This window comes from Acidobacteriota bacterium, from assembly GCA_009838525.1.
Classification (GTDB): Bacteria; Acidobacteriota; Vicinamibacteria; order Vicinamibacterales; family UBA8438; genus VXRJ01.
On sequence record VXRJ01000004.1, the window covers coordinates 62,672 to 107,017 of the forward strand.

At 67.8% G+C, this 44,346-nt stretch carries 38 protein-coding genes and 2 pseudogenes (1 of these 40 running past the window's edge); 17 read left to right on the top strand and 23 right to left on the bottom strand.

All coding sequences use genetic code 11. The annotated features are described in order from the left end of the window. Nucleotides 1–84 carry the beginning of an HAD-IA family hydrolase gene (locus F4Y45_00990; protein ID MXY23083.1) on the bottom strand. Its footprint begins 729 nt before the window's first position, so the window shows 84 of its 813 coding nt (coding positions 1–84); the start codon lies at nt 82–84; its stop codon lies beyond the left edge, outside the window. A gap of 53 nt (nt 85–137) precedes the next feature. Then, complete coding sequence (gene msrA / locus F4Y45_00995; protein MXY23084.1) at nt 138–803, bottom strand: peptide-methionine (S)-S-oxide reductase MsrA; 666 nt, start codon at nt 801–803, stop codon at nt 138–140. Between the two features lie 64 nt (nt 804–867). Between msrA and F4Y45_01000 the strand changes: the two genes are divergently transcribed. Then, nucleotides 868–2,415 (top strand): mercuric reductase, encoded by a 1,548-nt coding sequence (locus F4Y45_01000; protein MXY23085.1) that lies wholly within the window; start codon nt 868–870, stop codon nt 2,413–2,415. A 67-nt stretch (nt 2,416–2,482) separates the two neighbouring features. On the opposite strand, the gene F4Y45_01005 is transcribed toward F4Y45_01000, so the two are convergent. Next, the gene (locus F4Y45_01005; protein MXY23086.1) at nt 2,483–3,640 is read right to left on the bottom strand and encodes an acyltransferase family protein; all 1,158 of its coding nucleotides are present in this window, start codon (nt 3,638–3,640) and stop codon (nt 2,483–2,485) included. A 207-nt stretch (nt 3,641–3,847) separates the two neighbouring features. Between F4Y45_01005 and soxC the strand changes: the two genes are divergently transcribed. From soxC to F4Y45_01020, 3 genes are all read left to right on the top strand, one after another. Continuing rightward, on the top strand, nt 3,848–5,071 hold the full coding sequence (soxC, locus tag F4Y45_01010; protein MXY23087.1) for a sulfite dehydrogenase: 1,224 nt from the start codon (nt 3,848–3,850) through the stop codon (nt 5,069–5,071). A gap of 155 nt (nt 5,072–5,226) precedes the next feature. Then, on the top strand, nt 5,227–5,778 hold the full coding sequence (locus F4Y45_01015) for a cytochrome c (protein ID MXY23088.1): 552 nt from the start codon (nt 5,227–5,229) through the stop codon (nt 5,776–5,778). A 182-nt stretch (nt 5,779–5,960) separates the two neighbouring features. Further along, complete coding sequence (locus F4Y45_01020; protein ID MXY23089.1) at nt 5,961–7,070, top strand: ATP-binding protein; 1,110 nt, start codon at nt 5,961–5,963, stop codon at nt 7,068–7,070. Here the strand turns inward: F4Y45_01020 and ggt are convergent. The 5 genes from ggt to F4Y45_01045 all read right to left on the bottom strand — a co-directional run bounded on the left by ggt (nt 7,067) and on the right by F4Y45_01045 (nt 12,813). Beyond that, nucleotides 7,067–8,791: a gamma-glutamyltransferase gene (gene ggt, locus F4Y45_01025; GenBank protein ID MXY23090.1), complete on the bottom strand. Its 1,725-nt coding sequence runs from the start codon at nt 8,789–8,791 to the stop codon at nt 7,067–7,069. The two genes, F4Y45_01020 and ggt, sit on opposite strands and share 4 nt — an antisense overlap. A 77-nt stretch (nt 8,792–8,868) precedes the next feature. Next, the gene (locus tag F4Y45_01030) at nt 8,869–10,752 is read right to left on the bottom strand and encodes a transketolase (protein MXY23091.1); all 1,884 of its coding nucleotides are present in this window, start codon (nt 10,750–10,752) and stop codon (nt 8,869–8,871) included. Between the two features lie 20 nt (nt 10,753–10,772). Next, a complete protein-coding gene (locus F4Y45_01035) occupies nt 10,773–12,275 on the bottom strand; it encodes a thioredoxin domain-containing protein (protein ID MXY23092.1) in 1,503 nt (500 codons plus the stop codon). Nucleotides 12,276–12,348: 73 nt separating this feature from the next. Further along, complete coding sequence (locus F4Y45_01040; GenBank protein ID MXY23093.1) at nt 12,349–12,618, bottom strand: hypothetical protein; 270 nt, start codon at nt 12,616–12,618, stop codon at nt 12,349–12,351. Further along, complete coding sequence (locus F4Y45_01045) at nt 12,619–12,813, bottom strand: hypothetical protein (protein ID MXY23094.1); 195 nt, start codon at nt 12,811–12,813, stop codon at nt 12,619–12,621. Here F4Y45_01045 and F4Y45_01050 point away from each other — a divergent pair. Then, nucleotides 12,698–13,504: a hypothetical protein gene (locus F4Y45_01050; protein MXY23095.1), complete on the top strand. Its 807-nt coding sequence runs from the start codon at nt 12,698–12,700 to the stop codon at nt 13,502–13,504. The two genes, F4Y45_01045 and F4Y45_01050, sit on opposite strands and share 116 nt — an antisense overlap. Nucleotides 13,505–13,598: 94 nt before the next feature. After that, entirely contained in the window at nt 13,599–15,038 is a 1,440-nt protein-coding gene (locus tag F4Y45_01055) for an amino acid decarboxylase (GenBank protein MXY23096.1), read from the top strand. A gap of 42 nt (nt 15,039–15,080) precedes the next feature. Here F4Y45_01055 and F4Y45_01060 read toward each other — a convergent pair whose 3' ends face one another. Beyond that, the gene (locus F4Y45_01060) at nt 15,081–16,547 is read right to left on the bottom strand and encodes a TrkH family potassium uptake protein (protein ID MXY23097.1); all 1,467 of its coding nucleotides are present in this window, start codon (nt 16,545–16,547) and stop codon (nt 15,081–15,083) included. 52 nt (nt 16,548–16,599) lie between these two features. Further along, nucleotides 16,600–18,069 carry a Trk system potassium transporter TrkA gene (trkA, locus tag F4Y45_01065; GenBank protein ID MXY23098.1) on the bottom strand — a complete coding sequence of 490 codons (1,470 nt, stop codon included), beginning with the start codon at nt 18,067–18,069 and terminating at the stop codon, nt 16,600–16,602. Here trkA and F4Y45_01070 point away from each other — a divergent pair. After that, entirely contained in the window at nt 17,998–19,335 is a 1,338-nt protein-coding gene (locus F4Y45_01070) for a C4-dicarboxylate ABC transporter (GenBank protein ID MXY23099.1), read from the top strand. The two genes, trkA and F4Y45_01070, sit on opposite strands and share 72 nt — an antisense overlap. 33 nt (nt 19,336–19,368) lie before the next feature. Here F4Y45_01070 and F4Y45_01075 read toward each other — a convergent pair whose 3' ends face one another. Beyond that, nucleotides 19,369–20,739, bottom strand: a complete 1,371-nt coding sequence (locus F4Y45_01075; protein ID MXY23100.1) for a beta-lactamase family protein — start codon at nt 20,737–20,739, stop codon at nt 19,369–19,371. Between F4Y45_01075 and F4Y45_01080 the strand changes: the two genes are divergently transcribed. Beyond that, on the top strand, nt 20,640–22,544 hold the full coding sequence (locus F4Y45_01080; GenBank protein MXY23101.1) for a methyltransferase domain-containing protein: 1,905 nt from the start codon (nt 20,640–20,642) through the stop codon (nt 22,542–22,544). The genes F4Y45_01075 and F4Y45_01080 overlap by 100 nt on opposite strands. 21 nt (nt 22,545–22,565) lie before the next feature. Here the strand turns inward: F4Y45_01080 and F4Y45_01085 are convergent, their stop codons facing one another. Then, complete coding sequence (locus tag F4Y45_01085; protein MXY23102.1) at nt 22,566–22,925, bottom strand: hypothetical protein; 360 nt, start codon at nt 22,923–22,925, stop codon at nt 22,566–22,568. 414 nt (nt 22,926–23,339) lie between these two features. On the opposite strand from F4Y45_01085, the gene F4Y45_01090 reads away from it, so the two are divergent. Further along, on the top strand, nt 23,340–23,939 hold the full coding sequence (locus F4Y45_01090; protein MXY23103.1) for a hypothetical protein: 600 nt from the start codon (nt 23,340–23,342) through the stop codon (nt 23,937–23,939). Nucleotides 23,940–24,067: 128 nt separating this feature from the next. Here the strand turns inward: F4Y45_01090 and F4Y45_01095 are convergent, their stop codons facing one another. From F4Y45_01095 to F4Y45_01120, 6 genes are all read right to left on the bottom strand, one after another. Next, a complete protein-coding gene (locus tag F4Y45_01095; GenBank protein ID MXY23104.1) occupies nt 24,068–24,640 on the bottom strand; it encodes a hypothetical protein in 573 nt (190 codons plus the stop codon). A gap of 84 nt (nt 24,641–24,724) precedes the next feature. Continuing rightward, nucleotides 24,725–26,071 (bottom strand): beta-lactamase family protein, encoded by a 1,347-nt coding sequence (locus tag F4Y45_01100; GenBank protein ID MXY23105.1) that lies wholly within the window; start codon nt 26,069–26,071, stop codon nt 24,725–24,727. 82 nt (nt 26,072–26,153) lie between these two features. Beyond that, nucleotides 26,154–27,860, bottom strand: coding sequence for a glutamine--tRNA ligase/YqeY domain fusion protein (locus F4Y45_01105; GenBank protein ID MXY23106.1), 1,707 nt, complete (start codon nt 27,858–27,860; stop codon nt 26,154–26,156). Between the two features lie 24 nt (nt 27,861–27,884). After that, nucleotides 27,885–29,618: a glutamate--tRNA ligase gene (gltX, locus tag F4Y45_01110; GenBank protein ID MXY23107.1), complete on the bottom strand. Its 1,734-nt coding sequence runs from the start codon at nt 29,616–29,618 to the stop codon at nt 27,885–27,887. Beyond that, on the bottom strand, nt 29,588–30,127 hold the full coding sequence (locus F4Y45_01115; GenBank protein MXY23108.1) for a hypothetical protein: 540 nt from the start codon (nt 30,125–30,127) through the stop codon (nt 29,588–29,590). Before F4Y45_01115 ends, gltX begins: the two co-directional genes overlap by 31 nt. Then, nucleotides 30,120–31,439, bottom strand: coding sequence for an HD domain-containing protein (locus F4Y45_01120; GenBank protein ID MXY23109.1), 1,320 nt, complete (start codon nt 31,437–31,439; stop codon nt 30,120–30,122). The genes F4Y45_01115 and F4Y45_01120 overlap by 8 nt, the downstream gene beginning before the upstream one ends. A gap of 193 nt (nt 31,440–31,632) precedes the next feature. On the opposite strand from F4Y45_01120, the gene F4Y45_01125 reads away from it, so the two are divergent. Beyond that, nucleotides 31,633–32,373, top strand: a complete 741-nt coding sequence (locus F4Y45_01125) for a prolyl oligopeptidase family serine peptidase (GenBank protein MXY23110.1) — start codon at nt 31,633–31,635, stop codon at nt 32,371–32,373. Between the two features lie 86 nt (nt 32,374–32,459). Here F4Y45_01125 and F4Y45_01130 read toward each other — a convergent pair whose 3' ends face one another. Together F4Y45_01130 and F4Y45_01135 are read right to left on the bottom strand one after the other, a co-directional pair. Beyond that, the gene (locus F4Y45_01130; GenBank protein MXY23111.1) at nt 32,460–32,873 is read right to left on the bottom strand and encodes a type II toxin-antitoxin system VapC family toxin; all 414 of its coding nucleotides are present in this window, start codon (nt 32,871–32,873) and stop codon (nt 32,460–32,462) included. Further along, the gene (locus F4Y45_01135) at nt 32,873–33,127 is read right to left on the bottom strand and encodes a PSK operon transcription factor (protein MXY23112.1); all 255 of its coding nucleotides are present in this window, start codon (nt 33,125–33,127) and stop codon (nt 32,873–32,875) included. Before F4Y45_01135 ends, F4Y45_01130 begins: the two co-directional genes overlap by 1 nt. 130 nt (nt 33,128–33,257) lie before the next feature. On the opposite strand from F4Y45_01135, the gene F4Y45_01140 reads away from it, so the two are divergent. Together F4Y45_01140 and F4Y45_01145 are read left to right on the top strand one after the other, a co-directional pair. Then, complete coding sequence (locus F4Y45_01140; protein MXY23113.1) at nt 33,258–34,304, top strand: aldo/keto reductase; 1,047 nt, start codon at nt 33,258–33,260, stop codon at nt 34,302–34,304. Nucleotides 34,305–34,405: 101 nt separating this feature from the next. After that, complete coding sequence (locus F4Y45_01145; GenBank protein MXY23114.1) at nt 34,406–35,725, top strand: NADP-specific glutamate dehydrogenase; 1,320 nt, start codon at nt 34,406–34,408, stop codon at nt 35,723–35,725. 269 nt (nt 35,726–35,994) lie between these two features. On the opposite strand, the gene F4Y45_01150 is transcribed toward F4Y45_01145, so the two are convergent. Further along, complete coding sequence (locus tag F4Y45_01150; GenBank protein MXY23115.1) at nt 35,995–37,332, bottom strand: hypothetical protein; 1,338 nt, start codon at nt 37,330–37,332, stop codon at nt 35,995–35,997. Nucleotides 37,333–37,390: 58 nt separating this feature from the next. On the opposite strand from F4Y45_01150, the gene F4Y45_01155 reads away from it, so the two are divergent. Both F4Y45_01155 and F4Y45_01160 read left to right on the top strand, forming a co-directional pair. Then, nucleotides 37,391–38,716, top strand: coding sequence for a cytochrome c (locus tag F4Y45_01155; GenBank protein ID MXY23116.1), 1,326 nt, complete (start codon nt 37,391–37,393; stop codon nt 38,714–38,716). Between the two features lie 23 nt (nt 38,717–38,739). Next, nucleotides 38,740–39,609: a hypothetical protein gene (locus tag F4Y45_01160; protein ID MXY23117.1), complete on the top strand. Its 870-nt coding sequence runs from the start codon at nt 38,740–38,742 to the stop codon at nt 39,607–39,609. Nucleotides 39,610–39,695: 86 nt separating this feature from the next. On the opposite strand, the gene F4Y45_01165 is transcribed toward F4Y45_01160, so the two are convergent. Continuing rightward, nucleotides 39,696–40,343: an RloB domain-containing protein gene (locus tag F4Y45_01165; GenBank protein MXY23118.1), complete on the bottom strand. Its 648-nt coding sequence runs from the start codon at nt 40,341–40,343 to the stop codon at nt 39,696–39,698. Further along, nucleotides 40,327–41,622, bottom strand: a complete 1,296-nt coding sequence (locus F4Y45_01170; GenBank protein ID MXY23119.1) for an ATP-binding protein — start codon at nt 41,620–41,622, stop codon at nt 40,327–40,329. Before F4Y45_01170 ends, F4Y45_01165 begins: the two co-directional genes overlap by 17 nt. Before the next feature lie 201 nt (nt 41,623–41,823). On the opposite strand from F4Y45_01170, the gene F4Y45_01175 reads away from it, so the two are divergent. The 3 genes and pseudogenes from F4Y45_01175 to F4Y45_01185 all read left to right on the top strand — a co-directional run bounded on the left by F4Y45_01175 (nt 41,824) and on the right by F4Y45_01185 (nt 44,346). Beyond that, the gene (locus F4Y45_01175) at nt 41,824–42,906 is read left to right on the top strand and encodes a hypothetical protein (GenBank protein MXY23120.1); all 1,083 of its coding nucleotides are present in this window, start codon (nt 41,824–41,826) and stop codon (nt 42,904–42,906) included. A gap of 62 nt (nt 42,907–42,968) precedes the next feature. Continuing rightward, nucleotides 42,969–43,664, top strand: a pseudogene (locus F4Y45_01180) (iron transporter FeoB). 258 nt (nt 43,665–43,922) lie between these two features. Further along, nucleotides 43,923–44,346: pseudogene (locus F4Y45_01185) on the top strand (ferrous iron transporter B).

The following is a 44,346-nucleotide window of genomic DNA, read 5'->3' on the forward strand; positions in this document are numbered from 1 at the left end:
CCAGCTCGCTGCATGCAACCGCGCGGTCGCTGTCAACACACCATCCAGATCGAACAGCACCGCTTCGTAGGCAGCCCACTCGATCGGGGCAGCGCCCCGGCCCGCCGGCGCTTGCAGGGACTCGCCCTGCCGGACGGTCAACGTGCGGGGGTCTCCCTCACCACCCCGACCGGGCAGGAGACGCCGGTCCCGCCATGGCCGCAGTAACCGAACGGATTCTTGGCCAGGTACTGCTGGTGGTACTCCTCGGCGTAGTAGAACGGCGGCGCCTCGCGGATCTCGGTCGTGACCGGCCCGTAGCCCGCTCCGGCCAGGAGCGGCGCGTAGCGGTCGCGCGACGCCTCGGCGACTCGCACCCGCTCGTCGCCCGCCACGTAGACGGTGGAGCGGTACTGCGTGCCGACGTCGTTCCCCTGGCGCATCCCCTGCGTCGGGTCATGGTTCTCCCAGAAGATCGACAGGAGGCGGTCGAACGGCAGCGCTCGCGATTCGTAGACCACCAGGACCACCTCCGCGTGGCCCGTCCCGCCGCTGCACACCTCGCGGTAGGTCGCGTTCCGGGTCAGTCCGCCCGCGTAGCCCACGGCGGTCGTGTAGACCCCCTCGACGTTCCAGAACGCCTTCTCCGCGCCCCAGAAACAACCCATCCCGAAGAGCACCTGCTCCGTCCCCTCGGGGAAAGGCGGGACGATCGGCCGGCCATGCACGAAGTGTTGCCGCGACACCGGCATCGGCTCGTCGCGGCCCGGAAGCGCCGAGTCGGCGTCCGGCATCCGAAGACTGGCCGGGTTGGCGAACAGCATGCGTTTCTCCTCTCGCCGCCGCTCGCGAGCGGCGTCTCAGCGATACAGCATATAGTGATCCGCCGTGACGACGACCACCTCCCTGATCGAGCCCGACGACTCGTTCAACCGCTTGCTGACAGCGAACGTTCATCCCGCCGATTGGCGGAATCCGACCCCCGACGGACGGTACAACCTGGTCGTGGTGGGCGCCGGCACCGCCGGACTGATCTGCGCCTCGGTGGCGGCGGGCCTCGGTGCGAGGGTCGCGCTGGTCGAACGCCACCTGATGGGAGGCGACTGCCTCAACGTCGGCTGCGTCCCGTCGAAGGGAATGATCCGCGCAGCGCGGGTGTGGGCGTCCGCACGCGACGCGGCCGTCTTCGGACTCACATTTCCGGGCGGCGTCGAACGGGACTTCGGCGTGGCCATGGAACGCATGCGCCGGCTGCGGTCGACAATCAGTGCCGTCGATTCCGCCGAGCGCTACCGCGGACTGGGCGTCGACGTTTATCTGGGGGACGGACAGTTCACCGGGCCGGACGCGCTGCAGGTAGGCGACGCGACGTTGCACTTTGCCCGCGCTGCCATCTGCACCGGCGGGCGCGCCACGGCGCCGCCGATCCCGGGCCTCGCCGAGGCCGGCTATCTGACCAACGAGACCATTTTCTCGCTGACCGAGCTGCCGCCGCGTCTGGCGGTGATCGGCGCCGGTCCGATCGGCTGCGAGATGGCGCAGGCCTTCGCCCGCTTCGGCAGCGACGTGACGGCGTTCGAGCAGGCCGGACACATCCTTCCGCGCGAAGACCCGGACGCCGCCGAAGTGGTGCAGGACCGCATGACGCGAGACGGCGTCCGCTTCCTCTTCAACACGACCGTCGAGTCGGTCGAGCCCGGCCCGGCGGGCGGTAGGGGCGAGAAGCGCATTCGTTACACCGAGGGCGGCGAGACCCGTGACGTCACGGTAGACGCCATCCTCGTCAGCGTCGGGCGCGCGCCAAACGTGGAGAACCTCGGTCTCGAGGCGGCCGGCGTCGCGTTCGATCGGACCGGCGTCACGGTGGACCGCTACCTGCACACGACGAACCCGCGCATCTATGCCGCAGGCGACATCTGCTTTCCCTTCAAGTTCACCCACACCGCGGACGCGATGGCGCAGATCGTCATCCAGAACGCGCTGTTCCCGCATCCGTTCGGACTGGGACGCCGGACGACCGACAGCCTGATCATCCCCTGGTGCACGTACACCGAGCCGGAGATCGCCCACGTCGGGATGTACGAGACGGACGCGAATGCGAAGGACATCGCGGTCGAGACGTTCACCCAGCCGCTCGCCGAGGTGGACCGGGCGATGCTCGACGGCGAGGATGCCGGCTTCGCCCGCGTCCTGGTCGAGCGCGGATCGGATCGGATCCTGGGCGCGACGATCGTCGCGGCCGACGCCGGCAACCTGATCAGCGAGGTGACCGTCGCGATGCAGGCCCGCGCCGGACTGTCGACGATCGGCGCCGCGATCCATCCCTACCCCACGCAGGCCGAGGCCTGGCGCAAGGTCGCCAACCAGCTTCGCCGGGCCCGCTTCAGCCCCCGCCAGAAAGCGTTCCTCACCCGCCTCTTCACCTGGAGTCGCTAGCAGCCCGTCCCGGGCATGCCGCGAGCGGCATGGCGGAAGCCCCGGCGGGATTGCCGCAATCCGCGCGTCACGTCCGCGGCTGCGGGCGGGGAACCATCGGCGGGATCGGCGGGGTTCCGCGGCGCGTGCGCGGCCCGTTCAGGATGTTCCCGATCACCGTATAGCGAACGCCCGCCTGGTAGACCAGCAGCAAGCTGGCGACGACCACGGTGCAGATCAGGACGAACTTCAGGTGCGGGCCCATCGCCAGGGGCGCGAGTACCTGCTGGAGGGCGACTACGAGCGGGAGGTGGGCCAGATACAGCCAGTAGGAAGAGTCCGACAGGTAGCGCACCCAGAAGCGTTCCCCCGACGCGATCCAGCGGAACAACCCCATCGATCCGAAGCACATCAGCCAGGCGTAGACGAGCTGCGCCGCCGCAGCAGCGCCCCATTGCCAGGGGGCATAAGACTCCCGGATGGGGTTTTCCATCAGGAGCATGCCGACCGGAAACGCCAGCAAGAGGGCCGGCATGAGTGCGACGGCCCACCACCGCCGCACCTGCATCCCGCGCTGGAAGAAGAACACCCCGAACGCGAAGAACACGGCGTAGTAACCGATCACGCGCGCCGCCGGGATCACGCCGTCCGCCGTGTCCGTCCCGAACACGACCTCGTGCATGAAGTACTGCGGCGCGAAGGCCAGCGGGATCAGGAGCCACCACAGGGAATGGCGGAACCGCAGGCCCAGCTTCGCGACGACGACGAGCGCTCCCGCCAGGAGCAGGATGTGCCAGAGGAACCAGAGATGGGCCAGGCCGCCCAGCCACGCGAAGGGCCAGGCCGCCAGCGAGAACTCGCTGCCGAAGGACGCCCAAGCCACCAGCGGGACTATCGTGAACATGCCTGCGAGCAGCGGCAGGCCGATGCGCTTGAGGCGGTGGCGCAGCAGCCGATCCAGCCCCCGGGCCTGCCACAGCATCGCCGTGAAGAAGCCGCTGATCAGAAAGAACAGCGGCATCCGGAAGCCGTGAATGGCCGAGGCCAGCCACGCGTAGACATTGGCTACGAGCGGCGTGTCGTTGGCGTACGCCTCGTGCACCGGCCAGAAGTCGATAGGTATGAGGAAGGCGGCGGCGTGCAGCACGATGCCCAGCAGCATGGCGACACTGCGTAGCGCGTCCAGATCATGAAACCGGGTCATGGCGTACCCTCCCGTTTCCGGAACCGCAGCTCCGCAGTCCATCCGTGCTCGGCAACCGTGCGGATCAGTTATCACGGCGGGTTGTGAGACGGCAACGCATGGCAAGCGAAAACTGCTGGTCGCAGGAGCTTCGTGGGGGTAGGATTCACACAACGAGCAACCCACCCATGCACGGTTGACCGCTGCGTAGAACCAACGCACGGACGTTCGGCACGACGTTCGCCCGTAGCGTCGCGAGAGGAGGAAGCGATGCCACGCAACCGCGAGCGGGGGATCTCCCGCCGCCAGCTCATCACGACGGCCGCCACGGCGCTGGCCGTCACCACCCTCCCTTCCACCCGGAACGCTCTCGCCCAGTCCGCCGACACCACCAAAGCCCCAGGCGTTCCTCCCAGTGCCCTCGGCGAACGCTCGCCGCACGCGCCGCTTTCCCGCGGCGCCCTGACCGGCGGCTCATCCCGGACGCCACTACAGGACCTGCACGGCATGATCACGCCGTCCGACGTCCACTTCGAACGTCACCACGCCGGCGTGCCGTCGGTCGACCCGAACGACTACCAGTTGCTGATTCACGGCCTGGTCGACCGCCCGATGATCTTCACGCTCGACGAACTGAAACGCTTCCCCGCCACGTCGCGCATCTGCTTCCTCGAGTGCTCCGGCAATTACCCGCAGGCGGCCGGACCCGAGACGAAACCGGAAAACGTCGCCGGCATGACGGCGACGACCGAGTGGACCGGCGTCACGCTCGCGACCCTCTTCCGCGAGGTGGGAGCGAGCCCCGATGCCACCTGGTTCCTCGCCGAGGGTCAGGACGCCGCCGTCATGACGCGGAGCGTCCCCATGGAAAAGGCATGGGACGACGCGATGGTCGCCTACGCCCAGAACGGCGAGCCGCTCCGCCCGTCGCAGGGCTATCCGGCGCGGCTGCTGCTGCCCGGTTGGGAAGGGAACTCGAACGTCAAGTGGCTACGCCGGCTGGAGCTGGCCGACCAGCCGTTCATGACGCGTGAGGAGACCTCCAAGTACACCGACCCGATGGTCGACGGTACGGCGCGGCAATTCAGCTTCGTCTTCGACGCGCGCTCGCTGATCACGTCGCCGGCGTACCCCGAGGTCGTGGAGCCGGGCTGGATCGAAATCCGGGGCATCGCCTGGTCGGGCCGCGGCGCCATCGCACAGGTGGACATCAGCACGGACGGCGGCGGCACCTGGGAGCCGGCGCGCCTGCAGGAGCCGGTCCTCCGCCAGGCGCACGTCCGTTTCCGTCACGTCTGGCAGTGGGACGGCAGCGAAACCGCGATCATGAGCCGCGCGACCGACGACACCGGCTACGTCCAGCCGACGCGCGCGCAACTCCGGGAGCAGCGAGGCCGCCGGGCCCGGCGCTACCACCTCAACCCGATAACCGCCTGGCGCATCCAGCCCGACGGACACGTCTTCTACCGCGAGGAGGAACCGTGGGACGCGTGAGACCTGGCACACTGGCTGGTGCGCCGGCCTCCAGGCCGGCTCTCACCCCGCGCCCGCCGCGAGGACGTTTCCGCCTCCCACTGCTCGCCCTGGCGATCCTCGCGGCCGGTTGCGCGGCCACGGAAGGCGAGCCTCCCGCCGCCGATGCGCCGGCGATGACCGATGCCGCGCCCGCGAACACCGGCGCCGGCACGGACGCGCCGGCCGGCCATCCCGATCGCTTCGGCTTCGGCCGCGAGGCGACGCACGAGGAGATCGCCGCCTGGGACATCGACGTCATGCCTGACGGCACCGGCCTCCCGGAGGGCGAAGGGACCCACGCCGACGGCACGCCGCTCTACCTTCGCCACTGCGCCAGTTGCCACGGCCGGACCGGCGAGGGCGGCAGCGCCGAACCGCTCGTCGGCTACGAACCGGAGACCGCGCCTCCCTTCGGGCCGCGCTACGAGGAATGGCGCGGCGACGGCGCGGACGTCCCGTTCACGGTGGGGAACTATTGGCCCTACGCCACGACGCTCTTCGACTACATCCGGAGAGCGATGCCGTCGAACGCTCCGGGCACGCTCTCGAGCGACGAGGTCTACGCGCTGACCGCCTGGCTTCTGGCCGAGAACGGCATCATCGGGGAGGACGCGGCCATGAACGCCACCACCCTGCCTCAGGTGGCGATGCCCGCGCGGGACGTCTTCGTACCGCAGGAACGGTAGCGACGGTTCGCAGAGAGCACCGCACCAGCCATACGACAACGGCGATGGGGTTCAGCGCGCTAAAATACTGAATATTCGGAGATGAACTCCGAGTTTTCAAGTATTCTATTGGTGTGCCGGATGACCTCATCGTGCGTTCCGGTTACCTGGAACGACTTGCCACCGCGGCCCGCCGAGCGCCGATCACTTCGTTGCTGGGACCGCGGCAGTGCGGCAAGACGACACTTGCCCGTCAGTTCGCGGCAGCGCGAAGCGCCACTTTCTTCGATCTGGAATCCGAGCAGGACGTTCGACGCCTCACCAATCCCGAGCTGGTCCTCGGGGTGCTCGACGGCCTGGTCGTGATCGACGAAGTCCAGCGCATGCCGCAGCTCTTCAACGTGCTGCGCGTGCTTGTGGACCGCCCCGGCACAAGATCGCGCTTCCTGATCCTGGGTAGCGCGTCACCCGGCATCGTGCAGGGCGTTTCCGAGTCTCTCGCGGGTCGGGTCGAGTTCATCGACATGGCCGGCTTCGACCTCCGAGAGGCCGGTGCCGACGCCTGGCGAACGCTCTGGCTGCGCGGCGGACTTCCCAGGTCGTATCTCGCACCGTCCGGCGACGACAGCCATTCCTGGCGCCGGGCCTACATACGCACGTTCCTGGAACGCGACATCCCGCAACTGGGCATCACCATTCCGGCAGCGGCCCTGGAGCGGTTCTGGACCATGCTGGCGCACTGGCACGGCCAGACGTGGAACGCTTCCAGCCTGGGACGTTCGATGAGTGCTTCCGACAAGACGGTCCGCGGTTATTTGGATCTGCTGACCGGTGCCTTCATGGTCCGCCAGCTCCAGCCTTGGTACCAGAACGTCGCCAAGCGCCAGGTCAAGGCGCCCAAGGTCTATCTGCGTGACACCGGTATTCTGCACGCGTTGCTGGGCATTCGAGACGAGAGTGGCCTCTTCAGTCATCCGCGCCTCGGACCGTCCTGGGAGGGCTTCGTAGTCGAACAGATTCTGTCTACGCTGGACGCCGATCAAGCGTGGTTCTGGGCGGCGCATGGTGGTGGCGAACTTGATCTGCTGGTAGTGCACGACGGCCGCCGAATCGGATTCGAAGTGAAGTTCAACGAGGCGCCCAAGGTCAGCGCCCAGTTGCGTAGCGTTGCCGACATCCTCGGACTCGATCACCTGTTCGTTGTCTGTCCAACGAACGACAGCTACCCGGTGGACCGAGATCTCACGATCCTGGCCGCCGCGGACGTGCCCACCCTTCCCGATCGCGTCGCGAGACTCTCGGGGAGTGCCTAGTACCCCGCGACCAGGCCGTCCTTGCGGGGATCCGTGCCACCGTGGAGCATGCCCGTCTCCGGGTGGATCATGATCGCCTGGTAGCCCCCCATGCCGCCGCCGCCCTGCCGCTGAACATGGTGGCCGCGGCGCCGGAGCTCGGCGATGACCTCGTCGGAGATGCCCGGCTCGACGGCCAGCGTGCCGCCCGGCCGGCTGCTCGGGCTGTGGCGGACGCGCGCCGCGTCGCCCGCCTCCTGCAGGTTCATGCCGAAGTCGATGATGTTCGACAGGACCTGCCAGTGGCCCTGCGGCTGCATCGGACCACCCATCACGCCGAACGGCATGAACGGCTTCCCGTCCTTGGTGACGAAGCCGGGCATGTTGGTGTGGAGCGAGCGCTTGTGGGGCGCAAGCGAGTTAAGGTGACCCTCCTCGAGCGTGAAGCCGGAGCCGCGGTTCTGGAGCGCGAAGCCGAGGTCGCCGGGAACGATCTTCGAACCGAAGCTGCCGAAGATGCTCTCGATGAGGGAGATGGCGTTCCGGTCCTTGTCGACGACGGTCAGGTAGACGGTATCGCTGTACTCGAACGGATTGCCGGGCGTCACCGCGGTTGCCGCTCGCTGCTCGTCGATCAGCTTGCGGCGCGCTTCCGCGTACGGTTTCGAAATAAGCTGCCGCGTCGGAAGCTCGTTCGCGTCCGCGTCGGCGACGTAGGTGTTGCGGTCCGCCCAGACCAGCTTCTTCGCTTCCGTGTAGAGGTGGAGCGCCTCGGCGCTGTTGTGGCCGAGCGACGCGATGTCGTAGCCCTCCATGATGTTCAGGATCATCAGCGCGAGGATGCCGGAGCTGTTGGGCGGCACCTCCCAGATGTCGTAGCCGCGGTAGTTCGTGCTGACCGGCTCGATCCAGTCCGAGGTGTGGTCCTCGAAGTCGGCCATCGTGAAGTAGCCGCCGTTCGCCTCGCTGAACGCGACGATCTTCCGGGCGATCTCGCCGCGGTAGAACGCGTCCCGGCCGCCCTCCGCGATCTGCTCGTAGGCATCGGCGAGTTGCGGGTTCTTGAACAGCTCGCCCACCGCCGGCGGCCGGCCGCTCGGCAGATACGTCGCCGCCGACGTCGGCCACTCCTGGAGTGACGGCATCGACGCCGCCCACTGCCCCTGGATGATCTCGCTGACCGGGAAGCCGTTGCGGGCGTAATCGATCGACGGCTGGAGCAGTTCGCCCAGCTCCATCGTGCCGAAGCGGTCGAGCAGCTCGCTCCAGGCGTCGACCGCGCCCGGAACCGTCCAGGTGAGCGGGCCGGTGCCCGGCATCCGCTCGTAGCCTTGGTTGGCGAGGGTTTCGCGGGTGATCTCATAGGGGGCGCGGCCGGTGCCGTTCAGCGCGTAAAGCTGCTCGGTTTCGGCGTCCCAGAGGATGGCGAGGAGATCGCCGCCGATCCCGTTCATGTGCGGCTCTACAAGTCCGAGCATCGCGTTGACGGCGACCGCGGCATCGATGGCGTTGCCGCCCGACTTGAGGACTTCGAGCCCCACCTGCGCCGCGAGGGGTTGGCTGGCCGCCACCATCCCGTTCGGGGCGATCACCTCGGAACGGCTGCCGTGGACGCTCCGGGCGGGACGGCTGTAGCCGTGACCGAGGGCCTCCTGCGACTGTGCCTGCATCTGCATTCCGAAGTCGGAGCCGACCAGCGTGATTCCCAGCATAGCCGCCACCGCCAGTGTTCCTCTTGACATGATGATCCCCATTCCTGCGCGTTTGCGGAAGTTCGACGTAATGCTACCGCAACGCCAGCGGGAGCCCGATGGCCAGCCTACGGTGAACCAGCCGCAACCTGCCTGCGAACGGCGGCGGCGATGCGGTTGGCGGAGATCCCGTAGCGATCGAGGAGGGCGGCGGCAGGCCCGCTTCGGGGCACTTCGCGGACGGCCAGGCGTTCGACGGCGATGCCGTGAGGAGCCACGGCTTCGCTGACGGCGTCGCCCAGGCCACCCGCGGCGTAGTGGTCCTCGACGGTGATGAGGCGGTTGCCGGTCTGCCGCGCGGCGGCGCGCAGCGTGGCGTGATCGATGGGCTGAACCGAGTAGGCGTCGATGACGCGCAGCGCGATCCCCTCCGCGGCGAGCTGCTCGTGCGCCTTGAGCGCCTCGAACAACGTGATGCCAACGGCGACCACGGTCGCAGCGTCGTTCGGCGACTCGCGCACCACCTTGGAGCCGCCGATCGGGAACGCCTCGTCCGGGCCGTAGATCACGGGCGTCGCCGGCCGCGTAGTCCGGATGTACGCCATCCCCTCGTAGCCCGCCGCCGCCTCGACGAGGCGCGCGGCACTCACCCCGTCGCACGGATACAACACGGCGCAGCCCGGCACCGCGCGCATCATCGCGAGGTCTTCCAGCGCCATCTGCGACGGGCCGTCCTCGCCGATGGACACCCCGGCGTGGGATCCCGCGAACGTGATGTTCATCCCGCCGATGCCCGCCATCCGGACGAAGTCGGCGGCGCGCGTCAGGAACGCGGCGAACGTCGACGGAAACGGGATGGCGCCGCGGCTCGCGAAGCCCATCGCCATGCCGGCCATCACCTGCTCCGCGATGTACGTCTCGTAGAAACGGTCGGCGTGCGCCGCCTCGAAGTCTTGGCTGAAGGTGGAATTGCTGACGTCGGCGTCGAGGGCTACAACCCGCGGATCGGCGGTGCCGAGCGCGGCCAGGGCAACGCCGTACGCGGCGCGCGTCGCCACCTTGTCGCCCAGCGCGTAGGAAGGAGGGGCCGGCAGCCGCGGCGGGCCATCCGGCGGCGCGGCCGAAGCGGAGGCCGCGCGGGTGGGCGGCGGCGGGATCACGGGGGCCGCTGCTCCCGCAATGCGCTGCCTCTCGAGTTCCGCGAGCGCGGCGTCGAGCGGCTCCCCCGGCGGAATCGGCTTGCCGTGCCAGCCGTCCTTGCCCTCGATGAGGACGACGCCCTTCCCTTTCAACGTGCGCGCCAGGATCATCGTCGGCCGGCCGCGAGTGCCCGCCGCTTCATCGAGCGCGTCGACGATCTGGGGCATGTCGTGGCCATCGATGACGATCGCGCGCCAGCCGAACGCCTCCCACCGCGCCCGGTAGGCCTCCATGTCGTGGCCCCACTGCGTCGCGCGGCTCTGGCCGTAGCCGTTGACGTCGGTGATGGCACAGAGGTTGTCGAGCCCGTAGCGTTGCGCCACCTGCGCCGCCTCCCAGACCGATCCCTCCGCCGACTCGCCGTCGCCGATCAGCGCGTAGGTGCGGTAGTCCGAACCGATCCGCCGCGCGTTCAGGGCGATGCCGATCGCGGCGCAGATCCCTTGGCCGAGCGAGCCGGTCGCGACGTCGACGAACGGCAGCCGCGGCGTCGGGTGGCCTTCCAGGTCGGAATCGATGGCCCGCAGATTGAGCAGTTCGTCCGTCGCCACGTAACCCGCTTCCGCCCAGGCGGCATAGAGGAGCGGGGCCGCGTGGCCCTTCGACAGGACGAAGCGATCGTTGTCCTCGTGTTGCGGATTGCGCGGATCGAAGCGCAGCCGGGCGAAGAAGAGCGCGGCGACGACGTCCGCGGCGGAGCAGCAGCTTGAGGGGTGCCCGCTGCCCGCCCGGCTCGTGGCGCGAATGGACGCGATGCGGAGCCGGAGGGCGACCTGTTCGAGTGCGGTGATCGTGGGCGAGTCGGACGGCACGGCTCTTTCGGCGCGAAAGTCTAGCACGCGGGATCCGGATCGCGCGCGGTCGCCAGATCCTGCAGGGTGAGGGCGTATGCGGCGGCGGCGGGACCGTGCGACCGGGCCGCGGCGGCCTGCCCGGCGAGCGCCGAGACGGCTCGGTCACGAAACTGCGGTTGCCCGGTCAGGCGGGCAAGGCGGAGCAGGACGCGGGCGGCGTCGCAGTTGAGGGCGAAAGGGTACGCCACTACGCGGAGCAAGCCGATATCGCCATCGGCGTGGACGCGGTCGCGGAAGCCGCCGGCCGTGTCGTCCCAGAGGTGGTGCAGGCAGAAGTGCATCAGTTCCTGCGCCATGTCGAGATAGACGTCGCGATCCGTCACCGCGAACAGATCGAGGAGGGCGGCGCTGGCCGCCACCTGATCGCCGAGCAACCCGCGAACGACGGCGGTTCCCTCCTCCCCCTCCCCGGCCCGGTGGGCAATGCCGCCGCCGCGTTCATAGGTGCCCGCGACCACGTGCTCCAGAGCGTCAACCGCATCCGCCAGTAGCGTCTCGTCGCCCAGCACGGCGGCGGCCCGAACCCAAGCCCGGACCATCAGGGCGGTGCAATCCGCGTATATCGCGCGATCCACCGGCGGCGGCGAAACCGTCTCTCCCGCGTAGTAGTCGGGATCCGCCCGCTGGCTCGCGAAGAAGACCGCACGACCCTGCGGACGGCCGAGCAGCGTTCGGTGAACGTAGCGGGCCAGGTGCGCGGCGCGGTCGCGGTAGTCGTCGCCGTCGCGCTCCAGCAGCAGGCGCAATACCGCCGCATTGACGCTGAGCAGTTTCTCCGTCGCGGGCTGTGTCCAGTCGGATCGTGCGCAGTAGCGGAAGACGCCGCCGTTGGCCTGGTCGTACAACCCGCCCCACCCGATGGCGCGCAGCGTGCGATCCACGACCTCCGCGAACCGCTCGTCGCCGGAGGCGGCGCGGCGCGCCGCATACTCGAGCGCCGCCGCGTACACGCGCTTCGGCGCCGCCCCGAAACCTCCGTGCTTGGCGTCGAACTGTTCGAGCAGGTGGGAGGCCACCCAACCGTCTATGGTCTGGTCGGGCGCGGCCGCCGCCACCGGCGCATCCGGCGCCGGTGCGCGCCGTCCGGCGATCGCGCCGCGCTGTGCGGCGAAAGCATCAGCCACCTGCGGCAGGAGGCCGCGCATCCGTTCGGGCGGGACGTACGTCTCGCCACCCAGCAGATCGCCCTCCGGGCTGAGGAAGGCGGTGGTCGGCCAGCCGCTGAGGCCGTAGCGGTCGGCAATGTCGGGGCGGGCGTCGGCGTCGACGCGGATCGGGATGAAGCGATCGGCGATGAGTCCGGCGACCGCGGGATCGGCGTACGTGTCCGACGCCATCGCGGCGGTGGCGCGGCACCAAGAGGGCCCGAGCGACAGCAGGACCGGCGCACCGGCAGCGCGCGCGTCGGCGAAGGCGGAGGCGCACCACGGACGCCACCCGACGGGGCGAGCCGCGGGACCGTCCGGCAGGGGGCGTGTCACGGCGACAGCCTGGGTCTAGCAGCCCGTTGTGAAACGCCGAGTGACACCGAAAGCGGCGCGGCGGCCGGCAGACCTACTCCTCGGTGATGTTGGCGGCGATGTCGAGATCGATGCAGCCCGCCACGCTGTTCGCGGCGGGGCAGCCCTTGGGGTGCTTCGCGACCGCGCGCTCGGCCGCCTCACGCATCCCGCGCGGGACGGTCAGATCGTACCGAACGCGGATCCGCGTGATGCGCAGCACATTGTCGATCGCTTCGATGTCGCCTTCCACCTGGGCCGAAATCTTGTCGCGCGGCGCCGGAACCTTGCGCACTTCCAGTGCGCGTGCCAGGGTGCCGAGCAGTCAACCGCCGACCGACCCGACGATGTAGTCGAGCGTAGCGGGAACCTCCTCGTCGGGCTCCACGCCGTAGAACTTCTTGATGCCGCCGTGGACGCCGAAGCGGATCGGCGTGTCGAAACCCTCCAGGAACGCCTCGCGGACCGGACCCTTGACCCGCTCGATCCGCATGCGGCTGGTGTGGACAACGTCTGGCATGCCGTGGCTCCTTCTCTCTATGCCGGCCTGGAGGCCGGCGCACCGTCTATGCCGGCCTGGAGGCCGGCGCACCGCCGGCGGCCCGGCGCACGAGGCCGGTGCACGCCAGCCGTGGACGCCGATGGTACAATCACCCGTCATGCAGCAGTCAAGAAACTCGTTGGCGTCGGTGGCGACTTTCGCTGCGCTTCTTCTTGTCGCGGCCGGGTCCGTCGTGGCCGTGCAGGCGCAGAACTTCCTCCAGGAAGAGGGCCCCGAAGGGGTGCCGAACTACACCCGCGTGGACGCCACAGTGGCGTGCGCGGGGGCGACCGGACCGGAGGCGATGCCGGAGCTCAGCGAGCGCGGCTTCAAGACCGTCATCAACTTCCGGACCGCGGGCGAGCGGAACGCGCGGGTCGAAGCGTCGCGTGAAGCGGCCGAGGCGGCGGGACTGAACTACGTTCATCTACCCTTCCGCCAGCCGACGACCGAACTCGTCGATCAGTTCCTCGACACGGTGGCCGAGCCGGCGAACCAGCCGGTCTACATCCACTGCGGATCCGCCAACCGGGTGGGCTTCATGTGGCTCATCAAGCGGGTGAAGCAGGACGGCTATTCGTTCGAGGACGCGACGGTCGAGGCGGAAGCGATCGGCCTGCGCAGCGATGCGCTGCGGGCGTTCGCGCGCGACTACCTCGGCAGCAACTGACGCGCCTCGGACGCCACAACCGCGCTGCCTGACGGGAGGCGGCTCCGGCCGCGGCCAGTGAACTGAGAGCGTGTCCCGCAAACGTCTCGGCGACATGGATCCGGAGGCGTTTCGGCGCGACGGCCATGCCCTCGTCGACTGGATTGCCGCCTACCTCGACGGGACGGAACACTATCCGGTGCTGTCGCGCGCCCGTCCGGGCGACATCCGCGACGCACTGCCCGGCCGGCCGCCCCGCGAGGGCGTCGGTTTCGATGCGATCTTCCGCGACTTCGAACGCGTAGTCGTCCCCGGCCTCACCCACTGGAACCATCCCGGCTTCTTTGCCTATTTCGCCATCTCCGGCAGCGCGCCCGGCGTTCTGGCCGAGTTTCTTTCCGCCGCCCTCAACGTCCAGGCGATGCTGTGGCGGACGTCGCCCGCCGCGACGGAACTCGAAGAGGTGACGCTCGGCTGGCTCCGGCAACTCCTGGAGCTGCCCGACGCGTTCGAGGGCGTGATCTACGACACGGCGTCGATCTCCACGCTGCACGCCCTGGCCGCCGCCCGCCACCGGGCGGCGCCGGACACACGGACGCGCGGGATGGCGGGACGCCGCGACCTGCCGCCGCTGGTCGTGTACGCCTCCCAACAGTCGCACTCCTCCGTCGACAAGGCGGTGATGACGCTCGGGCTGGGACTGGAGGCCATCCGGAAGATCCCGGTGGACGACCAGTTCCGGATGCGGCCGGACGCGCTGGGCGAGGCGCTCGCGGCGGACCGGGCGGCCGGAGCGAGACCGATGGCGGTCGTCGCGACGGTGGGGACGACCTCGACGACCAGCGTCGATCCGGTGGCGGCGATTGCCGATTGCCTTGGACCGAACGGGAGGGACGGGAGCACGTGGCTCCATGTCGACGCCGCCTATGCGGGCGCCGCCGCGCTCGCTCCCGGCATGCGCGGCGTGATGGACGGCTGCGGGCGGGCGGACTCCGTCGTGGTGAATCCGCACAAGTGGCTGTTTACGCCCTTCGATCTGAGCGCCTTCTATTGCCGGCGGATGGACGACGTGCGGGCGGCGTTCTCGTTGACGCCGGAATACCTGCGGACCCCGGAAGCCGGCGCCGAAGTGCGCAACCTGATGGACACCGGCGTGCAGCTCGGCCGCCGGTTCCGCGCGCTGAAGCTCTGGGCCGTGCTGCGCTACTTCGGATCCGACGGCATCGGCGAGCGCCTCGCCGAACACCTGCGCCTGGCGCAGTGCTTCGCCGGCTGGGTGGACGAGAGCCCGAACTTCGAGCGCCTCGCGCCGGTTCCTTTCAGCGTCGTCTGCTTCCGCGCGCGGCCCGCGGGCGGCGATGCGGCCGACGCCGATCTCGACGCACTGAACGAACGTCTGCTCGACGCCGTCAACGCCACCGGCGAGGTCTTCCTCTCGCACACGAAGCTCAACGGCGCGTATGCCCTCCGCCTCGCCATCGGTCACATCCGCACGGAAGAGCGGCATGTCCGGCGGGCGTGGGAAATCCTGAACGAGCAGGCCGGGCGGTTGTAGCGGGAGCCGACCTGGAGGTCGGCGCACCACGCCCGCACGTCCCTACCGGCGCGGCGTGATGCCCTGCCAGTGGGCGCGCAGCCAGACCTCCGGGCGGAGCAGGGCCAGGACCGTCACCACCTCCAGGCGTCCAATCCACATCGCGGCGATCAGCATCAGCTTGCTCACGGGATGCAGCCCGCCATAGTTGGCCATCGGCCCCACCTCGCCGAAGCCGGGGCCGATATTGCCCAACGCGCCGGTGGTAGCGGTCACCGCGGTCTCCAGGTCCTCGCCAAAACCGATGACGACGGCCGTGGTGATGGCGAACATCAGCACATAGAAAAGGAAGAAGACGAGCACCCCACGGATCACTTCCTCCGGCACCGCCTTGCCACCCAGCTTCACCGGCATGACGCCGCGCAGGTGCAGCGTGCGGCGCAACTCGGTCAGCGTGAAGCGCCCGATCAGCATGTGGCGCAGCACCTTCGGTCCGCCCGCGGCGGAGCCCGCACAGCCGCCGATGAACATCATGGCGAGGAGGACGACCTTCGTCTGATCCGTCCACAACTCGAAATTGGTGCTCGCATAACCGGTGGTCGTCAGAATGGACAGCACCTGGAACAGCGCCGTCCGGATGGGCGCGCCGGCGGACTCAAGCTGCCACAGGAGGACGGCGAGGATCGCGGCCGCACCGGCGACGATGCCGACATAGGCGCGGAACTCGTCGTCGCGAACCAGCGCGTCCGGATAGCCGAGCACGGCACGGTACTGCAGCGCGAAGTTCGCGCCGGACAGGAACATGAACACGATGACGATCCACTCGACGGCAACGCTGTTGTAGCCGGCTATCGATTCGGGATTCGGCGAAAACCCGCCCGCCGCGACGTTCGTGAAGGCGTGGCAGACCGCATCGAAGAGCGGCATTCCCGCCGCCATCAGCGCGACCACCTCAACCGCGGTGAGTCCCGTGTAGAACTTCCACAGCGTGCCGGCGGTCTTCCGGATCTGCGGCGCCAGGTTCTCCTCGGTCGGACCCGGCACCTCCGCGAAGAAGAGCTGCCGGACGCCGATGGCGAGGCGCGGCAGCACCGCCAGCACCAGGGCGATCACGCCCATGCCACCCAGCCACTGCGTCATCGCCCGCCAGAAGAAGAAGCCGCGCCCCGGCGTCTCGAAGTCAGTCAGGATGGTGGCGCCCGTCGCCGTGATGCCCGACATCGCTTCGAACAGCGCGTCGATCGGGTCCAGCCCCACCCACAGGTGCGGCACCGCGCAGAGCAGGGCGAGCATCAGCCAGACGCTGGCAACGACCGCGAGCGCCTCGATGCGGCGCAGGTCCTGCCCCGCACCCCGCGATCCGCGGATCATCGCTTCGCCGATGGCGGCGGAGAGCACGCCGCCGATCAGGAACCCGGGGACGTCGGCCCACTCGCCATAGCCGGCGGCGACGGCAGCGGGTGCGAGGAATGCAGCCCCGAAAACCCGCAGGATGCGACCGGCGATCGCGGCGACGATGATGAACCGCATCGAGTGGCTGCCGGGCTACCCGCTAAACCGCCATCTCCTGTGTGCTGACGCGCTAGGAGGCCGCGAACAGATCGCGCACGCCGGGCACCGCCGGTTCGGTGCAACAGACCAGCAGGCGATCCCCTCCCTGAACGCGATCGTCCCCGTGCGGCACGACGACCGACCCTTGCCGCAGGACGGACCCGATGATCGAATCGGGGGGCAGGTTGAGGTCGCGCACGGCGGTCGGCGAGAACCCGCCCGGCACGGCGAGTTCGAGAACGCGCGCCTGGCCCTCTTCCAGAACGGCCAGCAGGCTGGAGCGGCCGCCGTCGATCCCGTGAACAACGGACGCGACCGCCGCGCCGCGCGCGGACAGGGCCACGTCTATACCGACCCGCTCGAAGAGGTGATGGTTCGAGGGCTTGCTGACGCGCGTAATCACCTTGCGCACGCCGAGCTGGTGGCCGAGCAGGGAAGCAAGCAGGTTCCGCTCGTCGTTGTCGATCACCGAGACCAGGACGTCGCTCCGGCCGATCTCCTCCGATTCGAGCAACTCCAGATCCGTGCCGTCACCCCGCAGGATCAGCGCCCTGCGGAGTGTAGCGGCCAGCAGCTCGCCCCGCTCGCGCTCCCGCTCGATGACGATGAGCCGGATGCCGTCCGCTTCGTCGAGTTTCTGGGCCAGCCGGAAGCCGACATCGCCGCCGCCGATGATGGTCACCATCTGGCTGTCGGCGTTGCTGCTCGCCGGAGCGATGACGGGACGCAGGCGATTCATCCCGTCACGCGTCCCCATGAGAACCACCTTGTCACCCGTCTCCAGCACCGTCTGACCGCGGGGAATCAAGGTGGCGTGCTCGTGCTTCAGGGCGATGATGACGACACCGGCCGGCAGCGCAAGCGACGCCACCTCGCGGCCGACGACCGGCGAGTCGGCCTCGAGGCGGAACTCGAGCAGCTCGACGCGTCCGCCCGCGAAGAGCTCGGCGTCCACCGCCCCCGGCGCCATGATGATCCGCTCGATTTCGGCCGCAAGCCGCGCTTCCGGCCAGATGATCTCGTCGATGCCGAAGTTCCGGTGGAGGCTGTCGTCGCCGCTCCGCTGCTCCAGCAGGTCTTCCTTGGTGACGAAGCAAATCGTCCGCTTCGCGCCGAGGCCGCTGCCTATGGAGCACGCGACGATGTTCAGTTCGTCGAGGCGGGTGGCGGCTATCAGCAGGTCGCACCGCTCGACGCCCGCGTTCCGCAGCACGTCCGGGCTCGTGCCGCTGCCCGCGACGAACTCCACGTCGAGGTGCGAAAAACGGTGGGCGCGAAGCGGGTCGCGATCGACCAGGAAGACATCGTGGTCCGTGCAGAGGGCGCTGGCCAGCGGATACCCGATGTCACCGCCCCCGATGATGATGATGTGCACTACAGCCGCCGCCCGATCACACCATTCTAGCCCGCCGACATATACTCCCGCCCCATGGATGTCGCCACCCTTTCGCTCGGTGCGCTCGCCATCGCCATCATCGTCAGTTGCACCATCCGGCTCCACGTCGGCTTCCTCGCCATCGCGCTCGCCTGGGTGGTCGGCGTCTACATCGCCGGCATGAGCGCCAACGACGTGATGGCGGGCTTCCCGACCCGGCTCTTTCTGACCCTGGCCGGCGTCACGCTCCTCTTCTCGCAGGCGCAGGCGAACGGCACCCTCGACCTGATCGCCCACCGGGCGGTCCGCCTCTGCCGCGGGAACGTCGGCGTGATGCCGATGATGTTCTTCCTGCTGTCGTTCGTCCTGGCATCCATCGGTCCGGGCAACATCTCGTCCACCGCGCTCATGGCGCCCATGGGGATGGCGGTCGCCGGCCAGGTGGGCATCCCGGCGTTCCTGATGGCGATCATGATCGGCAACGGCGCCAACGCCGGCTCGCTCTCTCCCATCGCGCCGACCGGCGTCATCGTCAACGGCGTCATGGCCGACATCGGCCTCGGCGGGAACGAGCTGCAGACCTACCTGAACAACATGATGGCGCACATCGTCATCGCCTTCGCCGCCTACTTCCTGCTCGGCGGCTGGCGCCTGCTCGGCCGGCGCCACCACGGCGAGCTGGTCGTCCCAGGCGGAAGTTCCACGGACGCCGGAGCGTCCGCAGACGCCGAAGGGTCCGGGAGCGACGGCAGCGAAGCGGCGGATGACGACGGCGACACCTTCCAGCGACGCCACTGGATCACCATCGGCGTCATCGGCGCCCTCCTCGTCGGCGTCATCTTCTTCAACCTCCACGTCGGCCTCGGCGCCTTCGCGGGAGCCATCCTTCTCGCACTGTTTAAGGCGGGGGACGAGAACGAAGCGGTCAAGCTGATGCCGTGGCGGGTCATCATGATGGTCTGCGGCGTCACCGTCCTCATCTCCGTCCTGGACGAGACGGGCGGCCTCGAGCTGTTCACCCGCGTGCTGGCCGGGGTCTCCTCCGCCAACACCGTCACCGGGATCATGGCGTTCACCACCGGGTTCATTTCGATCTACAGCAGCACGTCGGGCGTCGTGCTCCCGGCGTTCCTGCCGACCGTGCCCGGCCTTGCGGAACAGGTGGGTGGCGTTACTCCACTCGCCATCGCCTCGGCCATGAACGTCGGCGCGCACCTGGTGGACGTCTCCGCACTCTCCACCCTCGGCGCCCTCTGCATGGCCGCCGCGCCGTCTCACGAAGACAGCCGCAAGCTGTTCAACAAGCTGATGGCGTGGGGGCTTTCGATGACAATTGTCGGCGGCTTCACGTGCTGGTTGCTGTTCACCGTCCTCAGGATCGGCATCAACTAGCGGTGCGCCGGCCTCCAGGCCGGCATCAACCGATCACTCGATGGCTTCGTACACGAGGGTCTGAAACTCCCGCTCGAGTCCATAGGCCGAGAACGGATTGAACTGCGTCCAGACCATGCCGATCAGCTCGTCCTCCGGATCGATCCAGAAGAAGGTGTTGGCGGCGCCGGCCCAGCGGAACACGCCGTTGTTGTCCGGCTCCGGAGTGCCTTCGGCGTCCACTGCGACCGCGAAACCGAGCCCGAAGCCGTAGCCGGGGCTCAGGTACGTCCCGAGCTGGATCGGCACCATCGCGTCCGGCAGCCGGTTCGAGCGCATCATCGCCACCGTCTCGGGGGCCAGGATCCGCACGTCGCCGAGCGCGCCGTCCTCGAGGAGCATCTGGGCGAAACGGATGTAGTCCGATGCGGTGGACGCGAGCCCGCCGCCGCCAGACACCCACGCCGGCGGGCGCGTGTACTGGCCGTCGTCCGGCGAATCGATCATCTGAAGCGCACCGTCCGGACTCGCGTAGTTGGCCGTGAAACGCCTGCGGTCTTCGGCCGGCACCATGAACCCGGTGTCTTCCATCCCGAGCGGATCGAAGATGCGTTCCTGCAGGAAGGTGTCGAACGACTGTCCGGAGGCCACCTCGATGACCCGGCCCAGGATGTCGGTCGACACGCTGTAGTTCCACCGCTCGCCCGGACTGGCCAGCAGCGGGAGCGCCGCCACGCGCTGCCCGAAGTCCTCCAGGCCCACCGATTGCGTGAAGAAGCCCGACTCGTTGTAGAGGCGGTCGACCGGGGAGTCGCCGAAGAAGCCGTAGGTCAGACCTGACGTGTGGGTCAGGAGGTGCTCGACAGTCATCGGGCCGCCGGGCGCCACGCGCTCGCCGGCGTCATCCAGAACCTCCACGTCCGCGAACTCGGGAATGAACTTCGAGACCGGATCGTCGAGCGCAACCGCGCCCTCCTCGACGAGGATCATGACCCCCGTGCTCGTGATCGGCTTCGTCATCGAGTAGATGCGGAAGATGTCGTCCCGTTCGAGGGGATCGCCGGCATCGAGATCGCGCATGCCGGCGGCGGCCCAGTGCACCACCTGCCCGCGCCGCGCCACCATCGTCATCACGCCGGCCAGCCGGCCGTCATCGACGTAGGCCTGCACGGCGGGCTCGATGCGGGCGAGCCCGTCGGCCGACATTCCGACCGTGTCGGGGCTCGCGGTGGGCAGCCCGGAGGCCGGCGCGGCGCCGGCCGGTGTGGAGTCAACCGCCGCTTCGGATTCCGGGGGCGGCGCTTCCGCGACCTCCGCCGGTGCGCATGCCGCAAAGGCGACGAACACCGCCGCCAGCGCGCAGGCCACGGGCAGACGTGTCACGAGCCACCGGTCCCGAATCTTCTCGTCAGGTGTGTGAGTCATGCGCCGATGGTAGGTATTCCCGCCAGCGCTTGCAACACCGCCCCGCCATACAATGCGGGCACGCGATGACCGACGCCATAGCCTGGTACGACGCCAACGCCGAAGTTGCGTCCGACCGCTACGAATCCGTGACTTTCGAGCGCGTCCACGGCTGGCTGGCCGACCTGCTTCCGAAGCCGCCCGCCGCCGTCCTCGATGTCGGCGCCGGCAGCGGCCGCGACGCCGCGCATCTCTCCCGCCTCGGCTACGACGTCGTCGCCGTCGAGCCCTCCGCCCGCATGCGCGAACTGGCCCAGGCCCGTCACGACGCCCCCCGCATCACTTGGCGCGACGACCGCCTTCCGGCCCTCAAGGACACCTTCTCCACCGGGCTTTCCTTCGACGTCATCCTCGTCAGCGCCGTCTGGATGCATCTCGCCCCGACGGATCGCGCCCGCGCCTTCCGCAAGCTGATCACGCTCCTCAAGCCGGGCGGCCTGCTGGCCATTACCCTGCGCGAAGGCCCCGACGACGACGACCGGGGCTTCCACCCCGTCACCGTCGATGAACTCCGCCGCCTCGCGACCGACCACGGCGCGTATGTGGAGCGCGAGTCGTCGAACGACGATCACATGGGGCGCGGTGATGTCCGCTGGAAACAGATCGCCGTTCGCCTCCCCGACGACGGGACGGACGCGCTGCCGCTGCTGCGCAACGTCATCCTCAACGACTCGAAGAGTTCGACTTACAAACTGGGTCTGCTCCGCGTCCTCTGCCGCATCGCCGACGGCGCGTTCGGCCTCGCGGAGGAACAGGGCGAGGACCATGTCGCGATCCCCATGGGGCTTGTTGCCCTCACCTGGATCCGGCTCTACAAGCCGCTGCTCGACGCCAGCATTCCGCAGAGCCCAGTCAACGAACATGGCGGCCACAAGCTCGGATTCGTCAGGTCGGCCGGCATCGAGCGGCTGGGTGTCTCGCACCACGATCTTCGCGTGGGTTCGCGTTTCTCCGGCGACGACCTTGCCGCCCTCCACCGGTCCCTGCTCGATGTCACGTCCAGCATCATCAGGATGCCGGTCCGCTACATGACCTATCCGAATAGCGACGACCCAGTCCTTCCCTTCCGCCACAAGGGCACCGCGAAGAGGCCTCCGCGTCCTGCCGACGGCAAACTGACCGCCGGCTACCTCGCGAGCTTCGGCGCCCTGCGGGTTCCGATGCACCTCTGGATGGCAATCCGGCGCCTGAGCGTCTGGATCGAACCGGCGATCATCGCCGAGTGGAAGTTGTTGATGCGAGCGTACGCCGCCCGCCAGGGACGCCAACTCGATGAGCAGAGGCTTGCCCAGGCCATGGCCTGGCTGGAACCGGAGCGAGACGTCCGGCTGGCCCGCGAACAAGCGGACCGCCTGCTGAAGGCGGGGCCGCTCCATTGCGTCTGGACGGGCCGCCGGCTGACTCGCCGCAACCTCGACATCGACCACTGCTTCCCTTGGGCCATCTGGCCCTGCGGCGATCTGTGGAACTTGATGCCGGCGCACCGAAAGGTCAACCAGCGCGAGAAACGCAACCTCCTGCCCGGGGACCGAATCCTGCGGCAGGCCGAGGAACGCATCCTCACGTGGTGGAACGATGCCTACCGCGCACCGAACTCGGTCCTTGGCGACCGCTTCACCGTCGAAGCCGCCACGAGCCTCCCCGGCGTGTCGTCCAGCAGCGACCGCCTGGATGACTACTACGCCGGACTGGCCCTGCAGCGCGTGCGCCTCAAGCACGATCAGCAGGCGCCGGAATGGACCGGCGAACGGTATCTCCGGAAGTAGCGGGCGGCCGCGGAGCCGTCGCTACGCCGACGCGCTCGGACGCCGGTCGGCAAGCAAAGCGTCGTCGAGGAGGATCGGAACCGCGGCGCCTGACTCCATCAGCCGCCGGCGCTCGTTCTCGTCGGTTGCCCGCTCGAGGACGGCCGAGAGGGCCTCTGCCGCCTGGTCGAGTGAGTTGATTGCTTCCTGCGCCTGGTCGGCGCTCTCATTCGCGTCGCTCGCGACGGAATCAGCGTAGTGCTTTGCTTCCTTGGCAAGATTGCGAGCCTCCGTGATCGCCTCGTGCCAACGATCGAGCAACCTGGTGTTGATGATGACGTATGCCATGTCGTCGCCTCCCGGGTGATGAACCGCGGGCATCGCGGTTCCTAACCACGTCATCTCCATATCGTCGTGCTCCCCTGGGCGGACGGCGGCGGAGGCGTCCCGCCGTCAACTGGCGGCGATGCTAGCAGGTTTGGAGAATCGACCAGTTCGTGGGGAAACAAGCGAAGTTGTTCGGGTTCCCTACGTTAGGCACCGGCGCCGCCACGGCGACACCGGTTCCAACCCTGAGAACATGGATCCATGCGTATTAAGTGCGACCCGCCGTACCTTTAACATGCAGGCTCGGGCATCTGGCACCATGTTAATGCTATGGGTCCAATTATTGATATACACATACTGCCGGCTGGAAACGCCTCACTGAAATGGATTCAGAAGGAACCAACGACCGGGGAACTGGCAAACGTAGGCGCCAATGCCCGGCGCCGTGATGGCCTGATCGAAGTGGGACTCGCGCTACAGTCGTCTCCGATGAGTGTCGCCGAAGTCGTCATCGGAGCCGCCGACCACTACGCCCGGGCCGAACTGGTCACGCTCGCGCTGGAAGACGGCGCGCCCGTTTTCCTGGATCGGCGGCGCGTCGCCCTAGTCGGCAAGGACTTCCCTATCGCGCCCTACCACCACGAGGCGCTGGAGATGGACCTCGAAGCGGCCGCGGACCTTGTGAACCGGGTGAGACGATCCGTGGCGGAACACGCGAGAGCGGCGATCTCGACCATGCTCGCGGCCTATCGCGCCCAGGTGCTGATCCTGCCCGCGAGCCCGTATGACCGCCTGCCCGACTCGCTGGAGGAGGTGCTCAGCTCGCGTCCCCTGACCCTTGCCGCGGACGGGATGCTCTACCGCGAGTTTCTCGCCGAAGCTGCGGCGGGACTCGGCATGGAGGTCCGCAGGTTCCCGCGCAGGAGCGATCCGATCGTACTGGCCGCCGAGGCAATCGGCGTCGACGTAGCGTCGGTCACCTCACTGATCGCCCGGTTCGGCCGGGAGGCGGGAGCGCCCTGGCGCAAAGACCACAAGCTGGCGGCCGCCGCGGCCCTCAGCGTCCTCGGGCGTCGGATTCACCACTGAGGCTGGTCGCGCGACGCGGCTCGTCGAATAGCGTCGAAAAGCGTTCCTTTGCGTCGAAAACGGGCTTGATCTTGCACTCGTTCGTCGAAAAAGCGCCACACCTCGGACGTCGGAGACCCAAGCCATACTCACACTGGAGCTGATCGAGAACGACCGGCCGACTGGACCCAACCTTGTTCCGACAGCACACGGAGAGCAAGCTCGATCTGCCGCCGTGAGAACTGCTTCTTCCTCTCGTTCCACCCGTACGTGAGCCTGACGATTTCGTCCGGTCTCGCGGCGGACGCCTCGCTTGCTGCCACCCAGTGGACCGAAGTCAGCAACTCCAGACCGAACGAAGACTCGAATCCGTCAACGAGATCGAACACCCGGTCAAGGCGAGCCTGCGTCGCGGTGTTGTTGGCGAGAAACGCGCGAGCCTCCTCCAGGGCACCCGGTACAAGCTGCAATTGCCTGTCGGGTGCATCGCCACCCGCCGCGTAGCCGGACACGAAGTGGCCCTCAATGGCGTTCAGAACGGGCCGGAGATTCTCAGCGTACGGTCCGTCAGGCCCCTTCCGGAAGTTCAGCCTCAATGGCTCGCCCGCGACCTGCATGAAGTACAGGAGCTTGCGGGCTTCTCGGAAGGTGACGAACGGGTCCAGCAAGGCAAAGAGGAAACGATCCAGCAGGCAGACCAAAGCTGCTCGGCCGGCTGTCATCGGCGGGGCATCGTGCGACTCGTGAATCCGCACCACGGTCAGAGGATCTAAGCCCCCGCCTTGACCCGCAGCTCCCCCAATTCGTCAGTTCACGATCGCCTGGTAGACCCAGTTGCGGCTGAGCCCATGCGTTAGCTGCTGGTTCGGACCCTGGTGCTGCAGCATGCCGACGAAGACGAGGTCGTGGGCGGGGTCGATCCAGAACCAGGTGCCGTCGATGCCGAGCCAGTAGTAGGTGCCGGCGCCATGCGGCTCCCCGGCTGCGGCGGGGTCCTCGTAGATCATGACGTCCATGCCGAAGCCCATGCCGGCGCGCATGTTCTCGGTCGCCTCGGCCGACATGTGGTTGGTGCGGATCATCTCCACCGTGCGCGGCGCGAGCAGGCGCTGGCCGTCGAACTCGCCGCCGTTCAGCAGCATCTGCGCGAAGCGGATGTAGTCGTCGGCGGTGCCGAAGAGTCCGCCGCCGCCCGACGGGCCGGGCGGGTTGGACGTGAACGGATCGCCGCGTGAATCGAGCACTAGGTCGCCGCCGTCGTCGATCGTGTGGCGCAACGCGATGCGATCGACATTCGCGGCCGGGACGTAGAACTTCGTGTCGACCATGCCGAGCGGGTCGAAGATGCGTTCCTGCAGGAACTCCTCGAAGGGCTGGCCCGACAGCTTCTCGACGATGTAGCCGCGCACGTCGACGGCGACGCTGTAGATCCAGCGCTGGCCCGGCTGCGCCAGCAGCGGGATGCCGGCCAGCTTGTCGATCATCACCTGGAGCTCTTCCGTCGGGTTGAGGACGCGCTGCTCCAGAAACAGTTGGTTGACCGGGTGTCGCGGGTTGAGCACGTAGCCGAGGCCGGCGGTGTGCGTCATCAGCTCGCGCATGGTGATCGGGTGGTCCGGATCCTCCAGCCGCATGGAGCCGTCCGGGTTGTCGCCGGCGTACACCTTCAGGTCGGCGAACTCCGGGATGTACCGCTCGACCGGGTCGTTCAGCCGCCACTTCCCTTCCTCGTAGAGCATCATCATCGCCACGCCGGTAATCGGCTTGGTCATGGAGAAGATGCGGAAGATGGAGTCGCGCGTCATCGGGCCGCCGGTGTCGACGTTCCTGACGCCGGCGACGTCCGCGAAGGCGATCTTGCCGTGACGGGCGACCAGGGCGACGACGCCGGCGATCCGGCCATCGTCCACCAGTCCCTGCAGGCCGGCGTCGAGACGTTCGAGGCGCTCGGCGGAGAGGCCGACGTCCGCCGGATCGACGGTGTCGAGATCGGCCTCCGCGAACGCGACTGCCTCGCCCGGCGCCGCAATCGCGCCGGGCGTGGTCGCCTCGTACGCCTCGCCAAGGAAGAGGGCGCCGATGCCGAGCGTGGCGGCGAGCGCGCCGACGATGAAGAACGACGCCAGGAACGAGCGCGGCTGATCGGACTGCATGAGGCCCTCCTGTGTGCGCCCGCGCGCCTCCCCGGGGCCGTCGCAGGCAGCGGCTAGCGTACTACGCCCAGTCTGCTTCTTCCTACGGCTGGCGCTTTGCGATCTTCGCCCACGTGTCCCGCAGCGTGACGGTGCGGTTGAAGACGGGGCGCTCGGGCGTCGAGTCGGGGTCGACGCAGAAATAGCCGCGACGCTCGAACTGGCAGCGGGTCCCCGCGGCGGCCGCGGCAATGCCGGGCTCGACGTAGCAGGTGTCGAGCGTTTCGAGCGACGCCGGGTTGATGCCGTCGAGCCAGTTCGCCCCTTCCGGCAGATCCTCGGGATACTCGGCCGTGAAGAGGTGATCGTAGAGCCGCGCCTCGGCCCGGACCGCGTGCCGCGCGGAAACCCAGTGGATGGTGCCGCGCACCTTGCGGCCGTCGGGCGCATAGCCGCCGCGGGTCTCCGGGTCGTAGGTGCAGCGCAGCTCGACGACATTGCCGCGGGCGTCCTTGACGACGTCGCGGCAGGTCAGGAAGTAGGCGTAGCGCAGGCGGACTTCGCGGCCCGGCGCGAGGCGGAAGAACTTGCGCGGCGGATCCTCCATGAAGTCGTCGCGCTCGATCCAGAGCTCGCGACCGAAGGGGACGGGACGGGTGCCGGCGCTCTCGTCCTCGGGGTTGTTGACCGCGTCGAGCTGTTCGGCCCGGTCCTCCGGGTAGTTCTCGATCACCACCTTCAGCGGGCGAAGCACCGCCATGACGCGCGGCGCGGTCCGGTTCAGCTCCTGGCGGACGGCGTCCTCGAGCTGCGCCACCTGCACGACGGAATTCGCCTTCGCGATGCCGATCCGGTTGCAGAAGTCACGGATGGCGGCGGGCGGGCAGCCGCGCCGGCGCATCGCGGTGAGCGTCGGCATCCGCGGGTCGTCCCAGCCGGCGACGTGGCCGCCTTCCACCAGCTCCAGCAGCTTCCGCTTGCTCAGGACGGTGTAGGTCAGGTTGAGCCGGGCGAACTCGATCTGCCGGGGTGGATCTACCCAGTCGAGGGCCTGGAGGTACCAGTCGTAGAGCGGGCGGTGGTCCTCGAACTCGAGCGTGCAGAGCGAGTGCGTGATCCGCTCGAACGCGTCCGACAGCGGGTGGGTGAAGTCGTAGGTCGGATAGATCACCCAGTCGTCGCCGGACCGGTAGTGCGGGCTGCGGCGGATCCGGTAGATGGTCGGATCGCGCAGGTTCATGTTGGGCGCCGCCATGTCGATCTTCGCGCGAAGCGTCCGCGCGCCGTCCTCGAACTCGCCGGCGCGCATGCGGGTGAAGAGGTCCAGGTTCTCCTCGACGGGGCGGTCGCGGTACGGCGAGTCGCGGCCCGGTTCGTCCCAGCGGCCCCGGTAGGCGCTCACCTGATCGCCCGGCAGATCGTCGACGTAGGCGAGGCCCTTCCGGATGAGCGTCACCGCGCAGTCGTAGAGCTTCTCGAAGTAGTCCGACGCATAGAACGCCCGGTCCTCCCAGTCGAAGCCGAGCCAGCGGACGTCCTTCTCGATGGCGTGGACGAACTCCATCTTCTCCGTCTCCGGGTTGGTGTCGTCCATCCGGAGATTGCAGAGGCCGTCGTACTCGTGCGCGATGCCGAAGTTGAGGCATATCGCCTTGGCGTGGCCGATGTGCAGGTAGCCGTTCGGCTCCGGGGGGAACCGCGTGTGGACGCGGCCGTGGCGGCGGTTGTGGGCCTTGTCGTCGGCGACGATCTCGCGGATGAAGTCGAGACTGGGCGTTGCCGTGTCGGGTGCGGTGTCGGGTGTCGTCACGATGTTGGTCCTGGCGCGGCCGGGCTAAGGCGAGCCCGGATTGGTCGCGGCCGGGCGTGTCGCCGCCAGGTTGGCTGCCGTGGCGGCGGTCAGAGCGCGATCAATTCTAGCGAGACAGACGTCGCGGCCGAGGATCGCCATCGCGTCGAAGAGGCCGAAGCCGACCGGCTTGCCGGTGACGCCGACCCGGACGGCGTGGATGATGGCGCCGATCCGGACGCCTTCCGATTCGACGAAACGGTGCAGGGCGGCTTCGACGGTGGCGGCGTCGAAGGGGTCGACGTCAGCCAGCGCGGACCGGAAGCGGCCGAGCCGGCCGGCGGCGCCGGGCGCGCCGACGCGCTTGCCGAACGCCTTGGCGTCGTAGGGGAAGGCGTCGTCAGCAACGAAGAATTCGGTGTAGTTGACGATGTCGCCGGCCACCTTGAGGCGGTCGGCGGCAGCGGTGACGACGGCGCCGAGCTTGCCGGGGTCTGCGGGTGCCGGCGTGGACGCCGGCGGACCGGGTGCCGGCCTGGAGGCCGGCGGATCACCCGGCGGACCATGTGCCGGCGTGGACGCCGGCGGACCGGCAGACGCACCGGCCTGCGCACCAAGGGCGGCGGCGAGGTAGGGGCGCACCAGCTCGACCTTCTCGTCCAGGGGCAGTCGCGCCATGCGGCGCTCCTGGAACGCCAGCAGCTTCTGCGGATCGAAGCTGGCCGCCGACTTGTTGACGCGCTCGAGCGAGAAGTTCGCAATCATCGCGTCGCGCGAGAAGTCCTCGGTGTGGTCGTCGAGCGACCAGCCGACGAGCAGCAGGTAGTTGAGGAGCGCGTCCGGGAGATAGCCGACCGACCGGTAAAACCGGACCATCACCGGGTTGAAGGCGTCGTCGTCCGTCGTCTCGCCCAACGCCGCCATGATGCCCGCCGCGTGCTCGTACGCCTTCCGGAAGTCATCCTGCTTCAGGTACTTGCCCAGCTTCCGCTTGCTGAGCTTCTCGCTGCCGCCCGGCGCCGCCACGTACGGCACGTGCGCATAGCGCGGCAGGTCGTAGCCGAGCGACTGCATGATGAAGATCTGCCGCGGCGTGTTCGACAGGTGCTCCTCGGCCCGGATGACGTGCGTGATGTCGAAGTCGTGGTCGTCCACCGCGCTCGCCAGGTGATAGAGGGGCGTGCCGTCGGCCCGCTGAATCACGTGGTCCTGCTCCAGCGCCCAGTCGAACGCGACGGGGCCGCGCACCAGGTCGTCGAACGCGCAGGCGCCCTCGCGCGGCATCTTCAGGCGGACGACGGCCGTGCGGCCTTCCGACTCGAAGCGCGCCGCGTCGGCGTCCGTCTCCGCCATCCACCGGCGGCTGTAGATGAAGCGCTGCTTGGCCCGCTGCGCCGCCTCGCGCTCCGCCGCCGTCTCGTCCGCCGTCGCGTAGTCCCGGTAGGCGCAGCCGCACGCGAGCAGCGCGTCGACTGCGGCACGGTGGCGATCGCCCCGCTCCGACTGGAAGTACGGCGCGCACCGACCGCCCACCTCCGGCCCCTCGTCCCAGTCGATGCCGAGCCACCGGAAACCGTCCAGGATCGGCTCCAGCGCCTCGGCGACGTTGCGCTCGCGGTCGGTGTCGTCGATCCGGAGGATGAACTGCCCGCCGTGGCGTCGCGCGAAGAGCCAGTTGAACAGCGCCGTCCGCACCCCGCCGATGTGCAGGTAGCCGGTCGGGCTCGGTGCAAACCGCGTTCGGATCTCTACTGTGCGCCCTTCGCCTCCGCTATCCAATCTTTGACCTTCCTAACCGCCTCCGTTGCGGCAACATCGGCAATGTGCGGCTTATATAGCGTCAGTCTTCCCACTTGGTCTCGTTCGGCTACCGTTGGCTCACTCTTAACCACGTGAAGAGCCGTAGCATATCGTTCCAAATCTGCCGCGCCCTTGTTGTCGACCCTCTCAGCGACGAACTCCAGGCTGGCTTCGTGCGCTTCCAAAGTCCTGGAAAATCGGCTGTGAAAGCACTGCGTCCGGTCCGTGGTTTCAAACCTCGAACCCAAGCGGGCGCCGGAAGCCAACTGGACAAGCCCGTCGGCCCGCAGGCTCGTCAGCTCATCCCTGAGGTCGAACGAGTATGGGCCGTACTTGTAAAGTACAAAGTCGAAACCCAGATGCACACTCTTCAACTCCTGGAGAAAATATACTGCCTTCTGAATATGGGTCTCTCCGCACCGACTTCCCCGAGTCTGCAGCGCATCCATCAGCTTCGTGAGTACAGCCGCCCTCGCCAGTCTATTCATCGTCCTCCTCCTCCGGAAGCCGAATGATCTCCTCCCGGTTCTCCTGAACCCACTTCTTCGCTTCCTCCGCAACCGAATCGTGGGCAAATACATTGTCCACTGACCATACGGGCACTTCCTTCAGCAGCGTCGACACGTCGACAGACGAAACCACCCCGTCGGCGAGCTCGACGGGAAAGTCCTGCGACACGCTTCTCGGCCCCGAGCGGTCACGCCTGACCATGTCCGGCCCGTACTTGCTGCACAGCGCTTCGTAAACATCCGCTCCCGCCTCCGGATTGATCTCCACGTCCGCCGGGTTGCGCTGGTAAACGACTTTGAAGTGCCTACGGTGAACAATGCGGTTCGCGTGGACATGCCCCACACGGCTAGGATCGTCGGCCGCCTGCCGCAACATCACGGTCATCTCGTCGTCGGTACAGCGGAGATGTTCCTGGACCTCGATAGAGAAAACGCCGTCACTGAGGGTTTCTCGCAGGAAGTCCAACAGATGTATGTCATAGATCCGCCTGACGGGATGAAAACAGACCTGCGAGTACATGAAGTACCGCGCAAGCATAAGCGCTTCCGCGGAGTGCCTCCCACCTTCCTCCAGGCCAAGTGCGAGTTCTCCAGCCGTTTCCGCCTCCGGGTCGTCAGGAACACGGAGAATGCGAAGGGTGTCGATGAGCCGATAGTGATCAAACTTTCCGTAGGCGACGCCAGTGTGGTGCGAATCACGAAGCAGATAGTCCATCCGGTCAACGCCAAACGCGTCGCCAACGATGATGTCAGCAAGAATAGATTCCCAGGACGAGAATGTCAGATCCCTCGCTTCGCCCGGCCCGAGCGCCAGCTTCACAATGTCGCCACATCTGAGAGGCGGCGTCATCGCATGCCAAACGGACCGCAGTGGCTCACTTTCGATGAGCGCGCGCGTGAGACGCTCGTGATTCCATCCATCCGGCAAGAGTTCCTCGGCTGCGTGGGAGAAGGGAAGGTGCCCAATGTCATGACACAGCGCCGCCATGCGAAGGACGCGTCGCCAGTAGTCGAATTGCTCGCGCGGTGCTCCGAGGCGTTCCCGAATCTCATCGGTCAAGTGTGCGCGAGCGGTGACGACGTCGAACACCCGGGTCGCGAGTTCCATGACGCCGAGCGAGTGCTCGAATCGACGATGCGTGGCGCCAGGATAGACGAGGTAGGTGAGCGCCAGTTGATGGATGTGCCGCAGACGCTGGAACGGAGCGGAGTCGAGGACCTCTCGCTCGGTGCTATCCAGGCGCACGAAGACGTGAATCGGATCCCTGATCTCGTGTACGTGCTTCGGCACGGTCCAGCCAACAACGAGAGGTGAGCCCGCAGTGCAACGGCACGGTGCCCCAGTTACCCCGAGGGGATCTGGAACGCCGTACGCGCGTGAAGTGAGTATAGCGCGTTCTCCGCAGTGCCTCGCCGGTCAGTCGTCCGGGCGCCGAGAATGCGGTCGCAGACGCTGCAGTATCATTCCGCCGAGGAGCGAAATCATGCGGAACACGCCAAGTGCATTCGGCGCGACTCTGGTTGCGACAGCGCTGTTGCTGGCTGGTGTGACTGCCATAGCAGCACAGGGAAGCCCCACCATGGAGCACCTGGTCTTCAACATAGACGGGCACGGCAACATGCCCTACGCCGTCTCCGTGCCGGACGGCTACGACCCGGACGGCGAACCGCGCCCGCTCGTTCTCGCCCTCCATCCGGGCGGCATCACCGGCGCCTACTACGGCAGCCGGAACCTGCGCGGCATCTTCGAGCCCGGGCTCCGCGGCCTCGGTGCGGTGATGGTCGCGCCGGACGTCCCGACGCGGCGCTGGAATTCCGACGTCGCCAACCGGGGCGTGATGGCCCTGCTGCAGCAGGTCGTCGACACCTACAACATCGACCGCTCACGCATCCTGGTGACCGGCTTCAGCCTGGGCGGCGCCGGCACGTGGTTCTTCGCGGGGCAGCACCCCGACTTCTTCACGGGGGCCATACCCATCGCGGGGCGGGCGAGCGACCTCGATCCCGAGGCGTTCGGCGACATGCCGATCCACATCATCCACAGCCGGGCCGACGAGGTCGTCCCGTTCGAACCCGCCGAGGCGGCATTCGATCAACTGGAGGCGGCGGGGCACCCGGTGGCCTTCACCCCGCTGGAGGGCGTCGGCCATTTCAACATGGGCAGCTACGTGCCGTCGCTCCAGGCCGCCGGCGACTGGATGGTCGCCCGGTGGGACGGCCGCTGAAGCCTTTGAGAGCAGTCTGAGTTTGCCGGCCTGGAGGCCGGCGCACCGGGCAGCCTCGACCGCGGCGCACCGAGTGGACTCGACCGCTATCCATCCCTACCCGACGGACGGACGTCAGCCATCGCAAGATCCGTGCGCGGAAAGTCGTCGCCCTTGGACAAGAGCGGCTCTCCGAATCGCCGCGCAAGTGCGTAGGTGAAGCAGTCCCCGAAGTTGAGTCCGGCCCGATGCCGCCCTTGCCCGTAGTCGCTGAACGCCTGCCGGGCGATCTTCGCCTGAGCCGCATCGACCGCGATGACCTCGATCCCGGCATCGTCCAGCCACCGGTCGAGCAGGAGAATGCCCTCAGCCCCGTGGCGGGACTCCAGAATCATCGAAGTCTCAACGAAGGTCGCAGCAGACATCCGCACCACCTCAGCCCCTACGATCGCGTCGACAAACGACTCGCGTTCCCGCTCTCCCAGCAGAATCGCCACGATGGCAGACGAGTCGATCACCATCAGGTCGGCAGGCCGTCTTCGTCGTAGCCGATGATCTCGTCGGCGGACCGGGAATCCAGTACCGGTAGCTGCGCGCACCGTCGGGCAATGTCCAGTAGACGTTCTCGACGCGAACGCCCCGACCGATCGTCACGCAGGCGATCGAGCCTCTCCCGTATGGCGTCGGTTACCGCTTGCGTCTTCGACTGCCCAGTGAGCCGCGCCAATTCCGCCGCCAACCGCTCCGTCTCGGCATTCCTGAGGTTGAGTGCCATATGTCACTTATGTAGCAACGTGTCTACATTGTATCATCCGGCCGTCAGCCATTGTGGAGCCGGCCTGGAGGCCGGCGCACCAGGCCGGCGCACCGGTCGGCTCACCTGCGCAACGGCTAGAATCTCCGCCATGAAATACCGACAGTTGGGCCGGACAGGCGTCTACGTCTCCGAGCTTTGCCTCGGCGCGATGACGTTCGGAACGGAGTGGGAAGTCATCGGCGCCCTCGGCCAGAGGGATGCCGACGCGCTGGTGGGGGCGTCGATCGACGCCGGGATCAACTTCTTTGATACGGCGGACGTCTACTCCACCGGTGACTCCGAGGAGATCCTGGGCAAGGCGCTCGCTTCGAAGCGCCAGGAGGTCGTCATCGCCACCAAGGTGCGCGGGCGCATGGGGCGCGGCGCGAACGAGGTGGGGCTGTCGCGGCTCCACATCATCCAGGCGTGCGAGGCGAGCCTGCGCCGGCTCGGCACCGACTACATCGACCTCTACCAGATCCACCGCGGCGATCCCGACACCGACATCGAGGAGACGCTGAGCGCGCTCTCCGATCTCGTGCGGGCCGGCAAGGTGCGCTACGTCGGTTGCTCCAACCTCCCGGCGTGGGAACTGATGAAGGCGCTTGGCGTCTCCGAGCGGCGCGGGATCGAGCGCTTCTGCGCGACGCAGTCCTACTATTCGCTCTCGGGGCGCGACCTGGAGCACGACACGATCCCGCTGATCGAGGATCAGGGGCTCGCGCTGCTCGTCTGGAGTCCGCTCGCGGGAGGCTTCCTGACCGGCAAGTTCACGCGCGAGGGCGCCCGCGACCGCGAGGCGAGGCGCGCCTCGTTCGACTTCCCGCCAATCGATCGAGAACAGACATACGACATTCTGGCCGTCATGGCGGCGGTCGCCGAGGCGCACGGCGTGTCGGTGGCGCAGGTCGCGATCGCGTGGCTGCTGGCGAAGTCCGCGGTGACGAGCGTCATCATCGGGGCGAAGCGGATGGATCAGTTGCGTGACAACCTCGGAGCGGTCGACGTCGAGTTGTCGGCCGAAGAGGTGACGTCGCTCGACGAGGTCAGCGCGCGGCCACGCCCCTACCCGATGTGGATGCTGGCCCTCGGGGACGACCGGCGGCCGGGGCAGAAACGCGATTTGGCCGATATTCTGAAGAGAGAGGCAAAGTAGCCCGCCGTGAAGCCCTGCCAGATCCCGGCGACCGCACATTCCGCCAGAGGGCAACCATGCACATACACCACCGGCCGAGACCGCTCACTCTCGAGAGCTTTATGGAAGGGCTGGTTCGCCGCAATCCGGCGGAGCCGGAGTTCCACCAGGCGGTCGAGGAGGTAGCCGAGTCGGTCATCCCGTTCATCAAGCAGCACCATCCGGAGTACGAGCGCCTCAAGATCCTGGAACGGTTGACCGAGCCGGACCGGATCATCACGTTCCGCGTCACCTGGCAGAGCGACGACGGCTACATCCACGCCGATCGCGCCTGGCGCGTGCAGTTCTCCAACGCCATCGGCCCCTACAAAGGGGGACTCCGATTCCACCCGACAGTGACCCGTAGCGTGCTCAAGTTCCTCGGTTTCGAGCAGATCCTGAAGAACAGCCTGACCGGGTTGCCGATGGGGGGCGCGAAGGGAGGCGCCAACTTCGACCCGCGCGGGAAGAGCGACAGCGAAGTGATGCGTTTCTGCCAGTCGATGATGCGCGAACTCCACCGCCACATCGGCGAGGATACCGACGTGCCGGCTGGCGACATCGGCGTCGGCGCCCGCGAGATCGGCTACCTGTTCGGCCAGTACATGCGGCTGTCGAACCGCTTCACCGGCGTCCTTACCGGCAAGGGCCTCGCGTTCGGGGGGAGCAGGGTGCGGACCGAGGCGACCGGCTACGGCGCGGTCTACTTCCTCCAGAACATGCTGGCGACGCGGGGTGACGACGTCCGCGGGAAGACCGCCGTCGTCTCGGGATCCGGCAACGTCGCGCTCTACGCCATCGAGAAGCTGGTGGAACTGGGAGCCAGGGTCGTGGCGGCGTCGGACTCGGGCGGTTTCATCCACGATCCGGACGGCATCAACGCCGAGAAGCTCCTTTGGCTGAAGGACCTGAAAGAGAAGCGGCGCGGGCGGATCCACGAGTACGCCGAGCACTTCGGCTGCGACTACCATTCCGGCAAGCGGCCCTGGCACGCCCCCTGCGACCTGGCGCTGCCGTGCGCGACGCAGAACGAGCTCGACGGCGACGACGCCCGAACCCTGCTCGACAACGGCTGCATCGCGGTGTCGGAGGGCGCGAACATGCCCTCCACGCGGGACGCGGTCCACGTCTTCCGGGAGCGGAAGATCCTGTTCGGTCCCGGAAAGGCGGCGAACGCGGGAGGCGTCGCGGTGTCGGGCCTTGAGCAGAGCCAGAATGCGCTCCGGATCTCCTGGGACCACCACGAGGTGGATACGCAGTTGCGGAAGATCATGAAGGGCATCCACCAGAAGTGCTGCGCCGACGGGGCCGGGGACGACGGTTACATCGACTACGTCCGCGGCGCGAACATCGGGGGGTTCCGCAAGGTGGCCGAAGCGCTGGTCGCCTACGGCGCGGTGTAGCCGCTCTTGCGGTCCGCCGGCCTGGTGCGCCGGCCTGGGGGGGGGGGGGGGGGGGGGGGGGGGGGGGGGCGGGGGCGGGGGCGGCGGGGGGGGGGGGGGGAGCGCGCCGCGCGGGGGCGGGCGGGGGGGGCGGGCGCCCCGGCGGGGCCCGCCCGCCCGACGCGGCGCGGCGCCGGGCGGCGCGGCGGCGCGGCCCCCCCCCCCCCCCCCCCCCGCCCACCCACCCCCCCCCCCCGCCCCCCCCCCCCCCCCCCCCCCCCCACCACCGCTTACTGCGTTACTTGCGTGAAGTAGTCCGGCAGCCCGGGCTTCGTGTCGCGAAGAATCTCCACGATCGCCTGCCGGTCGGCGAGCGTGAGCCGGTCGTAGGGCGATTCGCTCACCTCGCCGGACAGCACGGCCCACATCCTGCGGTAGATCGCCTCCAGCGCGAACTCGGGCAGCCCGTCGAACGCCGCCGTGTAGATCATGTAGCTGCACGGATACCGGAACAGCCGGCCGTCCAGACTGACCTCCCGGAGCGTCCGGCCCTGGGCGTCGTGCGGGCCGCGCGCCGCGAACGCCTCCGCGAAGCCCGACGCGCCCGCGATGCCGGCGGGAAGCGGCGCCTCGTCGACGAACAGCAGGTAGTCGACCAGCTCGACCGCCGCCTCGTCGACGATCTCCCGGAAGCGGCCGTCGTCAGTGGACCGGCCACGGTCCTCCGGGGCGACCTGGGCCTCCCGGTGCGCGATCCGCCGCGCCTCCCAACCAATACGCGTGATCAGGTTCGTCATGTGGACCTGGTGGTCGAGCACCATGAGCGCCACAACGTCGCTGTACGGGGTCGGGTAGCCATCGAGGTCGAAGCGCCCCTCCATCGACTCGATCACCGGCGGAACGACGCCGAACGTCGCGGTCGGATCGTCGACATTCTCCACCTCGACGTTCCCCATATGCGCGGTGTCGCCGTGCGTGCCGGTGACGTACCAGCCACCCCACCGGTCCTCGAGGCGGCTCCGGTGGTCGACGAAGTGGCCGCTCGCGTAGGCGTTGGGGTCTTTCGAGAGGGGGAACATGCTCATCGTCTGCAGCCCCGGGACGCCGAGGGTGTCCCACGAGAGGTGGCAGGCGAGGCAGGTCTCGCGCCGCTCGAAGCGAGGCGCCTCGTCAGGCGTCTGCGCCAGGGTATAGAAGACGCTCCCCTGCCGCCGGTCGAAAGCGGCGATCTCGAGCACGTCCGCTCCCCGCACCCAGGCCAGCGACACCTCGTCGGCGAAATAGACCGCTCGGGGGTTGTCGAACTCGATGTACTCCGCCTGGAAGCTGGTGGGCGAGAAGACCAGCATCTGAGATTCGACCGGCAGATCGAAGGCCTCCAGCACGGAGCGCAGATAGCCGCTCCGCCCCTCCCAGCGCAGGTCGATCTCGCCTGCCTCGAGGCGCTCGTTCAGATCGGCCACGACGTTGTCCACGGGCCCGTCGGTGTACTGGATCGCGGGATGGTCGCGCGGCCCACGAAAGGCCCCGCCCCGCTGGCTGAAAACGTCACTGGCGGCCATCGCCGCGAGGAGGACCGCGGCGGCGGCGGCCAGCACGAAACGTGGCGTGCAACGTCTGCGCGACATCAGTCGTCTGGGATTATAATTTCCGCTCGACGTGTGTAGTTCTGAAGAGGACAAGCCAATGCTGAATCGAACGCTGCCGGCCGCCGCGGTGGCCGTCGTCGCCGCCCTCGCGTGGATGCCCGCGACCGCAACGGCCGCCCAGGACGGCGCGCCCACGTTCACGAAGGACGTAGCGCCGATCTTCCAGGCGAAGTGCGAAGCGTGCCATCGGCCCAACTCCATCGCTCCGATGTCGCTGGTCACCTACGAGGAGTCACGCCCGTGGGCCCGCTCCATCCGGGACCGTGTCTCGACGCGTCAGATGCCTCCCTGGCATATCGACCGGACGGTCGGGATCGACGAGTTCCGCAACGACCGGTCGCTGACCGACGAGGAGCTCGACACCATCGTCCGCTGGGTTGACAACGGCGCGCCGCGCGGCAACCCGGAGGACATGCCGGCCCCCGTCGAGTGGCCGGACGCGTCGAAGTGGTACTACGCCGAACGGTTCGGCGGGCCGCCCGACCTCGTGGTCAAGTCCGAGCCGTTCACGATGCCGGCCGAGGCGAACGACGCCTGGTGGAAGCCTGTCTCCGACACCGGCCTGACCGAGCCGCGGTGGGTGCGCGCCATCGAGCTGCGCCCCGCGACGACGGCCGGCCGCCGGATCACGCACCACGCCATCGCCCGCCTGGAGCAGGACGAGACCGATCCGCTGCTGCAGAATCCGGCGGCGACCGACGATGACGATCCGCTCGCCAACTCCGGCCTGTTCATGGAGTGGGCCGTCGGCAAGCAGGGCGAGCTGATGCGTCCGGGCAGCGGCAAGCTGATGCTGCCGGGGTCGCGGATTATCTGGGACGTCCACTACTCCGCCGCCGGCGAGGAAATCACCGACCACGTGGAGCTGGGCATCTACTTCTACCCGAAGGGAGAGGAGCCGCAGCACCGCCAGGTGCTCCACCTGATGGGCGCCGGCCGCGTCGACATTCCGCCGAACACGGTATCGGTGACCGAGGGCTTCTTCCCGATGCGACGAGCGGGACGCGTCGAGAGCTTCCAGCCGCACATGCACCTGCGGGGGAAAGCGATGTCGATGGAGGCGATCCTGCCGAACGGCCGGCGTGAAGTGCTGAGCCACGTGGGCGACTTCAATTTCAACTGGCACAACACCTACGTCTACGCGGACGGCGCCGCCCCGCTGCTGCCGAAGGGCACCCTTCTGAAAATCACGGCGTGGCACGACAACACCGCCGCCAACCGCGCCAACCCCGATCCCAACGTGTGGGTCGGTTACGGCGACCGCACGGTCGACGAGATGGCCCACGCCTGGGTCAACGTCACGTACTTCACCGACGAGGAGTACGAAGCGGAAGTGGCGGCGCGCGAGACGAACGACAACTGATCGCCTTGCGCGACAGGGACCCGATGCGGTCTTCGATTACGCTGCTCGTGTTCGTCGCGGCCCCGCTCGTGATGGCGGGCGGGGCCGAGGCGCAGCCGCCGCGCGCTCCCCTGCCCCTCGAGCCCGCGGGCGCCATGGGGGAGGCCATCTTCCCGGCGTTCGAGGGTTGGTACCGAAACGAAGACGGTAGTTCCACCATCCTGCTCGGCTACTTCAACCGGAACGATCACCCCGTCGACGTCGCGGTGGGAGACGGAAACCGTATCGAACCGGGCGGCCCGGACCACGGCCAGCCCAGCCATTTCCTCCCGGGCCGCGCCTGGGGCGTATTCACGATCACGGTCCCCGAGGACTTCGGCGACCAGACGTTCACCTGGACCGTCTCGGTGAACAACCAGCAGTCGGAAGTGTCGTTCTGGCTGAATCCGTCCTACTACGTCGACCCGTTCCTGAACCGCGCGAACGGCAACATGCCGCCCCGGCTGCGCATCAGCGACGACGAAATGCACGGACCTCCGGTGACCGGCATCAGCGCGACGCTGGAGGCGACGGTTGGCGAGCCACTGGAGCTGGCGGCATCCGTGCAGGACGTTCCGCTCACCAATCCGCCGCCGCCGCGGGCCAACCGGAGACCCCGTCCGGAAGTCGTTCTCACCTGGAGGCTGTACCGCGGCCCGGCCGATGTGACGTTCGACACCGGTGCGGAAGAGGAACCGGAGAATGGCCGCCACGAGTTCGAGGACGTGGCGGGAGGCGACACTATCACCTGGGTCACCTTCGCCGAGCCCGGCGAGTACCGGCTGATGGCGACCGCGAACGACATCTCCGGCAACGGCGGCGGCGGCGATCAGTGCTGCTGGACCACCGGCTACGTCGACATAACCGTCAGGTAGCGACGGCGTTCGAAGTTTCGCAAAGAGCGAAACGACGCTGCACCGCGTCAATCCCCGTCAACTTGCCCTCTGAAGCCAGGACGTCCTTACCAGGAGGACTCGACAGCCTCCAGGAAGAGGTACATGCCCGATGAAGGATTGTCGTTCGGGAACTCGGTTCTGTCTCTTTCGTGCTTCTTCGTTAGTGCACGCGCACGTCGTACCGCGGCGGCTCGCCGGGGCATGTACTGCGTGCCGTCAAGACCCTTGTCGGGGCTCCCGTCGTGGTTGCGGCGGAGCGTGTCGGCAGCGGTGCTGTCAAGCCGCGCGGTGCGGTTCTCGAAGTGGAGCGCCAGCCACAGCTCGAAGCACGGATTGGAAATGGCAAGACGGACATCGCTTCTCTGAGCTTTGGCTTTGGCTTCGGGAAGACGAGGGTGATTGCGGGGCCATTCAACGTCGAAGAGGCACCATACCTCGTCGATTTCACCCTGCTCCTCGGAATTGCGGGCTCGGGCTTCGGCCGCCGCGTCGACCAAGGTCGAAGGCACCGCGCCACTTGCATCCAGGTCTATTTTGATCTCAACCGACGCGGCCTCGCGAACCGCTGGCTCCTCGCGCAGGGCCATGAGATAGTCGGGTTCGGTCCGCTTGCCCTCACAGAACACGAGAAATGTCCGTTTGGGCTTGCGAACCGCGACCCTGCGGCGGAGCGGTCGGTTCTTGCGCCGCCTGCGTTCAGCCCGCTTGGCCATCGCGAGGTTCGGAAGAGAGCCCCAGAGCTCTACGGACAGCGATTTGGTCGACTTCGGGAACGGCCCCGAATCGGCCTTGCAGGTACGCCCTTTCCAAGTTCAGAGACTTCCTCACGCGTTCACCCCCGTACTCGGCCAAGCCGACAAGTTGTGTGGTGGCGTCAGGGGCCTTCTCGGTGAGCCAGACCTCGTCGCGGTTCAAGCCGTTCAGCAGGGACGTATCGTGGGAAGTGAAGACGAGTTGAGCGCCTCGTTTGTTGGTCTCGGGATCCTGAAAGATCTCGATCAGTCGGGCCGAAAGGCGAGGGTGAAGGCTTGCGTCAATCTCATCTAGCAAGAGGACTTGACCGAGTCTGAGAGCCGCCAACGCAGGGCCAATCAGACGGAACCAAGTCTGGGTGCCTGCAGATTCATCCTCAAGGTCGAGGGTTACTGGTTCACCTTCCCCTTGATGCACCAGACGAAGCTGCCGACGAGATCCCCCGAATCGCTCACTCTCCTCTTCGCCTATCACGAAATCGCGAACTCCGGGATCAGCAAAACGAATCAAGTCCAAGACAAAGCCTGGATCCTTGACGGCCGGTCGATCTTCTGGAGCGTCAAAGAGTTGTGGCTGATTAGCCCCCTGCGCGTCGAAGAGCAAGCGCAACGTTGAGAACGCGACGTCGCCGCCGAAAGCGCGTAGCCACCACTTCCTCCTCGGGAGCCCGAGGACACGCATGCTAGCTACAACCTGCCCCACTCTTCTGAAGTCGGAATCGCTGACCCGCCTAGCGGCGGAGAGCGCCAGCGTCGTAGGGGTCAGCAAGTCCCGTATCCCCCGAGTGCCGTCGAGGCTTCGGCGGAAGTCGATATGGCTCTCGTGACGAGTGAAGAGGTTCCGCCGTCGTTTTTCCGGGTAGCTGTCCAGGCTCTCGAACAGCACGGCCGAATCGTCCACTTCAAGCCGATACTCGTAACGGACGCCGTCAACTACGAGTTCAAGATCGAACTCCGAAGTAGTCGTGGGCCCCTTACCGAATCGGTGAGCATCGCGCGGAATGTAGTCGTCCCAGCCCCGAAGCGACGTGTCAACGGCTATTGACAACCAAGCCATGGCATCCAGCAGATTGGACTTGCCCGACGCGTTGGGCCCGTAGATGCCGGCCACCGTCAGTACGCGCTCCGAAAGACCGCCGAACCCGCGAGTCGCCGCCCGAGCTTCGTCTACGGCGATCATGGAGAGTTCCACCGGCTCCAAGATTGAACGGTGATTGGAGGCCCGGAATCGAAGTAGCATGAAGACATTCTAGCGCAGAAAACGCATTTTCAGTTCCATTTTCGTCTAGGTCTTTCGAAATGGGATGCAAGAGTGCATTTAATGGCCTTCAACGTCTAGACCACGTCTTCACGGGTGCCACCTTCGGCACCCAAAGTTCGAGACCGCACGTTGCCATCTTTGACCGATAGAGATATAGTTTTTGAGTAACCAAAAAGAACCGTGGCCGATCCAGGTCTCGCCCTCTTCGTCTTCGGCCTCGTCGCCACCGGCGGCGGGCTGCTGTTCTGGCCGCGCGTCGGCGCCCTGGCCCGGCTGCGCCAACTGATCCGCCTGAGTGAACGGGTCCTGCTCGAGGACGCGCTCAAACATCTCCATGCGTGCGAGCGCGCCGCTCGCCCCGGCACCCTCGAAGGACTGGCCGGCCAACTGAACGTCACCCGGGCGCGCGCGGCGGCCCTGCTGTCGCGGTTGACCGAGTTGGGCCTGGCGCAGTCGGGCGCAGGCGGTCCCGAATTGACCCGTGAGGGACGGCAGTCGGCGCTCCGCCTCGTTCGTACGCACCGGATGTGGGAGCGCTACCTCGCCGACCGGACCGGCGTACCCGCGCGCGAGTGGCACGACGAAGCGGAACGGGTGGAGCACGACCTGTCGTCGGCCCAGGTGGACGCGCTCGACGAGCGTCTCGGTTATCCCCGCTGGGATCCGCATGGGGATCCGATTCCGACTTCCGCCGGCGACATGCCGCCCGACCGGGGCGTCAGCCTGACCGCGATCGAGCCGGGACGCGCGGTCGAGGTGGTGCACCTCGAGGACGAGCCGCCGGAGCTGTATGACGCGCTGGTCGCCGACGGCTTCGTTCTGGGCGGCCGGCTCGACGTCGTGGGGCGGACCGACGGCGCCGTTCAGGTGCATGCCGACGGCCGCACCTGGGACGTCGATCCCATCGCGGCGGGGAATGTCACGGTGCGGCGTCTCCCGGTCGGCGAGCATGGGGACGCGCCCAGCCGCACCCTGGCCGACGCCGAGCCGGGGGAGACGGTGCACGTCGCGAGAATCTCGCGCGCTTGCCAGGGCGCCCAGAGGCGGCGGTTGCTCGACCTGGGAGTGGTTCCCGGCACGCCGATCACCCGTGAACTGACGAGCGCCGGCGGGGATCCGGTCGCCTACCGGATCCGCGGCGCCCTGATTGCCCTGCGCAAGTCGCAGGCGGTCTGGATCCGCGTCGCTTCGCATCACCCGCCCGACGGGATCGCCGACACCCATGCCGGCAATGGCGCCGAGGCGGCGGCCGGGACGAGCTAGTGCCCCTGCCAGCCCCCGCCTGCCACGGCGGCGCCGCCAGCCGCGACGAGCACCTCCTCCGTCTGGGCCTCAGCCCCGACCGGTGGGACTTTCTGATCGCCCTGGCCGGCAACCCGAACGTCGGCAAGAGCACGGTCTTCAACGCGCTGACGGGACTGCGGCAGCACACCGGCAACTGGCCCGGCAAGACGATTGCGCGCGCCGAGGGCGTATTCGCGCACCGCGGATCGCGCGTAAAGATCGTGGACCTGCCGGGTACCTACTCGCTGCAGGCGGGCAGCGTCGACGAGGAGGTGGCGCGCGATTTCATCCTGTTCGGCCGCCCCGACGTGACGGTCGTCGCGGTGGACGCCACCCGCCTCGAGCGCAACCTGAACCTGGCCCTGCAGATTCTGGACATCACCGGGCAGGTGGTGGTCTTCCTCAACCTGATCGACGAAGCGAAGCGGCACGGGATCGCGGTCGACGCGGCCCGGCTCGAGCGCGAGCTGGGTGTGCCGGTGGTGGCGGGCGCGGCCCGGTCGAAGATCGGCATCGACGAACTGATCGAGACCGCCTATTCCGTCGCGGACGGCCGGAGGAAGACGGCGCCGTTTCGCCTCGCGAGGCAGGCGCCGGAGGTGGAGCGGGCGGTTGCGGAGCTGGCCAGCGTCGTCGAGCAGGCCTTTCCGGACGTGCAGAGCAGCCGCTGGGTGGCGCAGCGGCTGCTGAACGCGGACGGCGCGGTGGTCGAAGCCGTGCGGTCGGGCGAGCTGGGTCAGACCACGGACCCGGAAACGCCGGGGCGCCGGCGGGATCCTGACGAGGCGCGGGCCCAACCGCGAAACGAGCTGTCGGAAACGCCCGCGCGCGCCGACGACGGCGCGGCGACCGCGCCGGATCACGTGCTCGCGGCGGCGGAACGCCTGCGGTGGGATCTCCCGGCGGACTTCCACGACAAGCTGACGGCCGAGATCTACGGCGCGGCGCAGCAGATAGCCGAACGGGCGCAACTGCGGGGGCTGCGCAAAGCCGGCTTCGACCTCGACCAGGGACTCGACCGGCTGCTCACGAGCCGGTGGCTCGGCTTCCCGGTGATGCTCGCCATCCTGGCGGCCGTCTTCTGGATCACGATAGAAGGCGCGAACGTGCCGTCCAGCATGCTGGCGACACTGCTGATCGACACCACCCACCCGGTGCTGAAGGAGGTCGGCGACGCGCTCCGCTTCCCCTGGTGGCTGAGCGGCTTCCTCTTCGACGGGGTCTACCTGGCGACTGCCTGGGTCATCGCGGTAATGCTGCCCCCGATGGCGATCTTCTTTCCGATCTTCACGCTGCTGGAGGACTTCGGCTACCTGCCGCGCGTGGCATTCAACCTCGACTCGCTCTTCCGGCGCGCCGGCGCGCACGGCAAGCAGGCGCTCACGATGTGCATGGGGTTTGGCTGCAACGCGGCCGGCG

Excerpts from the sequence above, each read along its gene's own strand:
- F4Y45_01140 (MXY23113.1), top strand. The coding sequence starts at position 33,258 with ATGAAATACCGACAGTTGGGCCGGACAGGCGTCTACGTCTCCGAGCTT.
- F4Y45_01055 (MXY23096.1), top strand. The coding sequence starts at position 13,599 with ATGGATCCGGAGGCGTTTCGGCGCGACGGCCATGCCCTCGTCGACTGG.
- F4Y45_01100 (MXY23105.1), bottom strand. The coding sequence starts at position 26,071 with ATGCAGTCCGATCAGCCGCGCTCGTTCCTGGCGTCGTTCTTCATCGTC.
- F4Y45_01165 (MXY23118.1), bottom strand. The coding sequence starts at position 40,343 with ATGGCCAAGCGGGCTGAACGCAGGCGGCGCAAGAACCGACCGCTCCGC.
- soxC (MXY23087.1), top strand. The coding sequence starts at position 3,848 with ATGCCACGCAACCGCGAGCGGGGGATCTCCCGCCGCCAGCTCATCACG.
- F4Y45_01170 (MXY23119.1), bottom strand. The coding sequence starts at position 41,622 with ATGCTACTTCGATTCCGGGCCTCCAATCACCGTTCAATCTTGGAGCCG.
- F4Y45_01160 (MXY23117.1), top strand. The coding sequence starts at position 38,740 with ATGCGGTCTTCGATTACGCTGCTCGTGTTCGTCGCGGCCCCGCTCGTG.
- F4Y45_01130 (MXY23111.1), bottom strand. The coding sequence starts at position 32,873 with ATGGTGATCGACTCGTCTGCCATCGTGGCGATTCTGCTGGGAGAGCGG.
- F4Y45_01075 (MXY23100.1), bottom strand. The coding sequence starts at position 20,739 with ATGACTCACACACCTGACGAGAAGATTCGGGACCGGTGGCTCGTGACA.
- F4Y45_01155 (MXY23116.1), top strand. The coding sequence starts at position 37,391 with ATGCTGAATCGAACGCTGCCGGCCGCCGCGGTGGCCGTCGTCGCCGCC.
- F4Y45_01015 (MXY23088.1), top strand. The coding sequence starts at position 5,227 with ATGACCGATGCCGCGCCCGCGAACACCGGCGCCGGCACGGACGCGCCG.
- F4Y45_01080 (MXY23101.1), top strand. The coding sequence starts at position 20,640 with ATGCCGCAAAGGCGACGAACACCGCCGCCAGCGCGCAGGCCACGGGCA.
- F4Y45_01090 (MXY23103.1), top strand. The coding sequence starts at position 23,340 with ATGAGTGTCGCCGAAGTCGTCATCGGAGCCGCCGACCACTACGCCCGG.
- F4Y45_01085 (MXY23102.1), bottom strand. The coding sequence starts at position 22,925 with ATGACGTGGTTAGGAACCGCGATGCCCGCGGTTCATCACCCGGGAGGC.
- F4Y45_01070 (MXY23099.1), top strand. The coding sequence starts at position 17,998 with ATGGATGTCGCCACCCTTTCGCTCGGTGCGCTCGCCATCGCCATCATC.
- F4Y45_01145 (MXY23114.1), top strand. The coding sequence starts at position 34,406 with ATGGAAGGGCTGGTTCGCCGCAATCCGGCGGAGCCGGAGTTCCACCAG.
- F4Y45_01115 (MXY23108.1), bottom strand. The coding sequence starts at position 30,127 with ATGAATAGACTGGCGAGGGCGGCTGTACTCACGAAGCTGATGGATGCG.
- F4Y45_01125 (MXY23110.1), top strand. The coding sequence starts at position 31,633 with ATGCGGAACACGCCAAGTGCATTCGGCGCGACTCTGGTTGCGACAGCG.
- F4Y45_01135 (MXY23112.1), bottom strand. The coding sequence starts at position 33,127 with ATGGCACTCAACCTCAGGAATGCCGAGACGGAGCGGTTGGCGGCGGAA.
- F4Y45_01045 (MXY23094.1), bottom strand. The coding sequence starts at position 12,813 with ATGCCAGACGTTGTCCACACCAGCCGCATGCGGATCGAGCGGGTCAAG.
- F4Y45_01050 (MXY23095.1), top strand. The coding sequence starts at position 12,698 with ATGCCGCCGTGGACGCCGAAGCGGATCGGCGTGTCGAAACCCTCCAGG.
- ggt (MXY23090.1), bottom strand. The coding sequence starts at position 8,791 with ATGTCAAGAGGAACACTGGCGGTGGCGGCTATGCTGGGAATCACGCTG.
- F4Y45_01060 (MXY23097.1), bottom strand. The coding sequence starts at position 16,547 with ATGCGGTTCATCATCGTCGCCGCGATCGCCGGTCGCATCCTGCGGGTT.
- msrA (MXY23084.1), bottom strand. The coding sequence starts at position 803 with ATGCTGTTCGCCAACCCGGCCAGTCTTCGGATGCCGGACGCCGACTCG.
- F4Y45_01095 (MXY23104.1), bottom strand. The coding sequence starts at position 24,640 with ATGACAGCCGGCCGAGCAGCTTTGGTCTGCCTGCTGGATCGTTTCCTC.
- F4Y45_01150 (MXY23115.1), bottom strand. The coding sequence starts at position 37,332 with ATGTCGCGCAGACGTTGCACGCCACGTTTCGTGCTGGCCGCCGCCGCC.
- F4Y45_01005 (MXY23086.1), bottom strand. The coding sequence starts at position 3,640 with ATGGACTGCGGAGCTGCGGTTCCGGAAACGGGAGGGTACGCCATGACC.